Below are 57,671 nucleotides of genomic sequence, written 5' to 3'. Positions count from 1 at the left end.
AATCCATTTCATCAGGGACAGCGGAAGTGGACTTTTTGTGACAGGTCAGGTAAAATATTTTTTTATCATCTCCCGAAGGGAAAAAATAGCCAATGGGGTTATTGTTGGGCCAGCCGCTGTTTGGCGGCTTTAAATGCTTCAACGTCATTCCAGCTCCACGTATTAAGAATATCTCTTTTGCTGCAGGCCCCACGTCGGGCCATCGATACGCCCAGTTTCATAAAGTCAAAATGCGAAAGCGTACGGGCGTCACTGTTAATGACCAGTGTTACGCCCCTGGAGATCGCCTGATGTATCAGTGCGTCATTCAGGTCCAGCCGGTTAGGACGGGAATTGATTTCCAGCGCGGTGCCGGTCCGCGCGGCGGCTTCAAATACGGCGTTCCAGTCCGCCGGATAGGGAGGCCTCATACCAATCATCCTGCCGCTGGGGTGTCCGATGCAATGAACAGCGGGATGCTCGCAGGCCCTGATCAGCCGGTCGGTATTGTCCCGGGCAAAATCGGTATGGATAGAAGCGACGACCCAGTCAGCCTGTAGCAGGATATCGTTGGCCAATTCAGGTGCTCCGTTTTCCAGAATATCTGTTTCCAGGCCCTTTTTTATGTAGTCAAACCCCATCAGGGCATTGATACGGTCTATTTCTTCGGCCTGCCTGAATAAATCTTCCGGCGGCAATACATGGTTGGGTCGTTTACCGGAAACATGATCGGTGATCACGATGTACTGGTAATGAGGAAAAGTATGCGATAAGTATCTGGCAATAGCGGCGATGCTTTCTGTGCCATCGCTCCAGTCGGTATGGATCTGCATATCTCCTTTCAGTTGGTTGAAGGTGACCAGCGAAGGTATCTGATAGAAAGCAGCATAGGTCTTTTCTTCATAACCTTCCCGCAGCTCCGGATCGAGGTAACCAATGCCCAGGTGCCGGAAGATATCTGTTTCCTGTTCACCGGCCACATATTCGCCGGATTGACTGTCGGTCAGCCCCAGGGGGCCGAAACGGAGACCTTTATCGCCGGCCAGTTTTTCGAGATATTGGTTGTAGGGTACCGAACCGGTATAGTATAATAAACTGGCGCCGTAATGTTTGCGGGTGGCCAGCCGGATGTCTGCCTGTAGCTGATTGCGGAGGACTACGCAAAAATGATGCGGGCCGGTGGCGACGATGCTCTCTGTCTGCGGCATCCGGGAAATTTTATACAGTAGTTTCCTTCTGTCGGCTTCGGTGGCCTGGATCAAAATATCGATATCACCGACGGTATCTTTACACCGTCGCAGGCTGCCGGTGAGCGCCACTTTTTCCACCTCGGGAAACTGCGCAAAGATGCGCAGTAATTCCTGTCCGGCAACACGCGCGTCCCACAAAGGGATGCGGGTGTCGTCGGTCTTATATAGCTTAAAAGCCCGTTTGATATTTTTGATTTGTACGGCGGTGATGCCCTGCACTGTTTCCAGCAGCCCGTTGCTGATAGCAGCCACCAGTTCCCGGATACTGTTGACGTTCAGCGTTTCCTGTATCGCCTGTACTTCTCCGGCAGTAATATCTTTCACATGGCCAAGAGGAGCCAGCGAAGCAGGAATAGCCGGACTGTTTTTTCCACGACGTTTCATATGCCCCGGTTTTTTTGATACTGCTAATGTAGCACGATTCAACCGCCCGGGACATGACTGATGTTAACCAGGATGCTGATTATCGTCAGGATAACATACAACTGATTGCCGTCAGAATTTGTTATGAGTTCGGATCATCTTAAATAACATATCCTCATGAAGCAGGCAGGGAAATGGCTGGCGGGTATACTGGCGTTGATGATACTGGTATGGGTGCTGTTGAAATACTTTCGTCGCCCACCGGAAGAACATCCGGTTACAAAAGAAGAAACAACCGTCGCTCCGAACAAGCCGGAGCGCGTCGGCGCAGCGTTGGATACGGCAGCCTATCAACAAAAAATGCTTGGCTTGCTGCATGACTCTGTCACCACTGCCTGGCCGTATCAGCGGGACTATCCGCTGCCCGGCGCTTTGCTGCCTTTTCATCGGATCGTAGCGTATTATGGAAATTTTTATACCCCCCGGCTGGGCGTGCTGGGCACGGTACCGGTAGATACCATGCTGGCGCAGCTGGCTGCCACCGCCGCCATGTGGGAGGCGGCAGATTCATCTACCCCGGTGCTGCCGGCTTTTCATTACATCGCGGTTACTGCGCAACGTAATCCCGGCAAGGATAATAAATACCGGATGCGCATGCCGGCGTCGGCGATCAACAATGCACTGGAAATCGCTGCCCGCGCACATGCGCTCGTTTTTCTGGATATACAGCCGGGGCACAGCACCCTGCAGGAGGAACTGCCGCTGCTGGAAAAATACCTGCTGCGGCCGGAAGTGCATCTGGGCATAGACCCTGAGTACTCCATGAAACATGGGCAGGCTCCCTGCTCCGTCATCGGCACCATGGACGCGGAAGATATCAACTACGCCAGTTCCTGGCTGGCAGCGCTGGTGAAGCAACACCAGCTGCCGCCTAAAATACTGGTGGTGCACCGCTTCACGCAGGGGATGGTCACCAACTACAAAAATATCCGCCTGCGTCCGGAAGTACAGCTGGTGATGGACATGGATGGCTTTGGCGGCGTGGCGAAGAAAAAAAATACGTACCGCACCTGGATCTCTCACCAGCCGGTGCAGTTCACCGGTTTTAAATTGTTTTATCAGGTAGATATCACTACCGGTGGCCACCTGATGGGGCCCGATGAAGTGCTGGCCCTGTTTCCCCGTCCGATTTATATTCAATATCAATAACCATGAAACGGCTCATTGTCTTTTGGTGCTGCTGCCTGTCGCTGACCACCACCGCTCAGCAGCTGCCGGTATTGTGCTACCACAATATCACCACAGCGGGGCAGCATAAGAACGATTTGTTGCATATTGACCGCAGTCAGTTTGAACGACAGCTGAAAACGCTTTCCGACAGCGGCTACTATACCATCCTGCCGGACGAGCTGGTAGCCCTGATGCAGCAGCATAAACCATTTCCACCGCATGCCTGTATCATCACTTTCGATGATTCCCATGACGTGCATTATTCGATAGCGGCGCCGCTGTTACAGCACTACCATTTTAAAGGCGTGTTTTTTGTGATGACGGTTACCTTAAACAAACCACATTATCTGTCGGTCGCCAATGTGAAAGCGCTGGCTGATGCAGGGCATGTGGTGGCCAGCCATACCTGGGACCATCCTTTCCCGACCGGATACAGGGACTGGAACAAGGAGCTGGTGGCGCCGCGGCAGCAGCTGGAGAAAATCACCGGCCGGCCGGTATGGTATTTCGCGTATCCTTTTGGTGCCTATAACGACAGCATCATCGCGCACGTGAAGCAGGCGGGGTACAAAGCGGCCTTTCAGCTCAACCGCCTGCCGGCAGCAGGGAAGGAGCTATATACGCTTCGGCGCCTGATGGTCGACGGCCGCTGGTCCGGAGCACAACTGCTGCACGAAATGGCCCTGTATGGTACACAATAAATGTTTTGTATGATAAACGACATCCCTTCCACCATGCGCGCCATGGTCATGGAGAAAAAAGGACAGCCGCTGACGCTGCAAACAGTGCCGGTACCCATGCCTGCAGCGGGACAGGTATTGATAAAAGTGATTGCCTGCGGTGTATGCAGGACTGACCTGCATATCATCGACGGGGAACTGCCGTCGCCATCTTTGCCGTTGATACCGGGGCATGAGATCGTGGGAGAAGTGGCAGCGGTGGGAGAAGGGGTTACCTCCCTGTCAACCGGAGAAAAGGTGGGCGTGCCGTGGCTGGCTTACACCTGCGGGCATTGCAAATACTGCTCCATAGACCAGGAGAACCTGTGTGAGCATGCGCTCTTTACAGGGTACAGCGTTAATGGTGGTTATGCTGATTATGTATTGGCGCTGGCAGCTTACTGTCTGCATATACCAGAGAATTATGTTCATCCCGGCGGAGCGCCGCTGATGTGCGCCGGCCTGATCGGGTACCGTTCCTGGCGGATGTTGCCGGAGCATGCGCAGCACATCGGACTGTATGGTTTTGGAGCGGCCGCGCATATTCTGGTGCAGATAGCGCAGTATCATTACAAATCTGTTTATGCTTTCACCCGACCGGAGGATAAAGCAGGGGAGAGTTTTGCGCTGAAGATGGGCGCCGCCTGGGCCGGCAGTTCGCTCGATGCGCCGCCGGTATTGCTGGACGCGGCCATCATTTTTGCGCCGGATGGTTCCCTGGTGCCGCAGGCACTTTCGCAGGTCGACAAAGGTGGTGTGGTGGTATGCGGCGGTATTCACATGAGCGACATACCCGGATTCCCATACCGTCTGTTGTGGGAAGAGCGCTCTATCCATTCCGTCGCCAATCTCACGCGTAAAGACGGTGAGTTGCTGATGGAGGTCATTCAGCATGTGCCGATAGCCACCATTGTACAAACCTATCCGCTGGAGCAGGCCAATGAAGCACTGCGGGCGTTGCGGCAGGGGGAGATAAAAGGGGCTGCTGTGCTGGTAATGTAAGATGGACGTTTATGTCAGCAGGGTGGTGGGAGCAGTGTTGTTTTCTGTTGGCGGCTCGTCCTGCAGTTGATGATTGTCACCCGGCAGTTGTTTTTTAATTTTTTCTTTGAGATGATGCACCCGTTGTTGTAGTTCGTGAAAGTCTTTTTCCACGGATGTTTTAAAGGACTCCCATTTGTCGTCTGCCACTTTTGTCTCTTCTTTTACTTGCTGTCGCAGTTTAGCTTCATGTTTTTTGATGGAAGCCTTCTCTTTTTTATAGTCTGCTACCGCGTCTTTTTTCAGGCGGGCGGCGTCATTTTCCATTTTTTCCTGCTCCCGGTCTAATGAGTCCAGGCCTGCCCTGGTGCTTTCCTTAAGGTGCCGTATCGCTGTGGCGGCCTTACTTTCCTGTTGCTGCGCTTGTAGGGAGGCAGGGACAAATGTCAGCGGAAGCAGGAGTAATAACTGTAGTACGCGCATGGGGGTTGTCGTTTGCGGGGTGATGCAAAATCGTTGTACCTTATTAACAGGTACGGGGGCGTGAATGTTATAAAGGCAGAGACAGGTTATTGACCTGTTTTCTCCACATGCTGAAAATAGCTGTTGAGATATTCACTGGGAGATTTACCCGTAACAGATTTAAATACCCGGTTGAAATTGGTGATGCTGTTGAACCCACTGGTATAAGCTACAGTAGCAATATTATCATAATTTCCGTCCGTTAGTTTTTTGCAGGCTTCATTGATACGTACTTCGTTGAGAAAAGATACAAAGGTGTGCAGTGTATGTTTTTTAAAGAAGCGGCAGAAAGCATGTGGTGTCATGTGTACCTGACTGGCAGCGTCTTCCAGCGTGATAGGGTGTTCGTAGTTGTGCATGATGTAATTGTAGATGTTCCCGATGCGGATACCATCATGGTCGCTCACGGTGACCTTTTTATTAACTGCGGCCAGCGGGCTAATATCCGGGTATCCGGAGAGTAAGCGGAGCAGTTCCACAAAGTGCATCAGTTGTTCGGGCCCGTTGCTGTTGGCGATACGGAGCATCTGCGCCGATATGTCGGGCGTTTGCAGGGAAGGCACCTTAAATCCGCATTGCTGCTGCTGTACGAAGTTTTTCAGCGGCTTCATTTCCGGTAGGTTGAACAATGCCGACAGGTTGCCGTCGGGGTTAAAGAAGATGACCAGCGCCATGATTTTCTTGCGGCTTCTGGGGGCAAAGTAGGAAGGGTCGCTTTTGAAGATATGGGGCTGGTTGGCGCCCAGCCAGAAGATATCATTGGGGCGGAAAGCATGCATGTTGTTATCAGCCACGAGAGTACCTTCGCCCTGCTGTATCCACGTCAGCTGTACTTCCTGGTGCCGGTGCAGATGCGGATAAAAATAAGGCAGCACATCTCTTTGTACAATGATGGTTTTATCGAGAGGCACGGGTACGGTAAACTGTAAGACTTTCATAAATATTGCCGGTTATGCTTGGATGCGTCAATATTACGAATATTAACCGTATTGTAACCTTCAGTGATGGGAACTGGTTAAAAAACGGTAAGGTATCTCTGTTTTTTTAAAAACTGGTTAATATCGGGTTATAATTGATTACAATCGGGAAAGCCAACTGCGGGTGTCCTGAATACTTTTGGGAAAAAAAAGAATATCATGTCTATCGAATGGAAAGGCGTATTTCCCGCCATCACAACCAAATTCACTGCAGCCGACGAACTGGACCTGCCTTTGTTTGAGAAAAACCTCCAGGCCCAGCTGGCAGCTGGTATTGATGGTATTATCCTGGGTGGCTCGCTGGGCGAAGCCAGCACGCTGACGACCGCTGAAAAGGAGACCCTGACCAGGTTCACCGTGGAGAAAGTGGCGGGTAAAATACCGGTGGTGGTCAATATCGCTGAAGGGGCTACCCGCGACGCCGTGCAACAGGCCGCGCTGGTGAAGAAATGGGGCGCTTCCGGTATTATGCTGCTGCCGCCTATGCGTTATAAAAGCGATGAACGGGAAACAGCTACCTGGTTCAAAACCGTGGCTGCCTCTACTGACCTGCCGGTAATGGTATATAACAACCCTGTTGATTATAAGATAGAAGTCACCCTGGACATCTTCGACCAGTTACAGGAACTGCCTAATATCCAGGCGGTAAAAGAATCTACCCGCGACGTGTCCAACGTTACCCGTATGATCAACCGCTTTGGTGATCGTTTTAAAATATTGTGCGGCCTCGATACGTTAGCACTGGAAGAAATGGTGTTGGGCGCTCATGGCTGGGTAGGCGGACTGGTAGATGCTTTCCCTGCGGAGACAGTGGCCATATACCGGTTGATAAAAGCAGGCCGCGTACAGGAGGCGGTGGAAATTTATCGTTGGTTCCTGCCACTGCTGGAGCTGGACCTGTATCCTAAACTGGTACAATTTATTAAATTGGCAGAAGCAGAAGTAGGACTGGGCAGCGAATATGTGCGTGCACCACGCCTGGTACTGGAAGGTGCAGAAAGAGAAAGAGTGCTGCAGGTAATTCGCACTGCCGTAGCCAACCGTCCGGTTTTGCCTGATTACCTGTCTTTATAATATTCACCTATGCAGATAGATCAGATTATGCAGCAGGCTGCCACAGCCTATGACCAATACAAAAAGATCGCACCGTTGCAGCGGGCTGCTTTCCTTGAAACCATCGGGGCGGAGATCACCGCGCGACGGGAAGCACTGGTGAAGGTAGCAGGAGAGGAGACGAACCTGCCTATGGCCAGGCTGAACGGAGAAATAGTACGTACCACTACACAGCTGCAGAAGTTTGCCGATCTTATCAAAGAAGGCAGCTGGGTAGAAGCCGTGATAGATACTACGCCCAATATCCGTCGGATGTTGGTGCCGGTTGGGCCGGTAGTGGTTTTCGGTGCCAGTAATTTCCCTTTTGCTTTCTCCACCGCCGGCGGTGATACCGCCAGCGCGCTGGCGGCCGGCGCTACGGTGGTGGTAAAAGGTCACCCTGCGCACCCACGCACGTCCCTGTTAATGTTTGAAGCCATACAGGCTGCGATGGTACAGAGCGGTATGCCCGCGTATACCGTGCAGCATGTTACCGGCGACTATCATACCGGCAAAGCGCTGGTCGTTCATCCCTATACCACAGGCGTGGGCTTTACCGGTTCTCTGCAGGGCGGTAAAGCTCTCTGCGCCTACGCGGCGGAAAGGGAAGTGCCCATCCCCGTTTTCGCAGAGATGAGCAGCGTGAACCCGGTCGTGTTCCTGCCACAGGCGCTGGAAACACGTGGCGCTGAACTGGCAGAGACTTTTGCCGCTTCTATCACGCTGGGGGCCGGACAGTTTTGCACCAATCCCGGTTTGCTGATAGGGCTGGAAAGCCCCGCCTTCACCGCCTTTCAGCAGCAGCTGGGTGCGGCATTGGAAAAAACGGCGCCACAGAAAATGTTGCATCCCGGCATCCACAGCGCTTTCCTGGATGGACGCAGCCGTATGCTGGCCAATCAGGAGGTGACCTTGTCACCCGCGCCGGTACTGGATTTCGATGCCAGCACCGTACGACCTTCCCTGGCCACCACCTCCGGTGTGGCCATACTGGCTAACCCGGCACTGAAAGAAGAGGTGTTTGGCCCACATGCACTGTTGATAGCCTGTAAAGACAAAGCAGAACTGCTGGCGGTACTCAGCAGCCTCAAAGGCCAGCTGACCACCAGCGTGATGGCCACGGAAGAAGATCTCACACAATGGCAGGAAGTAATCGACATACAAGTTACACTGGCCGGCCGTATCATCCTGAACGGCGCCCCTACCGGGGTAGAGGTATGTGCTGCCATGGTACATGGCGGTCCCTTTCCGGCCACCTCTGATGCTCGCTTCACCTCCGTCGGTACTGCCGCTATCCGGCGCTGGGTAAGGCCCGTATGCTTCCAGCAGTTTCCGGACACGCTGCTGCCTGATGAACTCAAAGATGCCAACCCGCGCGGTATCTGGCGACTGACCGATAACCAGTATAGCCGATAACGTTAGGCCTGCGCCATTTTATTAACCAACAAACACATCCACCGTGAAGCATACATTTTTTTGCATCGATGCACATACCTGCGGTAATCCGGTAAGGCTGGTGGCCGGCGGCGGCCCCATCCTGAAGGGCAGCAATATGAGCGAAAAAAGAGACCACTTTCTCCGGGAATTCGACTGGATCCGGAAAGGCCTGATGTTTGAACCCCGCGGGCACGACATGATGAGCGGTAGTATCCTCTATCCACCGCATGATCCGGCCAATGACGTGGCTGTGCTCTTCATCGAAACCAGCGGATGCCTGCCCATGTGCGGCCATGGCACCATCGGTACCATCACCATCGCCATCGAAGAAGGACTGATCAACCCGAAGACACCTGGCAGGGTGAGAATGGAAACACCCGCCGGACTGGTCGAAGTAAAATATCAACAGCAGGGTAACAAAGTGAAAAGCGTAAAGCTCACCAACGTACCGTCGTATCTGGCTGCTACCGGTATTATCGTAGACTGCCCCGATCTGGGACCACTCACCGTGGATGTAGCTTATGGCGGCAACTTCTACGCCATCGTGGATGTACAGGAACGTTTCCCCGGACTGGAACATTTCACGGCCTCCCAACTCATCGGCTGGGCCCGGGAATTACGCAGACGGATAAACGAAAACCGCAGCTTCGTACATCCCGACAATCCGAATATCAATGGCTGTTCCCACGTATTGTGGACCGGCGCAGTATTGGACTCCACTTCTACCGCACGTAATGCTGTGTTCTACGGCGACAAGGCTATCGACCGCTCTCCCTGTGGTACTGGTACCTCCGCCCGCATGGCGCAGTGGTACGCCAAAGGCAAACTCAAAAGCGGCGATGCCTTTGTACATGAAAGTATCATCGGCTCCCGCTTCACCGGCAGGATAGAGGAGGAAACCACCATCGGCGGTATGCCGGCTATCCGCCCCAGCATCGAAGGATGGGCGAGGGTATATGGATACAATACTATTTCTATCGATCCGGAAGACGATCCTTATGCTTACGGATTACAGGTAATCTGATACAGACTATGAAAGTAATCATCATCGGCGGCGGTATTATCGGACTGGGCAGCGCCTACTACCTGCAACAGGCAGGCTACAGCGTCACTGTGGTAGACCGGTCAGATATGTCGCAGGGCTGCTCTTACGGCAATGCCGGCTACATCTGCCCCAGCCACTTCGTGCCGCTGGCCACGCCGGGCATCGTACGGCAGGGGCTCAAATGGATGCTGAACGCGTCCAGCCCTTTTTATATCCAGCCGTCGCTCAACCGTGACCTGGTCAACTGGGGCCTGAAGTTTATGAAAAGCGCCACCCGTCAACATGTGGAGCGTTCCGCCGCACCGCTGCGTGATATCGCGCTGCTCAGTAAACAACTGTATGAGTCGTGGACTTCTGTGCCAGGCCTTGATTTCGCCTATGCGCCGATCGGCATGATGGAATTATTCCAGACAGAAAAGAATGCTCATCACGCACATGAAACAGTGAAAGAAGCGGCAGCACTGGGTATCGATGCCCGCGTGTTAAGCAAAGCAGAACTTTTGCAGATGGAACCGGATATGAAACTGGAAGCTTTGGGTGCCGTGTATTTTCCCGGTGACTCCCAGTTGTCTCCCAATCTGCTGATGCGTAGTATGCAGACGTATCTGGAAAAACAAGGCGTACAGTTTATCCGCCATCAGGAAGTGACGGGATTTGCTGCGTCGGGCAACCGGATCACCAGCGTGCGTACCACCACTGCCACGCTCGAGGCCGATCATGTGGTGTTGGCCGCCGGTGTATGGAGCGCTGCGCTCGCCAGAGAGCTGGGGCTCAATATCCCCATGGTGGGCGGCAGGGGCTATTCTGTTACGTTTGAAAATACGCCATTCAAAGTACATCATTCCATCATCCTCAGTGAAGCCAGGGTAGCTATTTCTCCCCTGGATGGTCATAAAGTCCGTTTCGGAGGGACCATGGAAATCACCCCGTTGCATACACCTCCGCGGATGCGGCGCGTGCAGGGTATCTTCGATTCGGTGAAAAGGTATTTCCCTGACTTTGATATGGCTGTTCCACCGGCAGACCAGGTATGGTACGGCTACAGGCCTTGCAGTGCCGATGGTCTGCCTTATATCGGCAATTTATCCCGATACCCTAATATAACAGTCGCTACAGGTCACTCCATGCTGGGAATCAGCCTGGGGGCGGCTACCGGGAAACTGGTGGCTGAACTTGTAGCCGGTCAGTCAACATCGATGGACCTCCAGCCTTTCCACCCTGAAAGGTTTGAGCGGTGAAAGCCCGCATAAAATGAAACAACAGGAAAAAAAGCCTTTAAACTACCCCGTTTAAAGGCTTTTTCCTTTATCTGGATATCTTCTTTATTGAACGCTGTTATCTTATCAGGAATCCTCATTAAACGAACCTGCACAACATCATAGCCCGGGGCTTCAGCCCTGGGGACCCGGGGATCCGAGATTGAACAAAATGAATGAATGTTTGTCGTTATTAAGAGCGTATCTTCATGATGTATTAATGACTGCATCCTTTTACCCTTTAATACCGGAAACATATGCACAGAATTGGTCGTGCCTGCAAGCAGTTGTTTGTTTTTTTATTTGTTAGAAAATTGTTTTATCCCCTACACCTCATCGTTTATAAAACCAGCATGTTGGGATTGGGAATCAAGAACCACGAAAACGAACGCGTTTCGGGGGAACGGGCTTTTATCCGCTACCTGAAGCGGCGGGGCATGCTTTCTTCCGGCGTGGTTTTCGATATCGGCGCCAATGTGGGCAACTATTCCGAAATGCTGCGCAGATATGAGGTGCGGCTGCCTATCTATGCGTTTGAACCGCATCCGGTTGCTTATCAGAAACTGAAGGCTACCGCGTTGAAATATGATTTTATACCGGTATGGATGGCAGCCGGTGATCAGGAAGCGGAAACAGTAATGTACGATTACTCCGGCGCGGGTGGCTCTGAACATGCGAGCATGTACCGGGAAGTAATTGAAACGCTGCATGATGGCGTGGCTGAAGCGGTGTCGATTACGCAGACAACGCTCGATGAATATGTACAATCCCATGGCATCGATGAAATAGCGCTACTGAAGATAGACACGGAGGGACACGAGCTGCCCGTCCTGAAAGGAGCCCGCCAGTGTATTTCCGGCGGAATGGTAAAGGTGATACAAATAGAATTTAATGAGATGAATGTGATCTCCCGCACATTTTTTAAAGATATCATTGATCTGTTGCCGGGATATCATTTTTACAGGTTGTTACCTGACGGCCTGCAACCCCTGGGTAAATATAACCCCGCCCACTATGAAATTTTCTCCTTCCAGAACATTGTTGCTATACGGGCTGCTGCGCCTGTAGAATTTCCCGTTCAAAACGTTCCATGATATGGTCGATAGCCAGCTGCTCCTGCGCATACCTGCGCGCGTTGGCTGAGATGTCACAGGTCCCACCCTGTAAAGCCCCCTCGATGGCCTGGCTTAAAGCGTTGGCGTCATCTGCTATAACAGAAATGCCTATACGGTGTTGATTAATCAGTTGATACAGTCCTGAGCCTTCGTTGGCCGTAACGATGGGTACTCCGCCTACAGCCAGAATGGTGGTGAGTTTGGAGGGCATCACCAGATCGCTCGCCTGGCCCCGCTGTATCACCAGGTGTAGGTCGGCCATGTTCAGAAACTGGTTGAAATGCGACGCTGGCTGTAACGGCAGGAAGGTAACCTGCGGCAGCTGCCATTCAGCGGCAAGGGCTTCCAGCCGCTGCCGATAGGGGCCGTTACCACAAATCACAAAACGGATATCGGGGTGATGCTGTAGCTGTCGTGCTGCCACCAGTACGTTTTCCAGTCCCTGCTTTTCTCCCAGCGCACCGGAATACAAAATTACTTTGTGATTGGCGGAGAAACCGAATCGTTCTTTCAGGGCAGCACGATTATCCAGTGGAAAGTATCGGTCCACGTCTACCCAGTTGGGGAAGAGCTGTACTTCGCGGGAGGCCTTCGTGGCGATACTGCTCACCATCTGCGGGGAAATGGATGATATCACGTCTGCCCGCCGCAGGATATATTTTTCCAGCCGGAACATCTGTTGCAGCAGCCAGGAAGAACGCAGCATACCCAGGTTGCTGGCGGCTTCTATCTGCATGTCCTGAATATGGTAAATGAAACGGGTACGCCGCAGTGACTTGTAACCGGCGGCCAGCAACCCCAGATGAAAGGACGGAGCGATGGTGATCACTACGTCAAAGCGTCGTTGCAGTAACAGATGCAGCATTTTTCCGGAGGCAGCGAGGCTGAAGGAGAAGTCCTGTAGTACTCTTTTGCCGCCTGATGGTAAAGCCGGCACATAGTGCGGGCACCGGTATACCTTCACCGGTTTACTCCCGGCGGGGATGGTTTCCCGGGAGAAAAGGAATTTTTTGGGACGGTAAGAGGCACTGATTTTCCATTCCGGATAATAGGGATAGGTAGTCAGCACGGTACAGTCGTATCCTTTGGCCGCCAGCCAATTGATCAGTTCTCCATTATATTTGCCGGTACCATTAGGCTCCGGTGCATAGTTGCAGCTGATAAGCAAGACACGCTTGCCGGCAATATTGTTTTTAGAAAGCATTTTTATCTCCTTTAATCAGGTTAACGATTGTCTGGAATATGATCTGAAAATCGAGCCAGCAGCTGTAGTTTTCAATATACCAGATATCCAGATTGATACGCTGTTGCTGCCAGTCGAGCCGTTCGTTTTCACCGCGGCAGCCATTGACCTGTGCCCAGCCGGTGATACCGGGTTTTACAAGATGACGCAGCATATAATGCTGCACGGTTTTCTGCAGCTCCAGATGCATGGGGGTTACATGCGGCCGTGGGCCCACGAAGGACATGTCTCCTTTCAGCACGTTAAAAAATTGCGGTAGTTCATCCAGACTGGTGTGCCGCAGGAGTTTGCCGATCCGCGTTACGCGGGGATCGTTGCGGGTAGTCAGCCGGTAGGTGCCGTCACTGTTCCATTCACTGTTGATCTTCATGGTCCTGAACTTGTAAATGGTCAGCTTTTTATTTTTCAGTCCCCATCTTTCCTGCTTGTAGATCACCGGGCCGGGCGACGAGATTTTTACGAGCAGCGCGATCAGTATAAACAGCCAGGAAAAGGTGATCAGCAGAAAGAGGGTAAAGCAGATATCGAACAACCGCTTGAACTGCTGATTGCCGGCATGGTCCAGTGGGGAGGAGCGGATGGTGATCACCGGAAAAGCGCCGAACAGGCTCATACTCACAGTAGAGCTGCAGTGCTGATAACAACTGGCGATGATTTTTACCCGCTTGGCAGCTTTCTCACTGGCCACAATGATACTTTCTGTTTCTTCACGGCTGCTTTCAGGAATGGCCAGCACCACATCATCGATCTCATGGTTTTCCAGAATATGTCCGAGTGAAGAGAGCGGTCCCAGATATTTCCCATTGATCGCCTGGTTGGGCGTGTTGTCTACAAAACCTACGCACTGATAACCGAAATGATCGTTGGTAGCGATGGTGTTGTGAAAATTCATGGCGGTTTCTCCTGCTCCTACGATCAGTATATTTTTCATGTTGTAACCTTTCATCCTGATACGCAGGAAGAGTTTTTTGATCAGGATTTTGGAAACCATCATACCGATGAATATATAAGCGCTGTAGATGCCTATAAAAGCTCTGGGGGAGTGGAAGAGTTTAAAGAAGTAAAAAAGCGTAAAGGTAAGGATACAAATGTGCAACAACAGTGTTTTGATGATCGCCATAAACTCATAGGAGAAAGGGCGGGAGCGGAAATCATCATACAGGTGAAGGTAAAGTCCGGTGGCCACCCACGTGATCATGCTGATGCACCATACGGGGATGCTCGCCGGATGGAAGGTGACGTGTTGGGAGAGGCTGAGCGTCTCCTGAGCCGTCACGTAGGCCATGGTGAGTACGAGGCAGTCAACGAGTTGCCTGAGTAGTAGCGGTACATTAAGCGCGGTTTTCATAATCACAAATTCATACTGTTAGCTAATCACATACGGGAGTTTTCAACGTTCATTTTGTCTTTGGTACAACAGGTCCATTTGCAGGATCTGAAGATTGTCTGACTGAAGGAATCCGACTGGTGCGATAAAGTCAAATCCGAGCGATTTTACAAAATGATGCATCTCATCGAAAAGGGGTTCTCCGGTGTACATGGGGATGAAAGAGGTTTCAAACAACAGGTAATCTATCTGCCGGAGCGTGGCAGTGGCGCCGCGCAGCACTTCCTGTTCGAAGCCCTGCACGTCGAGCTTTAGCAGGGTAGGGCTTCTCAGCGGCAGGTCCGACAGCTGGTCCAGTTGTTTTACGGGTACCACCATCCTGCGGGTACGTGCAGTTTGTGGTTGCAGTTGTATTTGTTGATCAGACACCTGTAGGGCCGAGCTGGCGTGAGAATACGCGTTGCTATAGAATTCGAGGCTTCCGGTGCTGCTGCCCAGGGCAAAGTTGAAAGTCCGGATAGCGGGGATTTTCCGGGTGTGTTGTTGCAACTGGCTAAAGGTTTCCGGCACCGGTTCAAAAGAATAGATGCGGGCCTGGGGGTAACGGTGGGCCACGGCCAGTGCAAACTGGCCTTTATTGGCGCCTACGTCCAGTATGGTATGCAGCGAGCGGATATAGTGGCTGCAATTATGGACCAGTTGTGTGGAGGCGATGGATGCGCCTCCCTGAAGGAAGGCTCCGGGCCCCCTTCCCGACCGGATCATGACTCTGGCGGCATCCGCCATTTTAAACAGAATATTCATGTTCTGAAAATTTATGGTTCCAGCAATGATGATAAAAACGAATAGTTTCTGCGATGGTTTTTTTCCAGGAAAACAGGCTGGCGCGCTGATACCCTTTCTGAACGATCTGTTGCCGGAAGGGGTCTGACTCCAGCAGGCGGATGCTGGCGGCAAAGGCTTCGGCATGTGGCGTGGCGGTCAGTAGTCCGGCGTCGCCCACTACTTCAGGCACAGACGTACGGTTACAGCCTACTACGGGGCATCCCGCTTTCATGGCTTCTCCCGGCGGAAACCCGAAACCCTCGTAAATAGAAGGATACAGCAAACAGAAAGCCCTGTTGTACAGGTAGTTCAACTCCTGGTTGCTGGCTACGGTCAACTGCTGATGACGGCCTGGTATGCGTTGTTGCAGCAGTCCCGCTTCAGCTTTGCTCAGCGGCCCTCCGCCGATGGTCAGCAGTTGATATTCTTTGGGCAGCAATGCGAGCGTATCTACGGCAGCGCCGAAATTTTTGTAATGGTTACGGCCACCCACATAGAGCACAAAAGGCCGCTGCGTGAGCCGCGCCGACAGCCCCGGTGGGGGGGACAGCACATGCGGGAAAAAATCGTCGCTGATGCCATGATGTATGACCGTTATTTTAGCCGGATCTGTCTGCGGATAAAAATGCAGCAGCTCCTGCCGCGTACTGTCGGAAATACAGATGATGCCGTCTGCTTTACGGATGCCGTAAGCTTTCTGCCGGATGTTGACCAGCCCGCGCGGAAAAGGGCTGGACAGTTTCCGCTCATGGGCGAAATCATGTACGGTGAGTATGTTCAGCACATCTTTTTGTGGCGACACGCGCAGGTAACCACCGTGGAAAACGGCGCCGGCGGGAAGGCGGTACCGGAGCGGCAGATAACGCAGCACTCCACGCGGCAGGATGCTCTCCCGGATACAGGGCCAATGCTGATAAGCGATCTGCTGTTCGAAAACATTGTCGGACGCTTTATTGGCATTTAGCATGTACACCGGTAACCCGCTGTGGCAGACACCTTTCAGCAGCTCCAGCCAGTAGGCGGAAACGCCACCGGCCTGTTGAATAGAAAAAACAATATTGTCCAGATATATTTTCATTGTCTTCACGTTAATAAAGGCCGATGTACCTGCTCCTCTTCCGGCACGGGCTGGCACAACATGGCCATGATGAGGAGGAACAGATCTATCTGGCTGAAAAAAAAGCATACCGCCACATACACCAGGTAGTTGCGTTGAAAAGACGGCAGTTGTCTGTCGGCCCTCGTCAGCAACCAAAAGAAAAGAAACAGCCCTATCATGCCAAACTCTGCGAGGATATAAAACCACCGCATGTTCAGGTTATGGCCGCCTACACCTTCCAGCTGCTGCATGTACCGCATCAGCCCGGAGAAATAATGTCCGGGTATAAACGTACTGTTGCCTGGGCCATAGCCGGTCCACAGCAGATATGGATGATCTCTCAGAAAATCCACCACCGGCAGCTCCATATCGCGCTGCAACGGGATGCCCAATATCTGGTTGTCCTGCTGCCAATACTGGGTGTCGTACCGGCTGAGAGACCGCTCCAGCAGCATGCGGGAGATAGGCTCGTTCCTGTTTTTCAGGTAGTACTGCATCAGTACATCTTTGGCGCTGGCAATGCTGAGGAAAATACAGATGATCACACCCAGGCTGGCCAGTGCCTTGAAACGTACCGACCGGATAGGTTTCAGTAGAATAAATACAATAGCGGCCGACAGCATGTTGATCCAGAAGGTCTGGGAAGATGTTTGTACCGCCATCAGGAATACCCAGATAGCGGACTTGTATTCGCGGTCGCGTAAAAAGAAAGGAATAGTCAGGGATATAAACGCGCAGAACACCTTGGGTTCCGCAAAGAATGCCTGGATCCTTACGCCCATAGGGCCGTTGATCTGTTCCAGCATATACCGTTGTTGCAGGCCCAGTAGCTCTCCCAGAATATCATTGTGCAACACTACCTGTACAAACAGCTGTAGAATACCTATACCGGCGGAATACAGCGCGATCTTTTTCATGGTGCGCACCAGCCCTTCAAAAGAAATGGTGTCGCGCTCCTGTAAAATGCGGGAGCCGATCGCAAAGAGCGGGAGATAGTTTTTTAAATAGAAATAGATCGGGCGGATATAAAAGGCGGTGGGACTGCCTTCCACAGAAAAAGGATTTTCATACAGCTGGCTCACCATCATCACCATCATCTGGGAAATCAACGGTAATAATAATAGCAGCATATATTCCCGCCGGATGGGCAAACGGCCGGAGAGTACCTGATGAATCTGGCTGATGGTGAGATACAGGCCAACAAAAAAAGACGCGTTGAAAGTGGGGCCAACCGCCATCAGGGTATAGGCTTCCGTCGCAAAGGCATACAACAACAGGTCAAGGATATTGATCCGCTTCCGGTTATAGGCAATCAGCAACCAGGTGGCGACTACCAAGGGCATACATTCCTTGAAGATCTCCACGAAGAGGTTACTGCTTCTTAGGTCCAGATAGGCGGTATCCATTGTTATTTAGTTATTTAGTTATTGGGTTATTTGGATATTTTTTGATTTTTGTGCTTTGTTTTTAATCATCAGTCGCTGGTAGAGCCGGAAGAGCATGGGATTGCCTTTGATCATGCTGCGCATGGCAGTATACCAGCGGCTCGGCGAATACATCACCGCAGCGGCATACTGATCGGCTGCTTCGTCGAGGTGGCGCTCTGCCGGATGTATGATGACAGGCAGCTGCCCGTAATTTATTTTCCTGAACCACCGGGGTTCGCGTAATGTGTGCGTAGAGGCGCTACCGTAACCGGTGTTCCGAACGAGACTGACATTAGGCGTGATCGTCCAGCCCTGGTTAAACCAGACGCTGAGGAACCATTGTACGTCCCAGGTGTCGAGCTGTTGATTACAAACGGCTTTCATGTCATGTTTCAGCATGGTGCTAAGTCCTTCGGAAGATAGCCCCCGATAACGTTCCAGCGTAAAGTCATACTGCTGCCACGCCCGTCGCCAGGATGCCCAGCCCCATACGTGGGCAAAGCGGGAGTAGTAATAGGAAGCCGGTCCCCGGCGCTGTCCAAACTGAAAATTGCTGCCGTTGATATGCATCACCGAAGCATCGTTACGGTAGTGCTGTAACATGGCAGTGCAGAAAGCAAAAAAAGTAGGGTCTGGCAGGCAGTCATCTTCCAGGATAATACCTTCCGGAGTGTGTTCAAAAAACCAGTCGATAGCACTGCTCACCGCCTTGCCACAACCGAGGTTGTGTGAGCGGAAGAGTGTCTTCACGTCACAGGGCCAGTCGATGGCAGATATAGCAGTCTGCCGCGTTGCCTGGCACTGCAGGGTTTCGCCGGGCCGGTCTGCACGGGGGCCGTCAGCCGCGATGTACAAATGGGCCGGTCTCTGCCCGCGCAGGTGGTCCATCAATTGCTGCACCTTGTCGGGCCGGTTAAAGATCAATATCAAGACAGGGGTTTGCATCATAACCATTCAGTACCGTTTAACCGGTTGTTTTTAAAAAAATAGGTGTAGCAGGTTTTGGCGAAAATGCTGTATCCCATCTCCCGCATAAAACTGAGTACTTCACTGTCTTCCTTTTCTATGTCATACGGCTGTGATTCCACGAGCACGTAAGACGGCCGGTATTTGTCCCAGTTGTTGGAGCGGAGCACTTCGAGGTCCATGCCTTCCACATCGATGCTGATAAAATCGATCGATGTGCCGGCAGGAAGGTAACGGTCCAGTATATCGGCCAGTGGAGCGGTTTTTACCGTCTTCCTGTCAATCACCTGATAGTCTGGTTTCTGGGTATATTCCTGTACCCTTTCTGCGGAAAAGGTATTGAGTGCCGGTTCATTGAAAATGGCGTAAGTCAGCTCCTGCGGTATGCCGGAAACGCCCATTTCCAGGTTCGTGTCATGAGGCCGGTACTTATTGAACAGCGCCTGCATGCCGGGCTGCGGGTCTATATTGATACCCCGCCAGTTCTTTTTGTAAAACAGGTAGGTATTGGAAAAACGAAATGGATGATGGGCGCCTACATCCACATATACGCCCTTGTGTTTTCTGCCAAAGATGCGGCGGAGGATAAGGTCTTCTCCCTCTGAACTGTAGGCCATCACCCCGTATCGGATACGTGGGAACAGGGCAGCCAGGATCTTCTTGATCATATTTTTTACCTTACTCATGGGTAATTGATTTGCGGGAACCTGTAAACAAATAGTTGCTCCATGATTTGCGCAGGATATGACTTATGTCTGCTATATCGGTATATATCCTTACGGGATGAATCATTTCCCGGGTGAGAAACCACGCCTGACCGCTTTTGTCCAGCGCCACCATCATCAGGTATACACTGAAATAGGCCGCCACCGTGGCAATGGCGGCGCCTTTCCCGCCGGTATGCGGTATCAGCACTAAGTTGATGGCGACGTTCAGGACCAGGCCGACCATATTTCCATACAGGTATAGTTTGAATTTTCCTTCCACAAAAAGATATTGCACCACCACCATCATCAGGAATACCGGTATGGCGGACCAGATATGGATGCGGAGGATGCCTGCCGCGGTAGCGTAGGCGGAGCCGTACAACAGCTGTATCAGCATACCGGCCGAGAGGCTGATGACGATGGCCAGCGACAGACTGATGAAGCAGGAGATACGCAACCATCTGCCCAGTGTTTGCAGATAAGCGCCCTGGTCTTCTTCTTTTTTGCGGAACAACATCGGCAGCATGGCGGTAGACACCACGGTAGGAAGGGCATACCACAATTCCGAAATACGCACCGCTACCACATAATTGCCTAGTTCTTCCGGCGTGGCCAGGATGTTCAGCAATATGTTGTCTACCTTCATGAACAGCACCACCACCAGGTTCGCCATAATGAGCACCCAGCTGTCGCCCAGCAGTCGCCACGCCATACGCCGGCTCACCAGTCGCAGCGAAGGAGGACTGAATTGCAGGCTGTATTTCCCCAGTATCCATACATAAGTGGTGACGAGCTCCAGTAGCGTGATCCAGAGAAAAACGGGCAGCGTCGCGTTGCAGAAGATAGCCACGCATTTGATGGCGCAGAAAAGCAGGAACACCGTCACCTTGGGTACGATCACGGTTTTCAGGCTGTTATTGACCTGATAAAAACCATCCATGACGTCAAACGACTGCAACAGTACGGTAAAGGAAGAGAAGATAATACACAGCAGATATACCGGTCCGGGGTTCATCAGGTGGACCAGGAAGATGCTGAGGAGCATACAGGCCAGCGCTGCTGTGAGCCGCATAAATGCAATGGTGCTGACAATGCGCGAATGGTTTTCTTCGGCGGCCATCAGTTCTTTGATCACCAGCTTGTCCATTCCCAACACGGCGATGCTGGCCATGATGGTGCTGAAGGCAATGGTATAGTTCCAGATGCCAAACACACGGGGGCCAAGGTGCCGGGCCATCAGGGCCAGCACCAGTATGCCCGGGAAGAGCTTACTGATTTTGTCGATCAGCAGCCAGCTGCTGTTTTCAAATACTTTACGCAATTCGTTTGGCTGTTTTTTTGAAGATGGTCATCCAGCTGCCTTTACGGGTTTTTCTTTCATCGTACGAATATTTACCGTAATAGTAGTATGGATAAAAAGTGTCCTGAACAATACCGTTGAATATGAGTCCTTTCTTCCTGAAAAACGTTTCTTTCATGCTTTCTTCCATGGCTATCAGTCTTGCTTTGTGGGTATAGTTGTACCGGATGGCAAACAGGGTGCAGTCCACGTAAGTGGCAATGCTTTTAGCGTCTGATACGATGCCTACCGGAGAGGTGTCGATGATGATATAGTCGAACCTGTTTTTGAGCTCTGCCAGTAAGCTGGCCATCCGCGGACTTTCTATCAGTTCAATCGGATTAGGGGGTATCGGTCCGGCGGAGACGATGTACAGGTTGTTGGTCCCTGGTACCTCCCGGATGATATCATCGATGGACCTGTTGCCAACGAGATAGTTGGTGATGCCGTTTTTGTGGTCCATGCCGAAGAAGTTGGACAGCTTGGGTTTGCGCAGGTCCATTTCCAGCAGCACCACCTTTTTGTTATTCACCGTGAGGGAATTGGCGAGGTGGGCCGACAGGAATGTTTTGCCTTCTCCGGAAATGCTGGAGGTCAGCATCACCGTGGCGGGACCTTTGTGGTCGGCCAGCAGGAAGCGGAGGTTGGTACGGAGATTAAAAATCTGTTCCGTAAGTACCGCATGGTTATTGAGAGAAAAGTCGCGTGCGCCTTCCGTTTGCTGGAAGACTTCGGCGATCACCGGCAGGTTAAATACCTGTTCAATTTCCTTGCGGCTGAGTATTCGCGGATTGAGGAAGTATTTGATGTATACATAGATGCTGACGGCGACTACCGCCAGTACCACGAAGCTGATGAAGATAAATGGTTTTTTGGGTGTTACGGGTTTCTCCGGTACAAAGGCCGGTGCAATGACTTTGTTATCTATCACGTTACTGGCGTTGGTGACGGAAGCTTCTTCTTTTTTCTTCAGCAGATAGAGGTAGAGGTTTTCCTTCACGCTTTGTTGTCTTTTGATATTGACATATTCCCGTGCGTAGGAGGGGATACTCGCTATTTTGCCCTGAATGGCATTTACTTTTTGTTGGGTGGCGTGTTGTGCCACACCTGCATTGCGGCGGTATCCGCTGATGTAGTCGTGGATGGTGCTGCGGGCGGCGGTCACCTGTGACTCCACGTTTTGCATGAGGAAACTGGAGGGCTGCACCGCGAGCGATAGTTTCCGTTGCTCGCGCAGGGCTTCCTCATAGCGGTTGATCATGCCTGTCAGTGTTTGGTCGACCGTGCCGGTGAGTGGCGTGAACGGCGTGCGGTTATCGGGGGTATTGATGTATTCTTCTACCTGGTCCATCACCGCCAGTTGCAGATTGGCTTCGTTCAGTTTGATGTCTGCGTCTTTCACCTGTTCCAGTGCCAGCTTGGAACTGGCGTCGATGTCGGTGATGCCGCGTTGTACCTTAAATTGTTCTTCCGAGCGTTCCAGCAGTCCCAGTTCTTCTTTGAGGGAGTCGATGCGGGTGTTGAGGAAATGGATGGTTTTTACGCCGGCTTTATTTTTATCGCTGAGGGTATAGTCGTTGTATTCATCCAGCAGTGCGTTGAGGAAATCGGCGCTCCGCCTTGCCACAGGGTCTTTATAGGTGATCACGATCACCGTGGCGTCGCGGTTAACGAGCGCCGTGGTGATATCGTCAACGGATTTGTAGGCCAGTTCTATTGCGGAATCCACTTCGATGCGGCAGGTGCCTGATTCAGCAAAGGAGAGCGGACCGGCTTGCAGGGCGAAGGTATCTTTCCCGAAGGAAAAAGGGATGTTGGGTCCCACCGTAAAGTGTACAGTACGTTTGTCTTTGCCCATGCGTGCTTTCACGTCAAAGTCCTGCCGGATGCGGGACACGTCGAAAGTATAATTGCCGGTGCGGGTGCTGTCGCTCAGCACTTGAATCACGATAGGTGATTTCGGATACCATTCTTTGTCCTGCAGGTGATGGGGGCTAAAATAGCGGACGTTGAAATGATTGCTGCTGATAACGCGTTGCAGCAGGATAGGGGAGTGCAGCACTTCCATTTCGTTTTCCATGTTTTTGCCGCTGCCCAGCAGGGAAAGGGATTTCAGCACATCTGTTTCTTCGCCGTTACCTTTTTTTTCATCTTTCAGGTAGAGGCGTGCCGACGACATAAAGGAGGGCGGTGTATACCGCAGGTAGGCCCATCCCGCTGCTATGGCCAACAGAATGGCCAGCAGGTATAAGGGCCAGTGGAAGAGCATTTTCCTGAACAGGTCGCCGATGTCAATGGCGGCCGGCCGATTGTGAATTGCTTTGAGCGGTGCCATGGTACTTTATTTCATTTACTAAGAAGAATAATGGTAGTCGCCAGCGAAATGGCACTAAGTATAACAGGCAGCAGCTGTACCAGTTTCGACGTAGGGAATTGTTTGCCCGAACCGGGTTTAATGTACACCACGTCGTTATTGGCCAGATAGAAGTACGGTGAGCTCATTGTTTTACTGTCGTTCAGGTTGAGTGACGTGTAATATCTCACGCCGTCTATTTCACGGATGACCATTACATCTTTCCTGTCGGCAGTGGTGTTCATATCGCCTGCCATGCTAAGCGCATCGAGGATGGAGGTTCTTTCGGCGCCTACCCTGAAGGAGCCGGGGTGAGCCACATCCCCGAGCACCGAGACCCTGAAGCTGACCATGCGTGTGGACACATACACGTTTTTCAGCGTCTTCGATAGTTCGGTTGTCACCAGCTCATCGATCCCCGCGGTGGTTTTATTTCTGACAAACAACCTGCCTGCGATGGGCATCCGGATATATCCGGCGCTGTCTACCAGGTATCCCTGATCTATACCGGTTCCCGACGGGCCGGGAGTGCCAGGGATATTAGGATTGAGGAGTTGTGTGACATCCTTGTCCGGGGTGCTGACGATAATCTGTAAGACATCTCCCGATTGGATTCTCAGCTGTGGATACCGTGCAACGGAGGCGTGGCCGGTAGTGGCAGCTATGTCGTTGAAGTAAGTTATCTTCTTGCTGCCGGTGCATCCTGCCATCCAAAGGGCCAGGATCAGCAAGGTCATACGAAATGACTGCATACGGGTACCTGATGCTTTTAAATGTGAACTACGGATTATTATATCGGAGCCATTCAGTGCTTTTCACTGGAGGCATGCATAAACTTCAGGATGCCAATATGCCTTTCCGCCGGGAAAGCGTGGCCTGTCTGATTTTGTCCTGCGCAGGCTGTTCAAAATAATAGTAAACGGCCAGGCTGAGAAGGATCACCATGCTGATAAAAGCAATCATTGTCCATGGAGTGAGCAGCAAACGCCGGTCGAGATGCAGCTGTTGCATGGTTAACACCGTAGCTATCTGCAGTGGAAAATGCAGCAGGTAAATTGCATAGCTGCAGTTACCAAGAATAGACCAGTGATGGTGAAAGGGCCTCCATACAGTTTCCAGCAACACCAGAGACAATATCGTACAGGGCGCTACCGTGATCCTGAACAACAGATTCCTGACAACACCATATGCGGCAGCGGATTGCTCTGCGCTGAGACCAGGGCGTAATCTGCCGATGTTGTTCATCCATGCCTGTTGCAGGAAAGGATAGTAATAGTAAGATACGATGACCACCGTCCAGAGAACGATCGTGACTATGCTGATAACCCGGAAACAGGTCCGAATGTTTTTGCGCTGAAGAAGATAACGGAAGATATAATACAATAGCGCTCCCAGAAAAAACGAAAACACACCCTTCCCCACAAGCATGGTAAAGTGCTGCATCAGTGCGCCAGCAGGGATTAGCAGCAGCAACAGTGCTTTGTTGGTATGCCATTTCATCTTACAAATCAGAAAAAACAGCAGGTAAAGAAATATTTCTACAGATACAGACCAGGAAGGCGCATTAAAAGATGGTCCTGTTTCAAATCCCCAGTTTTGTATGAAGAGAAGATTCAGAAAAAAGTGATAGGCGTCATTATATTGGATCACAAAGTAATGACCCATCCGCTGTAACATGAATACCTGTAAAACGGCCACCGCTAGCAGTGTGACGAAATGTAGCGGGTATAATCTGGATATACGGTAAATAGAGAATTTTCTGAAACTCGTTTTACCGACAGCGATAGAATCAGCATACAACCAGAAGAAGATAAAACCGGAGAGCTGAAAGAAAATATCTACCGATACCATTCCATGGGTATAGAAAATGGATAACGTTGAATAGAAAGGTAGCGAAGCGTTTAGTTCACCGCCGGGTGTAAATACATCGTCAGGATAAAAAAACATTTGCCAATGAAAGAGGACGACAATCACAGCCGCGATGCCCCTGAAAGCATCCAGACTATGAAAATAGGTCGGGACAACAGGGGGGCGGTTCTTCTCCATAGAAAGAATGGTTAAGAGGTTAATCAAATCGGGTTTCCTGTAACACGGAAGTTACCAAGAAAACGGACGCGATAGTGATGCACTACAGTAATGAATAAAATAATCAGGAGAGAGCGGGTGTGAACAAAATGAATAAGCAACGTGTGCCGTAAGGAAAGATTCCCTATCTTTAAGGTAGCAATCTGTGCAATTTAATAAAAAATCAGAGAATCTGCAATACAGATTTGAACTTCCAATAGGCGAACATGAAATACAGGATCGACTTCAGAGGGCCCGAACAAACAATGCTCTATACCGCTGTTTGCAATTCCACACTGGAGGTAGAAACATTACTCCGGCAAGTATTACAATATGACTGGTCAGACGAAAACGGGGCTTACGCCATGACGTTGTACGACCTCTCTTCAGGCGAAGAACAGATCGTACATGTATATCGTTTTAAGATGGAACCGCCGTATACAAAAGCGGCTTTTGAAGCTGTTCATCACAGATCATAAAAATGCCCCGGCGATAGTGGCCAGGGCATGATGATAACGGTTAACCCAATATCTCTACTTCTTCCGGAATAACAAATAGCAGGGTACATCCGACAGGACTGCTAACGGAATGTTTGAATCCGGGCGGTGTGTACAGGTAATCGCCGGCCGCCAGTGTGGCGTGTTCCAATACTGCTTCTCCGTTCAGCACAAAAATCTCTTCGCCGGCAGGATGGTTGTGATAGGGATAAGTAGCACCCGGTTCAAATCGCAATAAGATGGTCTTGGAACGTTGGCTTTCTTCGTCGTACCGCAATGACTTCACAAAGATGCCTTTATAGTGTATGCCTTTTTCAACAAGTGGTTGCCAGTCCTGCTGGATGCTGCGGGTGATGTAGTGGTTAATATCTGTATGCATGATTAAGAATTTAATAATTGATCAATACTCCAGCGATAGCCGGGGAGAGTAGCCAGCATAAAAGCGCCGGCGCTGAAAGCGAATACGGAATAATCCAGCGGCTCTTTCAGACCGAAAGAATAGGTCATGGCCGCTGCGAAGAGGAGCGTGAGCGCCATGGCCGCACAAGCCGCCAGCTGTGTTTTAAAGCCTGCCAGCAATAGTATGCCCAGGGAAGCTTCCACGATGGTGGCTACCACGGCGATGGTAGGAATGATGCGGGCCGGCGCAAAGGAATTGACCTGCGCGGTGTATTGCAGAAAGCTTTGCCAGCCGGAGGAACGACTGCCCCAAAGCCCCAGCCTGCTGGCTACGGCCGACAGGAACCCGGTTCCCAGTGAGAGCCTTAACAGTAAGGCGGCGATATCCTGATATGATTTCATGTACTGTTTGTTTTTGACAGTACAAAGTTGGCATTTCAGGAGGGGTTAGAAAATAGAGAATCCTGCAAAAAACATGTAATATTTACAGGGCGTATTGTTCTTTATATTGTTTGGGAGATAATTGGGCCTGTTTTTTAAAGAAATTGGAGAAATAGAAAGGGTCGTTGAAGCCCAGTTTATACGCCACTTCTTTCACGGAAAGATCGCCGTAGGTCAGCAACCGCTTGGCTTCAGAGGTCACGAGGCCGTATATCACGTTCTGGGCTGTTTTGCCGGCATGCAGGCGGGCCAGTTCATTGAGTTTGGCTTCTGTGGTGCCGAGCAGCGAAGCCAGCTCCTTCAGCGGGTAGTTGTGCTCAAAATTGTTCCGTACGGCTTCCAGGAACTTAAGGAACAGCGCATCGGGTTTCCAGATCTCATCGCCCCGCTGCACCTTGGCCCGGTTGATGGCCACCAATATCAGCGTGATGCGGCTGTGCACAGAGATCAGGTACTGATAGGGCTGTTGCGCTACTTCCTGCTGTATGAGTGCCAGCTGCGTTGCCACTACCTCGTGGCCGACCGGTATCACTTCATTCATCGCGAAGTGACAGAAAAGGCCGTTGTGAAAAATCAGTTCTATGTCGTTGTCATCTTTACAGAAAAAATCGAGGGTAAATTCCAGCAGGTACCCTTTGGCCTCCTTGTTCTGGCGGACGTGGTGTATCTGGCCGGAGGTGATGGTGATCACGTCACCGGCGTTAAGCGTGAAGTCGCGGTGGTCCACGGAAATGACCAGCGAGCCGCTATGGCAGTATAACAAGACGTACCGCATCACGCGGCGTGGTTTATCTGGAAGAACGGATGGATCGAGTGGAGCAACGGTAATCATCGACATAAACAAAAACTACTATTTTACTTGTAAGGAAGATGCCAGTTTCTTAAAATATTGCAGGTCGCGGGTAGGCTCCTTTTTGCTGATGGCCTGCAGCACAATAGCCTGGTCGCCTTTCACCACTACGCAGCAGTAGGCCGTTACCGGTTTGTCTTTCAGCTGCCCTTGTATTTCCATCTGATAGGCTTCGTTGTTATTGATACGGTCATTGATTTCGGCTTTCGTTTCCGGATTGGTGAGGCCATACTCGCGGAATTTGCCGACCATGAGCGCCGCGATTTCTTTGGGTTTGGCGGTGTTGTCGTTGGGAAACTGGGCCACCATCACAAACGGTCCGTCCGGATCTTCTCTGGTGTCCATCCCGTTGACGGTATAAATATACAGGCTGGCAGCGTATCGAAAGAAACGGAAAGGCGTATGGCTGGTATCCATCGTGAAATTAGCCGTTTCAAAAGGATCTATTTTCTGCTGCGGGTCGTACCAGATGGTACGGAGACTGGCCAGTATTTCTTTTCCGGCAGCCTCATTACCGGTAGGATATACCGCCATGACCGAAGTGGAGAAGGTGGTGTCGCCGAAAACAAGTCCCAGGGTAATATGCGTGGGAGCGCCCTGTGCCGCCACAAACTTAGCCGGATAGCCATCCATCTGTAGCTCCTGATAGTTATAGACCGTAGCGCCTTTTTCGATAAAAGCTTCCTTGCTGAAGGAGGCGGCGTTGGTATAGAAGTTGCCGCCCGGCAGGTCATATACATTGATCATGCCCCTTTCTTTGTGGTGCAGCCCGATGAAGTTTTTGGCAATGCCGTAGTGTGCCGGCGGAATAATATAGAGGTGAGTGCCGGGGATACGCACGTGCCGGGCTGTTTTGGCGTTGCGGATAACGCTGTCCAGTTTGTACTGGGAACGGGCGCCAACGGCCATACACACGAGCAGGCAAAGCGACAGGAATGGTTTCATGTGTGATCGTTTACTATCGGAAATGGTGACGGGGCGGGAGATAAAAGAACCTAACCAGCTGGCAAGGGTACACTTCGTATTACTCCGGCGGCATAAATGTCGGATTTTATTTTCATTTTTTGATCGTCTGTATGATAGCAGGCTGGGGGGCAAGGGGGCGAACTAAAAAGCCTTACAACGTTCGTTGTAAGGCTTTGGTTTTACCAGCCGAAGCGGATGTCGTAAGTATTATTGGCGTAGTCTCTCCGTTGAGTCAGAAACCTTTTTTTCATCCACTGTTTGCGGTTTTTGGACACCAGTTTCCAGTTGGGGTGAAAACTATATTTCAGCTTTTCGGGCTTGTCTGTACCATCTTCCTCATACCACATGGCAGGGAAGACGTTCTCGCAGCAGTTTTTCTGAAAAATTGAATGCCATCTGCAGCGGTCGCACATCGCGTAGAGGCTTTTGTTCATCTTGTTGTACGTTCCGCGATGGTCGGTCGTTTTCAGGATTTTAAGTTTTTTCACTTGTAAACACTTTTGGTGCTACAAGGCGTCGAATACTTTTTTCATGGGTAAGGATTTCGTACGAAGATAAGTAAAAACATATAACCGTTACCGTTGGAGGAGGCACTCCGGCAATAGATAAAATGCGCTATCGCCGCCGGAAGGCCTATTTTGCCAGGCTGTAACTTTCAGCTACATTAGTCAAACGGATGAATAAATATCTATGAGTATGACAAAAGAAGACCTTTGTGCTTATTTGCAGTCACAGCCACTGGCGGTGGTGGCCAGCATCAATAAAGCCGGCGCGCCCCAGTCTGCGGTGGTGGGTATTGCCGTTTCCGGAGAGATGGAAATCATTTTTGATACCGTAGATAGTTCCCGCAAATATATCAATCTCATGGCTGATCCCCGGGTGGCGCTGGTCATCGGGTGGGACCATGAAGTGTCTGTGCAGCTGGAAGGCACCGCCAGATTGTTGCCACCGGATGAACGGGACCCGCTGAAAGAGGTGTATTACGGCGTTTTCCCGGAAGGCCGCGAACGCGCCGCCACCTGGAAGGGGCTGGTGCATTTTGTGGTAACGCCGTACTGGGCCCGCTACAGCGATTTTAAAAACCAGCAGGACCCTGTTCAGGAATGGAATTGGGAATAGTATCGGCTTTACTATGGAAGTAGTGCATGATGATTTTGCTGATCGTATCGGCTTTGTTGAATACCATGAGATGGCCGCCGCCTTTAATACGGTAATCAGGATGTACCCGTTTGCTGGAAATGACCCTGTCGGCCGTTCCATGCACCTGGATGGTGTGCTCCGGCGGTTGTTTGTTTTCCCAGTGAGAGATGCTCTTCAGGGCCCAACGGAAAAAATAGATATCGGTGCCCTGTAGTAACTGTTTAAGCGCATCTTTGTCCATTTTGGTACGGGCGCCGAAGTAGCTATAAGTGATGAAATTCATGCGCTGCAACAGGAAACGGGGAACGAGGCGGTATAAACCCAGTCTCATAAAAAAGAACTGGAACTTGCTCAACTCGTCCTTGGTGGTGGCGGAAGAGATCAGGACCATCTTTTCTACGTTGACCAGTTTAGACACTTCCACTGCTACGATACCGCCGAAAGAGACCCCGATGATATAGGGGTTTTCTACCGTGATCTGGCTTTTTATCCTGGCTGCATATTGCTCAATCGTCTCGTCTGACGACGACGGTACCCAGGTGATATAGACTTTATGATAGCCCGGAAGATGCAGGTTCCTGAATAAACTGGAGTCTGCCCCCAATCCACTAAAAAGATAGATGGTTTTTTGTTCTGCTTTAGCAGTACCGGTCGGTGTTTGAGAAAACCCGGAGAGACTGCTGAATAATAATAAAACCGAAATGAGCACTTTCACACGTTGCGCCATAAAATCTTCACTTCTTGCCTTGACAGGCATGTTTATTAACGTTGCCGTTTAGAATATTATTGAAAAATGGTTACTTGTCAAACATGGTTTATTTCATCCATATTGGCAGAGTTAGCATAAAATAGTATGGGTGCTATAGGCGTGAGCAGTATTTACAGGGATGTTGCCTGATTACAGGCAATTGATAGAACCGGCGCAAAACTATAAAATATCCATTTGAATGCAAAGTAAATCTATCCGGTGTGTACCATACTGATAGATTGTATTGTAATGAAATTTATATATGTCAGATAATCAAGTATATGCGTGATGTTTAAGCGGATCTATCTAATAGCGGCCGGAAGCGTGTGGAGGCTGTCGGATGTTTGACGGGATGCCAACAAAATGTAGTTATCCCGTGTTATTTTTTTCTATAAATGTTTGACAAACCCCATTGTAATCAAAAAATATGTAAGCGTGATTATGGAACGAGGAAAACTATATGTTCAATATGGCAGCGGCCCTTTTTCCGCGCCTCCGGGCTGGAAAAATTTCGACGCGTCACCAACGCTGCGGCTGCAGCAGTTGCCCCTTATCGGGTCTTTGCTGAAAAAACGGATGCATGTGGCCTTTCACCCGGACGTGCTCCAGGGAGATATCATTACGGGGTTGCCCGGCATAGGGGAAAATTCCTGTGACGGTGTCTATTGTTCGCATGTGCTGGAGCACCTGTCCTATGAGGATTGTCTGACCGCTATCCGCAATACCTATCGTATACTGAAGCCCGGCGGTTACTTCCGCTGCGTATTGCCCGATCTGGAAACAGCGGCGCGGAAGTATATCGATAACCTGCACGGGGAAGACCGGGAGGCCAACGTGAAGTTCATGGAAGAAACCCTGCTGGGCCGACAGCAGCGACAACGCGGCATCCGTCAACTGGTACAATCGGCATTCGGCAACAGGGAGCATCTTTATATGTGGGATCATATTTCACTGGCCCACCAGCTGCAAAAAGCCGGCTTCCGGAAGGTGCGGCGCTGTACCTTCAATGATGCGGCCGACGGGATGTTCCGGCTGGTAGAAGAGAAAACGAGATTTAATAACGCAGTGGCATTGGAAGCCGCAAAATAAAAACAGAGCAGCCTTACAACCATATGTGTAAGGCTGCTCTGTTTTAGCGCCTTTATTGGCTAATACCCTGAAGGACTGCCAGGGTGGCTTCTCCCACACCTTTTGCGGAAGCCGGGTTTTGGCCGGTAACAACCCGCTGGTCAGTGACAACATGCGGCTGCCAGAGCCCGGACTTTTCAAAGATAGCTCCACGTGTTATCAAGGTAGTTTCCAGCAGAAATGGCACTACATTGTCCAGCTTTACCGCCGCTTCCTCTTCATTGGTAAACGCATTGATTTTTTTGCCATCTACCAGATATTTGCCATTACTCAGCTGAATATTCACGAGCCCTGCAGGGCCATGACAGACGGCACTCACAACACCGCCTGCTTCGTATATCTTCCTGGCAATGCCGGCCAGCTCGGCGTTGTCCGCGAAGTCCCACATTGCGCCATGTCCGCCGGCATAAAAAATAGCTGCATATTTTGAAGGGTCAACTGCTGACGGCTGCATCGTATGGGTCACCTTCTGCTGATATTCTGCATTGTCCCAGAATTTTTTATTGATGGGGTCTTCAAGATTAAAACCGTCCACCGGTGCTTTGCCGCCCCGGGGGCTGACGAAATCAATTTCATAGCCGGCCGTGTGAAGCACGTCCCAGGGATGCGCCACTTCTGCGAGATAATAACCGGTAGGCTGTCCGGTGTTGCCTTTTTGGTCGTGGCTGGTCACCACAAAGAGGATTTTCTTTTCCATTTGCTTTACTTGTTTTTTAGTTTGTGCGGCTGCCGGATGATGTGCTGCAACAGCTATCGCCATGAGTCCAATGGCTATTGATAAGATGGCCTTCTTCATACAGATGAATGTTGATTTGACAAGGTAAAAATCTTCAAAAGCTGTTGGACTGCACAGGAACTATGTCACAAGTTTGGTGTGAGGTAGATCACACTATTTGGAAAAGCGGCTGAGCGTTTCCCTGGAAACGCCCAGGTAGGAGGCGATTAATGTCTTCGGCACTCTCTGGAAAAGTTGAGGATAGGTGGAGTGTAACTGATGATAGCGTTCTTCGGCGGAGCTGTTCAGTAATGATAAAATACGCCGCTGCAAGGCCACATAACCGGCATTCGACTTCCGTCTGAAGAAATGTTCTATTTTATGCAGGTCGGCACATATTTTCTCCCGGTCGTGCAGTGACAGGCACAGTACTTCCACATCTTCAATGCAGTCAATTGTCAAATTAGATGTCGTTTCGTTGAAGTATGCCTGATAGTCCGTGATCCACCAGTCTTCCCACGCAAATTGCAGGATATGTTCTTTGCCGTCATTGGGGTTGGTATAGGAGGCTTTTAAAAGGCCTTTGGTAACAAAGAAATCATAGGGAACAAGGGAATCTTCCTGCACCAGAAACTGGTGTTTTTTATATTTTTTGGGGGTGAAATGAGACAGTATATATTCAAACTCACTATCAGTGAGGGGCGTGATTTTTTCGATTTGTTGTCTTAACAGTTCGCTCATGGGTGTGCCGTATGGTGTGGAGGCGAAAGTACGATATAAATGACTTTGTAGGGATACCATTAAAAATCAATACGGGTTGATCATCTACCGGCAGATAACATTTTCTTTTTGTTGGAGTTTCCAAATAAATCATTATTTTGATACGCGAATAGCACTGCATATAGTCGCTGTTTTTTTTAAAGAAAAACCTATGCACATTTAATATTGATATCCTGTTACGTTCAAAGAAATTGAACCTGCTACTCACCCATCATTACTCAAAATAATTATTTAACCGGTATCCCCCCGATACCATGCTCATCACCATGTCTCATCTGAAGATTCATCTATCATGAAAAAGAAAAACGATCAAGTAAATGTCATCTTAATTGGATGCGGTCCCCACGCCAGACGTATATATCTCCCCGCACTGCGCAACCTTCAACAGGTGAAGCTGGCTTTAGTGATCGATCTGGAAAACGAAGCTTCCGTTGTACGCAACGCTATTGGAGAAATGGAAACGGAATTATGGCTTATTCAGCCTTTTGCCCATGTATTGCCGCCGGAATTGCAGAACAGACTATCACAGTTTGTGGCAGACCATCAGGTGACAGGTGTCATTATTGCGACGGAACCACTGGTGCACAGGGCTTATGCTGAATGGGCTTTGGCCAATGAGCTGAACATTCTGATGGACAAGCCTGTCACCACCAGAGCAGACGTCACCAGTAATCTAGATAATGCCAAAGGCATTCTGGACGATTACGTTGAACTACTGGACGCTTATAAAGATCTTCAGCAAAGAACAGAAACGATTTTTATGATTAACTCCCATCGTCGTTTTCATAAAGGGTTTCAGTTTGTGAAAGATCAAATCAGGGAAGTGGCGCTGAAAACAAATTGTCCGATAAGTTTTATCCAGGCCTATCACAGTGACGGACAATGGCGGTTGCCCAATGAAATTGTCACGCAAAAATATCATCCTTACTGCTTCGGCTATGGAAAGGCTTCTCACAGCGGATATCACATTTTTGATACGATTTATCAGTTTTACAAAGCTTCGGCATTGCCCGATAAAGTGGCAGACGAGATGGAGGTGATCAGTTCTTTCTTAAAGCCCAATGGCTTTTTCACGCAGTTCAATGAAAAAGATTACCTGTCTGTTTTTGGTGATGAATATAAAGAGGTGAACCCCTGGTCGGAACAACAGCTACGGGAGATATGCGCGGATTTCGGGGAGATAGATATTTCCGCTGTCATTGCGCTGCGGAAATATGGAGAGGTCGTCGCTAATTTTAATGTAAACCTGGTGCATAACGGATTTGCGGGGAGAACATGGATCAGGCCAGGCGCAGATTTGTATAAAGGAAACGGAAGGATTAAACATGAGAGTTACCATATCCAGCAAGGGCCGTTTCAGAATATCCAGATACACGCCTATCAGGCACATGATAAGCATGATAAAAACGAAAATAAAGAGGAGTATTTAGGCGGGAAAAACCATTTCGACATATACGTATTTCGCAACCCGTTGCTGACTAACGGAGAAGCACAACCGAAAGTGTATAAATACTCGGATTTGGTAGAACACCCTGCTGATGAAGGAGCTCCAGCCATCACCATGGAATGGGTTAAGTTCAGGGTGGTAGAGGAATTTGCGGATTATTTAGCGGGTAAAAAACAGAAGCACGACATTTCTTCTCAAATTGAGGACCATGCCATTCCCGTAAAAATGATGAGTGGAATTTATTGCGCGCAGATCACCCAACAAAGAGCCTGCTATCATTTTGAAATAGATAATGCTGCCCCATCAGGTAGCCACTACTGTAAAACTGATAGTGCCGGTGCTTGGGTATAGTGCCGGATGTCTTTGAACCATTTAACATAAAAAGCGTTATCTTTTAACCGATTAATTCGGGATGACCCTCCATCCATCATTTCACTTAAAAAAAACCATAACGCATGAAAACACCTATCGAGTCAAAAATCATCAGTGCTGTGAGCAGTTCCATTGGTATTCCTGAGAGTGCTATCACCGCAGACCGGTCTCTGGACGATCTGGGGCTGAATTCAATTCTGGCAGTACAGCTTTCGAATGAATTGCAACAGCAATATGGAATAACAGATATGAGCGGCGTCTCTACCAGTAATACAATAGAGGAGATTGCGGATTATATTAAAAGTAAGGTATCATAAACTGAGGCCTTTAAGTTTTTACAAAACCCGGAAAGCATTATACCCTGCGTGTAATGCTTTCCGGTTTATAATTCCAACCATAACACATGTACGAGGCTGTTATAAAGAACCTGCGGCGGCATATTGAACCTACCAGGGAAGAGACAGAGATCTTCTTATCCCTGGCGGTTGCCAAAACCATTAAGAAAAAAGAGCTGTTGTTGAAAGAAGGAGATGTGGCCAGGCAGCAGTTTTTTGTGATCAGCGGTTGCCTGCGGACCTACACCATTGACACCAATGGCAAGGAACACGTTTTGATGTTTGCGCCTGAAGACTGGTGGTGCAGCGGCGATCTTTACAGCTTCCTGTCGGGACATACGAGCGTCAATAACCTCGAAGCGCTGGAACCCACCACCCTGTTGCAAATCAGCAAAGATGATCTGGATGTCCTGTATCAACAGGCACCCAAATTCGAACGGTTTTTCAGGATACTGTTTCAAAACGCTTTTGTTTTTCATCAGAACAGGATCAGTGCCAACCTCTCTCAGCCTGCGGAAGGGCGGTATGACCTGTTTACAAAAGCCTACCCTGATCTTGAAACGAGGATTTCGCAGAAATATATCGCCTCGTATATCGGTGTCACCCCGGAATTTTTTAGCCAGATGAAGGCCAATATGTTTCGTAAAAAAACTTAATGTACCTTATTTTTTGAGGTACGCCAGGATCGTTGCTTTGTAGTATAAAATCATTCAGTATATGGAACACAAAGCAAACGTACAGCCTGTTTTCAGTGACAAACCTTTCGCCGAAAAGAAATTTATCGAGATAAAAGGCCGTCGGATGGCTTATATCGATGAAGGGGAGGGCGACCCGATCGTATTTCAGCACGGCAACCCCACTTCGTCCTACCTTTGGCGGAATATCATGCCTTATAGTCGTGGCCTCGGCCGCCTCATTGCCTGCGACCTGATTGGCATGGGTGACTCCGAAAAGCTTCCTGATTCCGGCCCCGGGCGATATAGCTATGCAGAACAGCGTAGTTTCCTCTTTGCCCTTTGGGAAGAATTGAAACTGGATAAAAACGTCATCCTGGTGCTGCATGACTGGGGCTCAGTATTGGGCTTTGATTGGGCGAACCAGCACCGTTCCCGCGTGCAGGGGATCGTTCATATGGAGGCCCTGGCTATTCCCTTTAAATGGGATGAATTTGAGCCTAAAATGCGCGATTTATTCCGGGCATTGCGTTCTCCCGCCGGCGAAGAGCTGGTGTTGAAGAACAACGTGTTTGTGGACAAAGTATTGCCGGCAGGTATTTGCCGGGAACTTAGCGAAGCGGAGATGGCCGAGTACCGGCGTCCTTATCTTAATGAAGGAGAGGACCGCCGCCCTACCTTATCGTTCCCCCGCCAGATAGCCCTGGACGGAGCGCCCAAAGAAGTGGCTGAAGTAGTGACGGCATTCGGAAACTGGCTTCAGCAAAGTGAGGTCCCCAAGCTTTGGGTGCATGCTACTCCCGGCGCCGTGGAAAATGACAGTGTTCGGAAGTTTTGCAGCACCTGGCCCCATCAAACAGAAATATCCGTAAAAGGCAAACATTTTTTACAGGAAGACAGTCCCACGGAAATAGGAGAAGCGATTGCCGCTTTTGTAAAAAGGTTGCGTTAGCGGCAAATGCCGGAAATGATAAAGAAGCCTTGCAATTTAATGCTGTAAGGCTTTTTGACGTACTGGAATGAATATATAATTATCTAGTGTGTTTGTGTGGCGGCTGTTAAAATGGAATGGACAACTAACGTTTCTCCCCTTATTTACCGCATAAATCTCTCTTTCTATGTTTTAAAGTAGGGTAAAAGTGGTTATTTTTGTTCCTATTTTGGAAAAAGAGGACTTCATGCGAACTACACTAAAATCATTATGCCTGCTGGTATTACCATTGGCCAGCTTTGCACAGAAAACTGTTTTACCCGGCCACCCAGACGTTAACACCTCCCGTTTGAAACCTGGAAAATCGTTGTACACCATCTACTATGTAAAGGACCAGACCTGGACAAAAAAGGGAACTTACACCCATGAGATAACTGTTTCGGGCAATGAATTGAAATTTGTAGCCGACTACACGGATGAAGCAGGTAAATGGTTCAGGAAAAGAACTTCTGTGGCTGATGCAAAAACACTTAGCCCTGTCAGTTATAAGTCAGAAGGACTAAAAAATACACTGGACCTGAATTTCGGAAATCCCATCACCGGCAAGTACCGTTATACGAACGGAGATAAGGACAAACAAATAACGATCAGGCCAACCGCGAAATTTGTTGATTTTAACGTGTCTGAAATTCTCTTTACCACATTACCCCTGGATGTAGGTTATAAGGCTATCATACCGGAATTTTATTACAATAATAGTCCGGACAGTGTATTGTCGAATTACGTGATAAAAGATGTAAAAAGCTACATACAACGCTCCCCTAAAACGGGAAACCATGAAAGCTGGCTGGTGAACGTGTTGGAGGAAGAATCCGGCGCAATTTACACCTATATCATCGATAAAAAAGACCATCGGATTTGGCAAAGAGAAATGCCTGCCGGTAAAGGAACGATAGAAATCTGCGTGAATGAGGAACTGGATTACCAGCCGATAGAAGCCAGGTTTGATAAAGATGAAAATCTCAGAAGAACAGAGAAGGGGAATGGCGTTATTACCGGTACCGCCTTCGCCAGAGATCACAACGGCAGCAAATTGCAGGTGGTGAACATCCAGAGAGCACAATTTGCTCCCAAAGGCACCGTAGTGTCTATCCTTCCCAATTCTGCCTATATCGAAGAATGGAAGGAAGTGAACCGGAAAATACGGAAACGCGGGAAACTACCTGAGGTGCCGCTTGACCCTAACGTGGCCGCCTGTATTAAAAAAACAACCGTGTATGATGACAAAGGGCATTTCGAATTCACGAACCTGATGCCGGGCGAGTATATCCTGTTCACTACCTTTGGATATACACACCGGTATTCTTACTCCTATCAGTCAGGGACCTCGAATTTAGTCCATCCAAGTGGGGCAGTATTGTCATCCGGTCCTATTTACAGCTCTGGTAGCGGCGCTACAGGAGCCACTGCGGAAATAGAAATGAAAGTGACTATCCGGAAAGACGGTGATAAAGTGGATGTTAATCTGAAAGATGTGCGATAAGTTCCCGACAAAAGCATTTATAAAAAAGCCTTCAACTGTTGATCGGTTGAAGGTTTTTTATTGTATGGATGTGCCGCCCCACAAACATTCTCTTCCTTAGGGTTGAAGAAATTTTTCCGATCAGTCAACTTTTTATATCGATCAATCCTTATTTATTCATCTCAGCTTCTGAATTATTTTGACCCCGACACTGTAACAGATTCGTCCTCTTCCGTATTCAGGTTCAGGAGACGATGCTTTACTACACGATGTATTATTCCTTCACTTCTAAAACGCAGCAAGATGATAACTCCAACGAGAAAACTGCTTGCAGCAGGGTTAGCTGCCGGAATTTATCGCAGAAATGTTTATTCGGGAATAATGGTGATGCTGGTCACGCTTTTAATGCTGGTGACCAGTTGCCGCAGATGGACCCCTGATGAGTGTACTGATTGTGACTGCTTGTCGAAAGACTATAAACAAACGAACCTGGTTGCGGACACCGCTGGTTTTGGAGCGGCCAGGATCGATCCGCTACTGGTCAATGCCTGGGGCCTTGCCGTAGGACCGACAGGTGCTTTCTGGATTTCCACCAATGGCAATGCCAAACTGAGTCCTATTTATCGATATAGTGTTGTTTATGATAAAGACGGGAACATGCTGAGGGCGCCTGTCGTTCTCCCCGTGGTCGAATTTAATCCCAATCGCCCCACCGGTGTTGTGTTCAACAATACCAGCCGCTTTGGTGGCTCCCGTTTTATCTTTGCTGATGAAGCTGGTCTCCTTATTAGCTGGACTTCCGGTGATACGGCAGTGGACCAACCAGCCCGCTATCTATTCAACGCTGTTTACAAAGGCCTTGCCATCGCCAGCGATAGTGGCAAACCCTATATTTACGCCACCAATTTCCACGATGGCACGATAGACGTATTTGACACTGCCTTCAAATATATTCCGTACAAACAATTCACCGACCCTAATATTCCGGCTGGCTTTGCACCGTTTAATATCCGTAACATCGACGGCCTGCTGTATGTTACCTACGCCAAACAGAAGCTCCCCGATAAAAAAGTTGACGAGGCTGGCCCCGGCAATGGTTATGTAAATGTTTTCAGACCGGACGGCTCCCTGGTAAGAAGGCTCGCTTCCCAGGGCACGCTCAACTCTCCCTGGGGTATTACCCAAGGCTGTAGCGGCCTGGGTAAAGGCGATGACGATGTGGTCCTGATCGGTAACGCCGGTGATGGCCATATCAATGCCTATCGTGAAAGCGGTACTTTCCTCGGGCAGCTCCGGAATGGTAATGATCCGCTGAAAATTGACGGCTTATGGGCACTGGAAAGCCGTGTACCCGGCGCCGGTAGTAAAATATTTTTCACCGCAGGTCCTGGTAACGGATCTCACGGCCTCTTTGGTTACCTACAGAAAAACGAGCTTCTGCAGAAATAACGTTTTGTAGTCCGGACAGACCAAACAAACAAAGCGCTAAACCCTTTGGTGATAAAGGTTTTAGCGCTTTGCTGTTTTGGCGTCCCTCCGCATTTAAACAGGCCACCGGCGTTGCCTGCCCGCATTCTATAGGCATTTTAAAGGGAAGTATAATCGTTTTAAAATCTTACCTTCGTGACCTTTCGACGATAGAAGCCCATAACCCGTAACCCATCATAAAATAAACAAGCATTAAACGCCCTTGAAATGGAACTGCAACATTTAGACATAGATAGTTATGTCAACTGGTACAAGGAATTATCGTACAAACTGGAATATGCAACCGCTAATGAACCGCGGATTAACAGGTATATCAGGACAGGCTGGGACTTGTTTGTTCGTTACACGCGTAACCATGAAAATCTGAAATCAAAAGAGTTATCGGAATGGCTGTCAAGAGAAGCAAGATCGATATACGAGGAGGTGCAGAAAGTGAAAAGGTATATGAAAAGCGATGATCTGCCTGACCTCTGGTATGTTCCAACGGTATCTGCGTGGTATCAGTTTGATGACGTGATGGCTGATTTTTCCGATGACCCTACAGCGGCTATCGCAGAAAAGTTAGCGTCAGCTGCTGCGCCAATAGCGCTGTTAAAAGAAGAATTAGCGGGCATCAATAAAAAGGAATGGTTTTTTACCAGTATGACAGTGGTTGATTACCCTTTCTATGCATCTGAAATAGAAAGCCAGGGCGAAGGCTGGGTAACTCAGTTTGCGCTGTTTGTCAGGGACTGCCATCTTGCTAAATGGCTGTACTGGCGGATACAAGAGCAGGAAATACGGCGGCTGCCCTGGAATGGAACTACACAGGATTTGTCTGAGCTGATAAAAGCCCTTTCTCTTACCGTTCTAAACGGAGTGCCGGAAACGGACATTGTACGGCTGCTGGGAAATGTGTTTGATATGAACTGGGAGCCATTCAATGACGAAGTGCACAGCAAAAATATAAGTGAGTTGCAGGATAAAAAGCCGGACGATACGTTTACCGCCCAACTACATCAGGCCATCAACAACTTTCGGATGAATACGGCAACAATAGGTGACTAGCAGAAAATAGCAGATGGTCGAAAAAAAACAAAGTACAACTGAAGAAGCGCTACAATAATAGGTTGTAGCGCTTCTTCGTGTTGAGATAGTTTTGAGGAGCAGGATGTCGATTCTCGGAATTTGACCTGCTATTGGATGCCAATTGCTTTGGCCGGTCCCGATTACGCCCTATTGTATTTACTGTCCTTTTCCGAAGTCAGGAGCCGCTTTATCATACCAGATTCGCTGTGAACTTAAGGTAGGTAAGTCCTGCGCATTAGGCGTGAATCCTTGTTGCTGCATGGCGGCCGACCAGTTAGCCCTGTTTACTTCTCCCGGATCTATCAGCCAGAAGCGGCGCGGGACCAACTCATTGAATGGTTCCCTGGCATAGTAGGTAGAACTGTTTTTGGGATATCCGGTACGTCTGCAAAATACATACGCTTCGTTGGGCTGCCGGTACATGCCCAGGAATTGCTGGATATAGATCTTTTCCAGATTATTCACACCATTGAATTTCACCAACGGGTTAGCCAGGTAATTGTTGATCTCCGTTTGTCCATCGCCGGAATAAGCCGTGGTGGAACCAGCGGCTACTGCTATGGCATTCATGGTTTGTATAGAGGAGGCTATTCCTTTTTTGTACCAGTCTTCCGCACTGCCTTTGGTATCCACGCCACCGGCATAACCTTTCTGAATAAACTCCGCTATATAAAAACAGGTTTCTGCGTAGGTAACAGCAACGTCCAGGAATTTACCGGTTGCCTGGTTGAGCTGAGGGGAGAAAAACCTGCGGTTGATGGGGGAGATCAGGGAGTATTTTGTGAACTGGCTTACCGGTAGCGGGTTCCCGATATAGGATGCTACGCCGGGATTGGTGGTCCAGTCGGCAGGTCCTCCCTGGTACATGATCAGTGGGTCGTTCGGATCAATGAATGCAGGAAGTGCTACCTGATATTTGGCCAGTGAATCTTTATAACTGCCCACCAGGTCATTTTTTTCGAAGTATACCGGTAGCCGGGGATCACTGGTTTTCTTAAGGAAATTCATGATAGAAGTACTGGCATACCTGCGGCTGCGGTAGTCAATATCTCCGCCGGTCCCGAAAGGAACATAGGTGGCATTCATATATTTGACCTGTGAATCATAATCGCTAATGGGACCTATCGCATCTTTCATGACTTCCTGGAAGATAGCCTGGCATTTTGCCTTGTCTGCGTTCTCTAACCTGGCGGCTATACGAAGTTTAAGCGTATTGGCCAGTTTCACCCATTTTACCCAGTCGCTCTGGTAAAAAATGTCGGATGGTCCGTAAACAGATTGCGTTACCATTGAATTATCAGACAGTACTTTAATGGCTTCATTGAGCTGCCCCAGCCAATTGGTGAAAAGGGTTGGCTGTTCATCATAGACCGGGTTGTATTTCTGGTCATACCGTCCTTTTACTGCCTCGCTAAAGGGAATGGAGCCGTTCATGTCTGTTACCTTGATGCCGTGTAATACCATCAGGATGTTGGTGACCACTTTTATTTTCTGGTACTTTTCCTTATCAGGCATTGCATCCACCTGCCGCCTGATTTCATTCAGATTGGGCAATACCTGCAGGTAGTAGTTATTATACCGTGTATTGACGTTGTTGGTGATTTCGTAAGGACTGGAAGTTACATGTTGTGTAAAGCGCATCAGCTGTTCCATGCTTTCCCATACCCACTCGGTGCCCTGATAGGTAAAGATCTTATCTTCTGAATAGCTGAGCAGGAATTTTACGTCCGGTTTACTCACCACGCTGGGGTCGGTATTGATATCTCCAAAATTTTTGGAACAGGACCCGGCGCCAAGCAGGGCCAGTGCCATGCAAACCTTTATATATCGGTGTTTTATATTTTTCATGATCTTGTTTTTTGATGTTGTAATGGACCATTCATTAAAATCCTACCCTGATGGTACCTGCAATCGACCGGATCATAGGTAAAAATCCTTCTTCACCGGAATAAGCGGTGTTGTTGGAGTTGTTGGAAGCAGGGTTATAGTTGTAAGGGAGACTGTTGTAGAGATACAACAGGTCGCGGCCTACAACGGCTACACTCAGGTTATTCAGCATCAGTTTTTTGCAGATAGTGGCCGGGAACTGGTAGGCCAGCGATACCTGTCGCAATGATACCCAGGTATTCTTTTTAACCCAGTAATCGGCTACACCGGTGGAGGAAGAACCATAGCGGTAGTAAAACTGCGGAGCGTGTGTAGGTTCTACATATCCTTTTTCGTAAGCCTGTGCATAGGACATGCCGCCTACGTCCACCTGTGTACCATTAGGCTGTGTTATCATCTGGCCTTTCGGGAATACGCCATCGGGAATCAGGCCATCGTCGTACGTTTGGCCATCGTATTTGCTGGTCCAGGTAATACCGCCGGTTGCGGCGTCCCGTCCTGCCAGTGTATTAGGGAATACGCCGGTGTGGGTACCATAGCGGTAGGTGAGGAGTACGAAGTCGCCTCCTACTTTAGCATCCAGCAAAACATTCAGGGAAAAGCCTTTATAGCGGAAGGTATTGCCCCAGCCTGCCCTGAATTTGGCATTGATATCACCTACATCCTGCCAGGTATTGCTGCGGGCCGGGAATGCTGCACGGGCATCGGAGCGCCAGGCCAGTACCGGTTTACCATTGTTGGGATCATCTATCGGGTTGTTATTGGCATCCCTGGCCTGGTAAGGGCTGGAATGAATCAGGGTGCGCAATACGCCGTATGACTTACCTACCACAGCCCAGGTGCTTATTTCACCGATATTGGCGCCCAGGTCATATTCTGTTCGTCCGGGATATAAGTCCTTAATAAGGTTGCGGTTGAAGGAGTAATTGAGATTGGTGTTCCATTCAAAATCTTTTGTTTTAACCGGTGTTCCGTCAATCATCAGTTCCAGGCCTTTGTTCTGGATGTTACCTGCGTTGATGATAATACCTTCCTGTCCGCTTTCCGGCGGGGTGGCCACATCCAGGATCTGGTCCCTGGTGTTGTCCTGGTATACGGAGATATCAAAGCCAATCCTGTTTTGCAGGAAACGCATTTCGGCGCCCAGTTCCTTGGCTATTTTCCGTTGTGGCTTCAGGTTAGGCTGTATTACCATAAACTTGCCGGTGAGCGGGTCACGGTAACGGCTATAGGTCGACATAGGAATATCGGTTCCATTGGACGATGTGAAGCCGTTGAAGGAGAATCCCGGGTTGATGGTGAACGGATCGGTATCGTTACCCAGTGCAGCCAGGTTTCCTCTCAACTTACCATAACTGATCCAGGACGGTAGTTTGAATGTTTCGGAAAACAGCCACGATAAGCTAACGGCCGGGTAGTTGTAAAAAAAGTTGCCGCCACCGTTGGTATAGGCCAGCGCAGAGGACCAATCGCCCCGGAAGGTAGCCTGGAGGAACAGCTGGTTTTTCCAGGCCAGATCGGCGCTGGCATAAAGGGAGTTAAAGGCTTTTTTGGCTTTAAGGCCACCTTTGGGCTCCATTTTTTGTGCGGAATTGCCCAGGAAAAACTGGCCCGGGTAGTTCAGTCCGCCTACGGTTTCGCTGTAGTTAAAGGTCGTCTGGAAACGCTGGGTTTCGCCGCCTATATAACCATTCAGGTCCAGATCTTTCGTCAGGGTCTTATTGATCATCATCATCCATTTAAGGAAATAGCTTTCCTTGCTGGTATGTCCGAGTCCATACAGGCCGCCTTTGAAATCGGGGTTTTGTCCCAGTTCTTTGTTTTCATTCTTTGTATACAGGTTATTGACGTTACCTTCCAGTAACAGTTTAGCCCAGGGTGTTATGGTAGCAGTAAGGGCTATACGTCCGCGGATGGTTTGTTCATTCTGCAGGTATTCATTCTCAAATAAACTGAACCAGAAGCGGGATTCCGGCGCCTTGTTAGGCTCATTAGGGTCTGCCGGATTGGGTGCTCCTCCGAATACACTGGTGTAATGGGCTTTCTGCATCCAGTATTTCGTATCATAGTTACGGGGAAGGACCCACGAAAACAGTTTTCCGAAGTTATAGGAAGCGAAAGCGTCGAGTCCACCGAGGCGGGGAGGATTTTTACCGGCAAAGTCGGTGTAGTTGGCGCTTACATCGGCACTGAGGAATCTATTGATGGTATGGGTAACGCGTACATCAAAGCTGTTTTTTAACAGGCTGTTTTTAGCGACGATACCCTGGCTTTGGTCGCGGGTGTAGGATACCCTGAAGGTAGATCTGTCGTTGCCGCCGTCCAGCGCAATATTGGTAGCAGAGCCATGTCCGTTCTGGAATGCGTCCAGGAAGTTATTGGGCTGCGCTACATATTTAGTGGGCGTACCATCGTAATTCAGTACGTCCTGCCCGGCGAAACGAGGTCCCCAGTTCTCCAGCTCGCGTCCTATCTGTCTGTCGATATAAGGCTTGCCCGTAGCGGGATCTGTAGGGAATACCTTGGTCCTCCAGCGTTCAGTCGGTTTGTAATTCGGGTCGCGGTTGTCGGTAAAGAAATCACCGACGGTGCCGCCTCCGAATTCATTCTGGAAGTCGGGGCCGGCGTAGGGCCGGAAGGTGTTGAATGTCTGACTAACGTTAACGCCTATTCCTTTCCGTTCCCGTCCTTTTTTGCTGGTAATAAGGATAACGCCATTGATGGCCCTGGAGCCATACAAAGCCGCAGCGGAAGAACCTTTAAGTACGGTAACGGATTCAAAGTCTTCCATGTTCAGGTTTTTCAGGTCGTTGCCAAAGTCGCGGCCCGTGCCGTTGAAGGTATTGTTTTCCACTATCACTCCATCTATTACGAATATGGGCTGGTTATTAGTGCCCAGTGTGGAGTTACCGCGGATCACAATTTTGGAGCTGCCGAAGAGTCCACCGCCGCCCTGGTCAATCTGCACACCGGCCACCTTGCCCTGTAGGGCGTTTACGGGGTTTACCTCGTTGGTAACAGCGAGGTCGGCGCCTTTGATCTCAGTGGTGGCATAGCCGAGGCTTTTCTTCGCCTTTGTGACACCGAGCGCGGTTACGACCACCTCTCCGAGTTGTTTGTTATCTTCTGTAACCGTTACATTTACAATACTCCGGTTGTTGATAGCTACCTCCTGTTTAAGGAAGCCAATAGCGTTGAATATCAGGGTACCGTTACCGGGCGCGGTGATAACATAGTTACCCTGGGCATCCGTTATGGCCCCGGTTTTTGCATCCTTCAGCATAACAGATACGCCGGGAATGGGTTCGCCCCTGACGGAGCTGACTTTCCCGATAATCTTGTTGTTTTGGGCAAATACGGTGCTCCAGTAAAGTAACAGGTACAATACTATAGCCCCAGGTCTGTAGGCGTGTGAACATTTCCACATACATTTAATTTTGATGGTTGATAATAAAAACTACAAGTGAACTGATTTGCGTGCTACTGATTTACTGTGTTCATAGGGGACGATTTACAGGCAATGTTTTTAAGGATTGAAAAAAAGAAGGATAACATTACGCCGGAGGAAAGAAGGAATTCATCGCCATTTCCACTTTGGGGAGCGGCAGCCATTGTTTTATTTTTTGAAAATAAATAAAACAATCCGGAATTAATAACTATCTTTAAGACAGATACCTGCATCTACAACAGGGTATCTGTCTTCCTGCCTTTATACATTCCATCCTGCCTTTATTTATTTCCATGTTTTTTTTCTGATAGCGTTCGCGTATTTAATTACTGGATATATCTAACCAAACATCTGATTGCTATGAAAAAAAAGGGATTTCTAATTGACATGGATGGCGTAATCTACAAAGGCACAGAGCCCATTCCCGGGGCCGTAGAGTTTATTAACGGACTCAGAGACAAAGGGCTGCCCTTCCTCTTCCTCACCAACAACAGCCAAAGAACCAGCCGAGATGTTTGCTACAAGCTGAATAAAATGGGCTTTAAGGTAAATGATACGGATATTTTCACCTGTGCCATGGCTACCGCCAGGTACCTGGCATCCAGGAAAGAAAACGGTACCGCCTATGTGATCGGTGAAGGTGGCTTGCTGACAGAACTGCATAACGCGGGTTATTCAATCGTAGATGACCAGCCGGATTACGTGATCATCGGCGAAGGCAGAACCATCATGCTGGAGTCGGTGGACAAGGCTATTAATATGATCATGAAGGGCTCGAAGCTCATCGCCACCAACCTCGACCCCAACTGCCCGATGGGAGGCGGTAAGTACCGGGTAGGCTGTGGCGCACTGGTGGCCATGCTGGAATTTGCCACAGGCATCAAAGCCTTCAGTGTGGGCAAACCCAGTCCGGTGATGATGCGCATGGCAAGAAAAGCTTTGCAGCTCACCACAGATGAAACGGTGATGATAGGAGATACCATGGGAACAGATATCCTGGGGGCAGGCTCCATGGGGTTCACTACTGTGCTTACCCTAACAGGAGTGACCCGGGAAGAAGACCTGGCCCATTTCGGCTATTCTCCGGATTTTGTTATCCGGTCCATCAGGGACCTGCTGGATGAAGAGCTGTTTATGCGGGTGATGGGAGCATCTGAACTGGTAACAAACGAATATTAAACGGACTAGTGGAATTTTGTTGCCATCAGGCTTCGGCCTGATGGTTTTGTGTTGGCATAACATCTGTACTGTTTATAATTTCAAATTGTGTACCGCGTGTCGCTCAGGAAAGCATGATAGCTTTGCTTTCAAATGGAACTGAGAAAAAAGATTACAGCTGTCAGCGTGGAAAACGACGTAGCAGACAAAGCCACTATGTTACCCGTATTGGTTATTTCACTGGCTACTTTTATTATATTCTTTCAGGGGTTGATGGTAGCCCCTTTGTTGCCGATGCTATCGGAATATTTTAAGACTACCGTCAGGCATGTTAGTTTTATAGAACCATCCTATCTGTTGGGGTATGGACTTTTTACACTATTTTATGCCCCTTTGAGTGATAGGTGGGGAAGATTTAAAGTCATCATTTTATCCCTGCTGTTGTTTACCGTTCTAACGGTAGCGACTACCCTTGTTCATGATATCAACCAGATGATCCTCTTGCGGATGCTAACAGGAATGGGTGCAGCCGGCGTAGCTCCTACCACTATTAGCTGGATCAGTGATACCTATCCCTACGAACGAAGAGGACATGCACTGGGTATTTTCTTCGGCTGCATGGCAGGTGGTACAGCCTTTGGTTCTACCGTGGGGGCGTTGTTTTCTTCCATGATTGGCTGGAGATGGCTGTTTGTGGGAGTGGCGGCAGCCGGTTTGGCGGTGGCGGTCATGATCATCGTATGGAGGAACTGGTTGTTTGATACCGCTAAGCGTTCCGTCAGCAGTCCGCAGCATATTCTGGTTTCCTTTCGCAGCATTCTCTCACAAAAAAGGGCTTGGTGGGGTTATTCCTATGTAATGTTCAACGGTATGTTCCACAGTGGGGTCTTCGCCTGGTTAGGGTATTTCTTTTATAAAAATTATGGACTGAATGAAATGCAGATCGGCCTGGCCTTGCTCGGTTATGGTATTCCCGGGTTATTGCTGGGGCCTGTTCTGGGAAAACTGGCAGATCGTTATGGCAGGAGTAAGATCATACCGCTGGGCATCTTCGTAGGGGCGTTAGCGGTACTACTGCTTAGCCGGAATTTCAGCCTGGCGGTATCCTGTATACTCGTTACTTTTTTATCACTTGGCTTTGATCTTTCACATCCGTTGTTTGCCGCAATCATTACTACCTTCAGTACCAATAAGGGCGCTGCGACGGGTCTCTTTGCATTTTTTCTGTTCCTCGGATATGGACTTGGAAGTTTGGTATTGAGCCTGATCGTTAACATCGGATTAGAAAAAGCATTTCAGCTATATGGCATTTGCGCGGTTATTGCAGGCGCGGTGGCTATGTATGTTTTCAGAAATGAAAAGTGATGTGGGGCTCATTGCTTAGGTAAGCAGTTGGTTGTGGATCAGATTGAATAACCGACAGCAAACAAATCATTTTACCGCCGGAGGGTACAGAAAATAAAAAAGAAGCTGCATCATTTATTTATGATACAGCCTCTTTTCTCAAGTCAGGCTGACTAGATCAGTTTATGAAAGGATGTTTATTTTTTGCAGCTGAACTATGAATTCATGACTCCTTCAATTCGTGTTTTAAACCACGTTGTTTTCACCAGATCTTTAATAGCAAAGTCAAATTGGTGCAGATAGGCTTTATTGTAGTGGCTTTTTACGCTGTAATAAGGATAAAATGTTTCCAATTCATCGCTTTTTAATGCTTGAATGATACTATCTATTTTTGAGTCGTTTTTTATACCTTCTTTAAATTCAACGTATGTTTGGCGTGCGGTCGCAATGTCTGCAACTATACTTAGTAATCTATCATTCTTTTGTGCAACGATTTCGCGAATATAGGTATCCCTGTCAAATCTGTCCCAGCCCATTTCAGCAATGTTATCGGGGTGATAAATGTAATTTTCGAAGGCATAGTAATGCAGGATTTTTAAGTTTGGGTACATTGCTTTGATACTGGTTATTTCATCATCTCTTAGGTAGTCCCTGTCTCTCAGGCCAATCATGTTAGGGTCGGCTTTGATTGTCAGAAATACTTCCCGGTTATTATTAGCAGGCAAAAACAGGTATCCCTTTTCACCTAAAGCCAGATTGTAATGTTGATCGTTTTGGTTTTCAACAGTCACAAGTTTATAACCCTTCAATATCTGCTTAATTGTCTCTTTAGGGATGGCAATATCATACACCTCCATGCTATCCTTGGGTTCAGGAGTGATTACCTGGGGGATATCAAAGTTTAATAAATCGAGATCAATAATAGCAGCATTGTCCGCGTGTTTTGCGAAGTTTATAAATCCAAGTGCGTGGGAGGCTGTCCAGAGTTGTGAACTATCGGGTATCCATACATTAACAATTTCTGCCAATAAACGGCTCTGTAGAGATGTGTTAAGATGGCAATCCATTTCATCAATATAAATGACTGCATCTTTATAAAATTCGCGGCGCACTATAAAGTTCAATAATAAAATCACTACCTGTTTTTCGCCGTGGCTAAGCAAATCGTAGTTGATTTTTGAATCACCTTTTTTGAATATCAGTTTTCCATTAGTCTGCGCTGTCGGATTTTTATATTCTGCAATTTGTATAGTAGTTAAATTGTCTCCCCCTAGAATATTAATCAATGATGTATTAAGCGGTTGTATATAATCCTGAAATATTTTGAAGGTATCAGCCGATTGACCGCTGAAAACAGGTGCACGCAATGCATCATCAATTTGCTGCATATACAAGGTGAGATCATTATTAAAACGGGTATCCTCATCAATAAAGCTCGTCGGAGCATCAGCATTGTTTTTGACTAAGTTGCTGTTGCCATTATTCCTGATTCTCGGAACAATACGGATACTACTCCGGCCAATTAATTTCTCCCATACAGGTGCGGGGGATTGGGGTCTTATTAATTGTTGTGCATGATTTATTCCAAGCTGATCTCCGTTATCCAGTTCAATCAGCAGGTCGGGAAATATATTGTTTTTGCCGTAATATTCAGTCTCTCCGCTATTAAATTGAAAGCATTTGGTAATAAAGCTAAAAACATCGAAAATTGAAGATTTGCCTGATCCATTTGATCCGATCAACAATACCAACTTGGCTTCAGCCGGAATATTGGCTATCGTAAGATCTGTAAAACGTTTAAAATTCTTCAGCTCAAGTTTTTTAATACGCATATATCAAAAATAATCTATTTCCTGTTTAGAAATAAAAAAAGCCTCACAGTATCACTGTAAGGCCTTTCTGCTTCGTCGGGACGACTAGATTCGAACTAGCGACCCCTTGCACCCCATGCAAGTGCGCTACCGGGCTGCGCTACGTCCCGAAACTTTTTTCCGGTGTTTCCCGTTTGACGGGGATGCAAAAGTAGGTAATTATTTGAATTAAAAAAATATTGGGTTACTTTTTTCAAAAATAAGGTGTTTAACTACTTGGTTGTCTTTATAAAACAATGTACGATTAACCAATATTAAAGTATATTTTATCTGTTTTAAATTGATAGTCAATTGCGCCGGGAGCCGCGGGAAATCAGCCATATGATCAACGCGATCACCAGCGCCACGATAATAATACCGGTCCACACGCCGGCTTTAAAAATACCGCCAACAACTTCGCAGCTGGTCATCATTATTGCCATCATTACAAACAGGAGGGAGGTGAGCTTTTTCATGGATATGTTTTTTAATGAAGGCGTTACATATCCCGTACCAAAAAAGATTTGCATTTGTCAGAATAATTGCACAGCTTTATCTAACTCAACCAAAATTACTATGAACACGGGGAAAGCAGTACGCGCAGACCTGAAAGTGGTGCCTTCCCATTCCTCACTTTGGGGACGCCTGCTGGAGGGAGATCGCCACGCCTTCGCTGAAATATATGAAACCCATGTTGATCATCTCTATCATTACGGCATGCATTTCTGCCGCGATCATGAAAGAGTGAATGACAACATCCAGGACCTGTTTCAGGACCTCTGGCTCACCAGAGAACACCTGAGCCCACATGTGCAACATATCCGCTATTATCTGATCAGCAGCCTGCGCCGCCGCCTGTTACGGTCCCTGCAGAGAGACCGCCGTTGGCAATACCGTGACTCCTGGGAGGGGTTTGAATTTGAATTCACCACACCGCAGGAGAACAAACTGATATTGGAAGAAACCGCGGCAGAACAGAAAAAGTTGTTACAGGCCGCGCTGGGCAACCTGACCCGCCGCCAGCGCGAAGCCATCTACCTCCGTTTTTACCAGAACCTCGGCTACAACGAAGTGGCCGGTATCATGTCTATGCAGGTGGATTCCGTATATAATACCATCTCCAAAGCGATCGCTATCCTCAAAAAGAACCTTCCTTTCCCGCTGCTGTTGCTCTTTTTAGGGAGATAAAAATATTTTTTCCAAAAAGTGATGAGAAAAGACCCGTTACCTGCTCTTTAGTAAAAAGACCGCCTCTTGGCCCGGAAAGATTATCTGTCATATACCGCCCGTGACTTTGCCCTGGATGAAGATTTCCAGCAATGGGTACTGCAACCGTCCACCCGCAACGTGTTCTGGGAACGATGGCTGCAACAACACCCGGAGAAGGAAAACGACGTCCGCGAAGCGAAGCAACTGCTACAGGGCATCAGCTTCACGCCTTTTCAGCTCTCCCCGGAGCAGAAGGAAGAGCTGTGGGCAGCTATCAGCGGTGGACTGGAAGAGGATGTCACACTCACGCCCACGTCTACACGCTCCCACTGGCGGCAACTATGGAAGTATGCAGCGGTGCTGCTATTGGGCATGCTGCTGGCCGGAGGCTGGTTCTGGTGGAAAGAAGATCATAAACCGGCCATCGTAAGCTCCCATACCCGCCTCGGGGAAGTGAAAACACTCCTGTTGCCCGACAGCTCGGAAGTAACGCTCAACGCCAACTCCCGCCTGCTATATGCTACCACCGGCAAACACCGGGAGGTATGGCTCGATGGGGAAGCTTTCTTTCATGTAAAACACACCGCCTCACACCAGAAATTTGTGGTGCATACCTACGACAATGTCAACGTGGAAGTACTGGGCACACAGTTCAACGTCAACAGTGCTGGAAAAGAAGTGGTAGTGGTACTGCAACAGGGAAAAATACAGCTCAGTATCGAAGGCCGCAATACCTCATTGGCCCTGCAACCGGGAGAAATAGTGCGGTACAATAAACAAGACGGCGACTTTACCAAAAGCAGCGTCAATGCCAGCCAGTACGTTTCCTGGCATACCGGTCGCCTCGTAATGGACGATTATTCCCTCGCTGATGCAGCGGCATTTATGCAGCAGGTGTTCGGCAAAACCATCATCGTACCGGATACGCAGCTGCTGAAATACAAAGTGTCGGGCTCTATGCCTATCATCTATAACGCCGATACCATGCTGGTACAGCTGGAAAAGGTTTTCCGAATGAAATTCAACCAAAAAGGCGACGAAGTCTGGATTCAAAAGAACTAATACCCGCGTAAAAGGCAGGCCACCTTTTACTGCAACCAAAGTCTCATCATTAATAAATCGTCAAAACCCGTTCACATGAAAAGAGGTTTACGTGTGGCGTTAGTGCCCTCTTTAGCCCTGTATTTCTTGTTACAATCGGTTGCTGTCCCGGCCCTGGCTGCCGCCGGCATGCCTGAAGTCCCCCCGCATCCGGGGAATATGGACCAACCCGATGAATCTTCCCTGAAAGATGTGCTGCACCTGATAGAACAACGCTTCAACGTATCCATCGCCTACAAAAGCAACCTGGTGAAAAGCAAACGGGTACAGGTGTCCGTTGCCGGCTGCCAAACGGCGGAAGAAGCTTTACATAAAGCGCTGGCTCCCTTCAACCTGCATTTCGAAAAACTACGGGACCACTTCTATATGATCACCGAAAAAACAGCGCCCACAGCACCTGCTACGTCATCAGGCCCGCTGCAGCAACGTCCGGTGAAAGGCACCGTGAAAGATGAGAAAGGAAATCCCATCGCCGGCGTAACGGTAAAAGTACCCGGCACCAGCATCGGCACCGTTACCAACGCAGATGGAATATACAGCATCTCCGTGCCCGGCAGAAGCGACGATCAACTGGAAGTTACCTTTATCGGTTTTGAGACACAGCGTATAGCCGTTGGCGATAGACAGCTGGTGAACTTCATCCTGAAAGAAGGCGCCAGCGCCCTCAACGAAATCGTGGTCACCGGTTATACCACCCAGAAGAAAAAAGACCTCACCGGATCTGTGGCAGTGGTAAACATCGAACAACTGAACCGGCAACCAACGGCGCAGGTAACGGAACAGCTGCAGGGACAGGCATCCGGGGTAACAGTCATCGGTTCCGGCCAACCAGGAGAAGCGCCCCAGATCAGGATCCGCGGTATCAATACTTTCGGCTCCAACTCCCCCTTGTACGTGGTAGACGGAGTACCGACAACAGACATTGCTGACCTCAACCCCAACGATGTGGCCAGCCTTCAGGTATTGAAAGATGCCGGTGCTGCCTCCATCTACGGCGCCCGCGCTTCCAACGGCGTAATCGTCATCACCACCCGCAGAGGCACCGGAAAAATATCTGTGCACTACGACGGATACTACGGTCGCCAATATCCGAAAAAAGGCAACGTCTGGAATACCCTCAATCCTACGGAACAGGCACAGCTCCGCTGGATGGCCTATACCAACTCCGGCCTTAATCCACATACCCCGCAATATGGTAATGGCAACGCACCGGTCATTCCCGACTATATCACACCCGACGGCGCGAAGGAGGGAGATCCCGCAGTAGATCCCTCCAAATATTATGTGAATCCCAACTTTACTGATCAAAATGATTATAACAACTTTTATCGTATTGTACGTGCCAACAAGGCCGGGACTGACTGGTATCACGAAGTCTTCCGCCCGGCCCCCATCACCAGCCACAACGTTGCCGTGAGCGGTGGCGGGGATCGCGGTAATTACCTCTTTTCCCTCAATTATTTTAATCAACAGGGTACTTTGCTGAACACTTATCTGAAAAGATATACGATCCGCTCCAATACCCAGTACAACATCACTGATCACATCAGAGTGGGGGAAAATCTCGCTTTTTCGATGACGGAAAACCCTGCTGTGGAAATCAACAGCTCCGACGCGGCCATCGGCCACGCCATGCGCGAACAAAGCATCATTCCGGTGTACGACATCAAGGGCAATTTTGCTGGCTCCTGGGGCGATGCCCTGGGAGATGCCCAGAACCCGGTAGCGATGCAAGCTCGCACCAGAAACAACAAAGGCCTTAACACCCGTTTGTTTGGTAACATCTATGGGGAAGTGGACTTCCTGAAATACCTCACCTTCCGCACCAGCTTTGGGGGTGAGATCTATTCCGGGTGGTCCCACTCCTTCACTTATCCGCAGTACGAGAACAAGGAAAACAATACCTCCAACTCTTACTCGGAAGGCTCCAACAACGGCCACAGCTGGACATGGACCAACACGCTGACTTATCATCAGCGATTTAATGATGCGCACGATCTGAAAATACTGGCCGGCACAGAAGCTTTCGACAGCCGCAAACGCTCGGTGGGAGGTACTACCAAAGACTACTTTACCTTCGATCCCAACTTCCCGGACCTCAGCACCGGCACCGGTACACAAACCAACTACAGCAACCGCGAACAGGAAGGACTGTATTCTCTCCTCGCCAGGGTAGATTACTCCTTCCGTGATAAATACCTCATCAGCGCTACGATCCGTCGCGATGGCTCTTCCAAATTCATCAACAACCGCTTCGGCACCTTCCCGGCCATCACAGCAGGATGGCGCCTCTCCGAGGAAACGTTTATGAAACCACTCACCTGGATCAGCGACCTGAAAATCCGCGGTGGCTGGGGTATCATGGGCAATCAGCTTAACCTCAGCGTCAACAACGGTTACTTCCTCTATGGCGGCAAACGCAGCGCCAGCTACTATGACCTGGCCGGCACCAACAACAGCCTCACGGCCGGCTTCTCCGGTATGCAGATCGGTAACCCCGATGCAAAATGGGAAAGCGATGTCAACGCCAACATCGGCCTGGATGCGTCCCTGTTCAAAGGTGAACTGGACTTCTCGATCGATTATTATCGTAAAGACATCAAAGACCTGCTCTATAACCCGGAACTGCCCGGCCTCGCCGGTACGGCGGCACAGCCCTTCGTAAACATCGCCCAGATGAAAAACCATGGCTTCGACTTCTCCGTCGGATGGCACAAGGAATTCAGCAACAAACTGAAACTGAATGTCACCGGTACGCTGACCACCTACAAAAATGAAATCATGAAGATCGCGGACGGCGTAGACTACTTCGATGGTGACAGCCGCCGCTTCGATGGCAGCAACATCATCCGCAACGCGGTAGGTCACCCGGTTTCTTCGTTCTTCGGCTACCAGATCGATGGCTTCTGGAACAGCGCCCAGGAAGTGACAGATGCGGACGATAAGGTAAAGAAAGCCACCAATAACCCGGATGCTTTCTATCAGGAAGGCGCCGGTATGGGACGCTTCCGCTACAAAGATGTAAACGGAGATGGCCGCATCACGCCGGAAGACCGCACTTTCCTCGGTAACCCGAACCCGGATTTCACCTACGGTATCAACATCGGTGTGGCTTACAAAAATTTCGACTTCAATATTTTCCTCTTCGGTACACATGGCAACCAGATATGGAACAACGTGCGCTGGTGGCGCGACTTCTACTCATCGTTTGAAAGTGCGAAGAGCAAAACAGCGCTGTACGATTCCTGGCGCCCCGACCATAAAGATGCTAAAGCACCCATTCAGGAAGTGGATGGCTCTGTCAGCACCCAGGGTGTACCCAACTCCTATATGGTGGAAAACGGCGCTTACCTGCGCGCTAAAAACGTAACACTCGGATATACACTGCCGGCCGGCGCTTTGTCACGCTTGCACATCACTAAGTTTCGCGTATATGTACAGGCGGCCAACCTGTTCACCATCACCAAATATTCCGGTATAGATCCTGAAATCGGTGGCTCCAATATCACCGACTTTGGCGTGGACGAAGGCGCGTATCCGAATCAACGTCAGTATCTCATCGGGGTGAACCTGGCCTTTTAATCGTTGCTCATTTAAAAAACAGACCATGAAAACATTCTATCATATAGTGTTGGGCGCTTCTTTTACAACTCTGCTGCTGGCCGGTTGTAGCAAAAGTTTCCTGGAGCGCGAACCACAGTCTTCTCTACAGGAAGAAGCCCTCACCAATAAAAAGGGAGTGAACACCCTGCTCATTGGCGCCTATGGCGCACTCGACGGACAGGACTATCAGGACAGCGATATGAAAAATCTTTCCGGTGGCAGCGGCTATGCGGTATCGCCGGACAACTGGATATACGGCAGCGTGGCCGGTGGCGATGCACACAAAGGCAGTGACCCCAGCGATGCGGCTTCTATCCTGCAGATCGTTACTTTCGCCGCCAATTCCAGCAACGGCTTCTTTAATGACAAATGGCGGGTAGATTACGAAGGTATCCGTCGCTGTAACTTCACCCTGCATGTGCTCGCGAAAGTGACAGACATGACAGACGCCGAAAAACAGGTGGTGGCAGGAGAGGCCCGTTTCCTCCGTGCTCACTATTACTCCGACCTGAAGAAGATGTTTGATAAAGTACCCTGGGTAGATGAAAATGCAGCCAACTACCAGAAGCTGGTGGTAGATGATTACAAAGTACCAAATGATAAAGATATCTGGCCGATGATTGAAGCGGATTTTAAATATGCCGCTGATCACCTGCCCGAAACACAAAAGGAAGTGGGGCGTGCCAACAAATGGGCCGCCGTGGCCTATCTCGCCAAAACACTGTTGTACCAGGGCAAGTTTGCGGCTGCCGCGCCACTGCTGGAAGATGTGATCAATTCCGGCGTTACCACCAAAGGCGTGAAATTCGGTCTCATGGAACACTTCCACGATAACTTCGACGCTTTCACTGAAAACAACAAAGAGGCGGTGTTCTCTATACAATACAGTGCCAACGACGGCTCCGGCGGTACCGGCAATGCTAACCAGGGGCAGATGCTGAACTATCCATACAACGGACCTTTCAGCTGCTGCGGCTTTTATCAGCCTTCGCAGGACCTGGTGAACTCTTTCCGTACAGATGACGACGGACTGCCTTACCTGGACGACTTCAACCAGCATCCGGTAAAAAATGATATGGGCGTGCCCGATACGGTGGCTTTTATGCCAGACCATGGAAATCTGGACCCGCGCCTGGACTGGACCGTTGGACGCCGCGGTATTCCTTTCCTCGACTGGGGCCTGCATCCGGGCATGGCATGGGTACGCAACCAGCAGTCGGCAGGACCTTATGCTGCCCTCAAAAATGTGTACAT

Annotated in this window: 50 protein-coding genes and 1 tRNA gene (1 of these 51 running past the window's edge); 24 read left to right on the top strand and 27 right to left on the bottom strand. The window is 49.3% G+C overall.

Features of this window, described 5'->3' with window-relative positions; genetic code table 11:
* Nucleotides 1–98: 98 nt before the first annotated feature.
* Nucleotides 99–1,613: a DNA polymerase/3'-5' exonuclease PolX gene (locus tag ICL55_RS30585; RefSeq protein ID WP_188104910.1), complete on the bottom strand. Its 1,515-nt coding sequence runs from the start codon at nt 1,611–1,613 to the stop codon at nt 99–101.
* 156 nt (nt 1,614–1,769) lie between these two features.
* Between ICL55_RS30585 and ICL55_RS30580 the strand changes: the two genes are divergently transcribed.
* From ICL55_RS30580 to ICL55_RS30570, 3 genes are read left to right on the top strand one after another with little or no spacing between them, the layout of a single operon-like run.
* Complete coding sequence (locus ICL55_RS30580; protein ID WP_188104908.1) at nt 1,770–2,801, top strand: hypothetical protein; 1,032 nt, start codon at nt 1,770–1,772, stop codon at nt 2,799–2,801.
* Between the two features lie 2 nt (nt 2,802–2,803).
* Nucleotides 2,804–3,523 (top strand): polysaccharide deacetylase family protein, encoded by a 720-nt coding sequence (locus ICL55_RS30575; RefSeq protein ID WP_188104906.1) that lies wholly within the window; start codon nt 2,804–2,806, stop codon nt 3,521–3,523.
* A gap of 9 nt (nt 3,524–3,532) precedes the next feature.
* Entirely contained in the window at nt 3,533–4,543 is a 1,011-nt protein-coding gene (locus ICL55_RS30570) for a zinc-dependent alcohol dehydrogenase family protein (protein WP_188104904.1), read from the top strand.
* A 9-nt stretch (nt 4,544–4,552) separates the two neighbouring features.
* On the opposite strand, the gene ICL55_RS30565 is transcribed toward ICL55_RS30570, so the two are convergent.
* Both ICL55_RS30565 and ICL55_RS30560 read right to left on the bottom strand, forming a co-directional pair.
* Nucleotides 4,553–5,005, bottom strand: coding sequence for a hypothetical protein (locus ICL55_RS30565; RefSeq protein WP_188104902.1), 453 nt, complete (start codon nt 5,003–5,005; stop codon nt 4,553–4,555).
* Between the two features lie 86 nt (nt 5,006–5,091).
* Nucleotides 5,092–5,982, bottom strand: coding sequence for an AraC family transcriptional regulator (locus ICL55_RS30560; RefSeq protein ID WP_188104900.1), 891 nt, complete (start codon nt 5,980–5,982; stop codon nt 5,092–5,094).
* Between the two features lie 198 nt (nt 5,983–6,180).
* Between ICL55_RS30560 and ICL55_RS30555 the strand changes: the two genes are divergently transcribed.
* The 5 genes from ICL55_RS30555 (at nt 6,181) to ICL55_RS30535 (ending at nt 11,945) form a co-directional block, all read left to right on the top strand.
* Nucleotides 6,181–7,095 (top strand): dihydrodipicolinate synthase family protein, encoded by a 915-nt coding sequence (locus ICL55_RS30555; protein ID WP_188104898.1) that lies wholly within the window; start codon nt 6,181–6,183, stop codon nt 7,093–7,095.
* A 9-nt stretch (nt 7,096–7,104) separates the two neighbouring features.
* On the top strand, nt 7,105–8,529 hold the full coding sequence (locus ICL55_RS30550; protein WP_188104896.1) for an aldehyde dehydrogenase (NADP(+)): 1,425 nt from the start codon (nt 7,105–7,107) through the stop codon (nt 8,527–8,529).
* A gap of 43 nt (nt 8,530–8,572) precedes the next feature.
* Nucleotides 8,573–9,574, top strand: a complete 1,002-nt coding sequence (locus ICL55_RS30545; protein ID WP_188104894.1) for a 4-hydroxyproline epimerase — start codon at nt 8,573–8,575, stop codon at nt 9,572–9,574.
* 8 nt (nt 9,575–9,582) lie between these two features.
* On the top strand, nt 9,583–10,833 hold the full coding sequence (locus ICL55_RS30540) for an NAD(P)/FAD-dependent oxidoreductase (protein WP_188104892.1): 1,251 nt from the start codon (nt 9,583–9,585) through the stop codon (nt 10,831–10,833).
* Between the two features lie 371 nt (nt 10,834–11,204).
* On the top strand, nt 11,205–11,945 hold the full coding sequence (locus tag ICL55_RS30535) for an FkbM family methyltransferase (protein ID WP_246496722.1): 741 nt from the start codon (nt 11,205–11,207) through the stop codon (nt 11,943–11,945).
* Here the strand turns inward: ICL55_RS30535 and ICL55_RS30530 are convergent.
* The 11 genes from ICL55_RS30530 to ICL55_RS30480 form a co-directional block, all read right to left on the bottom strand.
* Entirely contained in the window at nt 11,896–13,170 is a 1,275-nt protein-coding gene (locus tag ICL55_RS30530) for a WcaI family glycosyltransferase (RefSeq protein ID WP_188104888.1), read from the bottom strand. The two genes, ICL55_RS30535 and ICL55_RS30530, sit on opposite strands and share 50 nt — an antisense overlap.
* Complete coding sequence (locus tag ICL55_RS30525; RefSeq protein WP_188104885.1) at nt 13,160–14,557, bottom strand: undecaprenyl-phosphate glucose phosphotransferase; 1,398 nt, start codon at nt 14,555–14,557, stop codon at nt 13,160–13,162. The genes ICL55_RS30530 and ICL55_RS30525 overlap by 11 nt, the downstream gene beginning before the upstream one ends.
* Before the next feature lie 42 nt (nt 14,558–14,599).
* Nucleotides 14,600–15,340: an FkbM family methyltransferase gene (locus tag ICL55_RS30520; protein WP_188104883.1), complete on the bottom strand. Its 741-nt coding sequence runs from the start codon at nt 15,338–15,340 to the stop codon at nt 14,600–14,602.
* Nucleotides 15,324–16,439 carry a glycosyltransferase family 4 protein gene (locus ICL55_RS30515; RefSeq protein WP_188104881.1) on the bottom strand — a complete coding sequence of 372 codons (1,116 nt, stop codon included), beginning with the start codon at nt 16,437–16,439 and terminating at the stop codon, nt 15,324–15,326. The genes ICL55_RS30520 and ICL55_RS30515 overlap by 17 nt, the downstream gene beginning before the upstream one ends.
* A gap of 5 nt (nt 16,440–16,444) precedes the next feature.
* The gene (locus ICL55_RS30510) at nt 16,445–17,866 is read right to left on the bottom strand and encodes an O-antigen ligase family protein (protein ID WP_188104879.1); all 1,422 of its coding nucleotides are present in this window, start codon (nt 17,864–17,866) and stop codon (nt 16,445–16,447) included.
* Nucleotides 17,867–17,884: 18 nt separating this feature from the next.
* Complete coding sequence (locus ICL55_RS30505; RefSeq protein WP_188104877.1) at nt 17,885–18,835, bottom strand: glycosyltransferase family 2 protein; 951 nt, start codon at nt 18,833–18,835, stop codon at nt 17,885–17,887.
* Nucleotides 18,832–19,539, bottom strand: coding sequence for an FkbM family methyltransferase (locus ICL55_RS30500; protein WP_188104875.1), 708 nt, complete (start codon nt 19,537–19,539; stop codon nt 18,832–18,834). Before ICL55_RS30500 ends, ICL55_RS30505 begins: the two co-directional genes overlap by 4 nt.
* Nucleotides 19,532–20,881 carry a flippase gene (locus ICL55_RS30495; protein ID WP_188104873.1) on the bottom strand — a complete coding sequence of 450 codons (1,350 nt, stop codon included), beginning with the start codon at nt 20,879–20,881 and terminating at the stop codon, nt 19,532–19,534. The genes ICL55_RS30500 and ICL55_RS30495 overlap by 8 nt, the downstream gene beginning before the upstream one ends.
* Nucleotides 20,874–23,234, bottom strand: a complete 2,361-nt coding sequence (locus tag ICL55_RS30490) for a GumC family protein (RefSeq protein WP_188104870.1) — start codon at nt 23,232–23,234, stop codon at nt 20,874–20,876. Before ICL55_RS30490 ends, ICL55_RS30495 begins: the two co-directional genes overlap by 8 nt.
* An 11-nt stretch (nt 23,235–23,245) precedes the next feature.
* Entirely contained in the window at nt 23,246–24,004 is a 759-nt protein-coding gene (locus ICL55_RS30485; protein WP_188104868.1) for a polysaccharide biosynthesis/export family protein, read from the bottom strand.
* Nucleotides 24,005–24,089: 85 nt separating this feature from the next.
* Entirely contained in the window at nt 24,090–25,298 is a 1,209-nt protein-coding gene (locus ICL55_RS30480; RefSeq protein WP_188104866.1) for an acyltransferase family protein, read from the bottom strand.
* 245 nt (nt 25,299–25,543) lie between these two features.
* Between ICL55_RS30480 and ICL55_RS30475 the strand changes: the two genes are divergently transcribed.
* Nucleotides 25,544–25,795, top strand: coding sequence for a hypothetical protein (locus ICL55_RS30475; RefSeq protein WP_188104864.1), 252 nt, complete (start codon nt 25,544–25,546; stop codon nt 25,793–25,795).
* A gap of 40 nt (nt 25,796–25,835) precedes the next feature.
* On the opposite strand, the gene ICL55_RS30470 is transcribed toward ICL55_RS30475, so the two are convergent.
* The 5 genes from ICL55_RS30470 to ICL55_RS30450 all read right to left on the bottom strand — a co-directional run bounded on the left by ICL55_RS30470 (nt 25,836) and on the right by ICL55_RS30450 (nt 28,957).
* Nucleotides 25,836–26,192, bottom strand: coding sequence for a cupin domain-containing protein (locus tag ICL55_RS30470; protein WP_188104862.1), 357 nt, complete (start codon nt 26,190–26,192; stop codon nt 25,836–25,838).
* A 2-nt stretch (nt 26,193–26,194) separates the two neighbouring features.
* Nucleotides 26,195–26,614 carry a DoxX family protein gene (locus ICL55_RS30465; RefSeq protein ID WP_188104860.1) on the bottom strand — a complete coding sequence of 140 codons (420 nt, stop codon included), beginning with the start codon at nt 26,612–26,614 and terminating at the stop codon, nt 26,195–26,197.
* A gap of 82 nt (nt 26,615–26,696) precedes the next feature.
* Nucleotides 26,697–27,491, bottom strand: a complete 795-nt coding sequence (locus ICL55_RS30460) for a helix-turn-helix domain-containing protein (protein ID WP_246496720.1) — start codon at nt 27,489–27,491, stop codon at nt 26,697–26,699.
* A gap of 12 nt (nt 27,492–27,503) precedes the next feature.
* Nucleotides 27,504–28,448 (bottom strand): hypothetical protein, encoded by a 945-nt coding sequence (locus ICL55_RS30455; protein ID WP_188104858.1) that lies wholly within the window; start codon nt 28,446–28,448, stop codon nt 27,504–27,506.
* A 200-nt stretch (nt 28,449–28,648) separates the two neighbouring features.
* The gene (locus tag ICL55_RS30450; RefSeq protein WP_188104855.1) at nt 28,649–28,957 is read right to left on the bottom strand and encodes a hypothetical protein; all 309 of its coding nucleotides are present in this window, start codon (nt 28,955–28,957) and stop codon (nt 28,649–28,651) included.
* 208 nt (nt 28,958–29,165) lie between these two features.
* On the opposite strand from ICL55_RS30450, the gene ICL55_RS30445 reads away from it, so the two are divergent.
* Nucleotides 29,166–29,588 (top strand): pyridoxamine 5'-phosphate oxidase family protein, encoded by a 423-nt coding sequence (locus ICL55_RS30445; protein ID WP_188104853.1) that lies wholly within the window; start codon nt 29,166–29,168, stop codon nt 29,586–29,588.
* On the opposite strand, the gene ICL55_RS30440 is transcribed toward ICL55_RS30445, so the two are convergent.
* The gene (locus ICL55_RS30440; protein ID WP_188104851.1) at nt 29,545–30,366 is read right to left on the bottom strand and encodes an alpha/beta hydrolase; all 822 of its coding nucleotides are present in this window, start codon (nt 30,364–30,366) and stop codon (nt 29,545–29,547) included. The two genes, ICL55_RS30445 and ICL55_RS30440, sit on opposite strands and share 44 nt — an antisense overlap.
* A 432-nt stretch (nt 30,367–30,798) precedes the next feature.
* Here ICL55_RS30440 and ICL55_RS30435 point away from each other — a divergent pair, with 432 nt between their 5' ends.
* Nucleotides 30,799–31,446: a class I SAM-dependent methyltransferase gene (locus tag ICL55_RS30435; RefSeq protein WP_188104849.1), complete on the top strand. Its 648-nt coding sequence runs from the start codon at nt 30,799–30,801 to the stop codon at nt 31,444–31,446.
* Between the two features lie 52 nt (nt 31,447–31,498).
* Here ICL55_RS30435 and ICL55_RS30430 read toward each other — a convergent pair whose 3' ends face one another.
* Nucleotides 31,499–32,281, bottom strand: a complete 783-nt coding sequence (locus tag ICL55_RS30430; RefSeq protein WP_188104847.1) for a type 1 glutamine amidotransferase domain-containing protein — start codon at nt 32,279–32,281, stop codon at nt 31,499–31,501.
* Between the two features lie 93 nt (nt 32,282–32,374).
* The gene (locus ICL55_RS30425) at nt 32,375–32,941 is read right to left on the bottom strand and encodes a Crp/Fnr family transcriptional regulator (RefSeq protein WP_188104844.1); all 567 of its coding nucleotides are present in this window, start codon (nt 32,939–32,941) and stop codon (nt 32,375–32,377) included.
* 331 nt (nt 32,942–33,272) lie between these two features.
* On the opposite strand from ICL55_RS30425, the gene ICL55_RS30420 reads away from it, so the two are divergent.
* The 7 genes from ICL55_RS30420 to ICL55_RS30390 all read left to right on the top strand — a co-directional run bounded on the left by ICL55_RS30420 (nt 33,273) and on the right by ICL55_RS30390 (nt 40,796).
* Nucleotides 33,273–34,778 (top strand): Gfo/Idh/MocA family oxidoreductase, encoded by a 1,506-nt coding sequence (locus ICL55_RS30420; RefSeq protein WP_188104842.1) that lies wholly within the window; start codon nt 33,273–33,275, stop codon nt 34,776–34,778.
* 104 nt (nt 34,779–34,882) lie between these two features.
* Nucleotides 34,883–35,116 (top strand): acyl carrier protein, encoded by a 234-nt coding sequence (locus ICL55_RS30415; RefSeq protein WP_188104840.1) that lies wholly within the window; start codon nt 34,883–34,885, stop codon nt 35,114–35,116.
* An 86-nt stretch (nt 35,117–35,202) separates the two neighbouring features.
* A complete protein-coding gene (locus ICL55_RS30410) occupies nt 35,203–35,790 on the top strand; it encodes a Crp/Fnr family transcriptional regulator (RefSeq protein ID WP_188104838.1) in 588 nt (195 codons plus the stop codon).
* A 61-nt stretch (nt 35,791–35,851) separates the two neighbouring features.
* Nucleotides 35,852–36,760 (top strand): haloalkane dehalogenase, encoded by a 909-nt coding sequence (locus tag ICL55_RS30405; RefSeq protein ID WP_188104836.1) that lies wholly within the window; start codon nt 35,852–35,854, stop codon nt 36,758–36,760.
* Between the two features lie 226 nt (nt 36,761–36,986).
* Nucleotides 36,987–38,282, top strand: a complete 1,296-nt coding sequence (locus ICL55_RS30400) for a DUF3108 domain-containing protein (RefSeq protein WP_188104834.1) — start codon at nt 36,987–36,989, stop codon at nt 38,280–38,282.
* Nucleotides 38,283–38,564: 282 nt separating this feature from the next.
* Entirely contained in the window at nt 38,565–39,710 is a 1,146-nt protein-coding gene (locus tag ICL55_RS30395; RefSeq protein ID WP_188104832.1) for a TIGR03118 family protein, read from the top strand.
* 246 nt (nt 39,711–39,956) lie between these two features.
* Nucleotides 39,957–40,796 carry a hypothetical protein gene (locus tag ICL55_RS30390; RefSeq protein ID WP_188104830.1) on the top strand — a complete coding sequence of 280 codons (840 nt, stop codon included), beginning with the start codon at nt 39,957–39,959 and terminating at the stop codon, nt 40,794–40,796.
* 177 nt (nt 40,797–40,973) lie between these two features.
* On the opposite strand, the gene ICL55_RS30385 is transcribed toward ICL55_RS30390, so the two are convergent.
* Together ICL55_RS30385 and ICL55_RS30380 are read right to left on the bottom strand one after the other, a co-directional pair.
* On the bottom strand, nt 40,974–42,665 hold the full coding sequence (locus ICL55_RS30385) for a SusD/RagB family nutrient-binding outer membrane lipoprotein (protein ID WP_188104828.1): 1,692 nt from the start codon (nt 42,663–42,665) through the stop codon (nt 40,974–40,976).
* Nucleotides 42,666–42,699: 34 nt separating this feature from the next.
* Complete coding sequence (locus ICL55_RS30380; RefSeq protein WP_188104826.1) at nt 42,700–46,131, bottom strand: SusC/RagA family TonB-linked outer membrane protein; 3,432 nt, start codon at nt 46,129–46,131, stop codon at nt 42,700–42,702.
* A 381-nt stretch (nt 46,132–46,512) separates the two neighbouring features.
* Between ICL55_RS30380 and ICL55_RS30375 the strand changes: the two genes are divergently transcribed.
* Nucleotides 46,513–47,331 carry an HAD-IIA family hydrolase gene (locus ICL55_RS30375; protein WP_188104824.1) on the top strand — a complete coding sequence of 273 codons (819 nt, stop codon included), beginning with the start codon at nt 46,513–46,515 and terminating at the stop codon, nt 47,329–47,331.
* A 132-nt stretch (nt 47,332–47,463) separates the two neighbouring features.
* Nucleotides 47,464–48,675 (top strand): MFS transporter, encoded by a 1,212-nt coding sequence (locus tag ICL55_RS30370; protein WP_188104822.1) that lies wholly within the window; start codon nt 47,464–47,466, stop codon nt 48,673–48,675.
* A 194-nt stretch (nt 48,676–48,869) separates the two neighbouring features.
* Here the strand turns inward: ICL55_RS30370 and ICL55_RS30365 are convergent, their stop codons facing one another.
* The 3 genes from ICL55_RS30365 to ICL55_RS30355 all read right to left on the bottom strand — a co-directional run bounded on the left by ICL55_RS30365 (nt 48,870) and on the right by ICL55_RS30355 (nt 50,980).
* On the bottom strand, nt 48,870–50,486 hold the full coding sequence (locus ICL55_RS30365; protein ID WP_188104819.1) for an AAA family ATPase: 1,617 nt from the start codon (nt 50,484–50,486) through the stop codon (nt 48,870–48,872).
* Between the two features lie 75 nt (nt 50,487–50,561).
* Nucleotides 50,562–50,635 (bottom strand) — tRNA-Pro (locus ICL55_RS30360).
* Between the two features lie 177 nt (nt 50,636–50,812).
* Nucleotides 50,813–50,980: a phosphatidate cytidylyltransferase gene (locus ICL55_RS30355; protein WP_188104816.1), complete on the bottom strand. Its 168-nt coding sequence runs from the start codon at nt 50,978–50,980 to the stop codon at nt 50,813–50,815.
* 100 nt (nt 50,981–51,080) lie between these two features.
* Between ICL55_RS30355 and ICL55_RS30350 the strand changes: the two genes are divergently transcribed.
* From ICL55_RS30350 to ICL55_RS30335, 4 genes are all read left to right on the top strand, one after another.
* Complete coding sequence (locus ICL55_RS30350) at nt 51,081–51,692, top strand: RNA polymerase sigma factor (protein ID WP_188104813.1); 612 nt, start codon at nt 51,081–51,083, stop codon at nt 51,690–51,692.
* Nucleotides 51,693–51,758: 66 nt separating this feature from the next.
* The gene (locus tag ICL55_RS30345; RefSeq protein WP_188104810.1) at nt 51,759–52,775 is read left to right on the top strand and encodes a FecR family protein; all 1,017 of its coding nucleotides are present in this window, start codon (nt 51,759–51,761) and stop codon (nt 52,773–52,775) included.
* Between the two features lie 75 nt (nt 52,776–52,850).
* Complete coding sequence (locus ICL55_RS30340) at nt 52,851–56,396, top strand: SusC/RagA family TonB-linked outer membrane protein (RefSeq protein ID WP_188104807.1); 3,546 nt, start codon at nt 52,851–52,853, stop codon at nt 56,394–56,396.
* Nucleotides 56,397–56,421: 25 nt separating this feature from the next.
* Nucleotides 56,422–57,671, top strand: partial view of a RagB/SusD family nutrient uptake outer membrane protein gene (locus tag ICL55_RS30335; RefSeq protein WP_188104805.1) — the 5' portion only. The gene runs 559 nt beyond the window's last position; the window shows 1,250 of its 1,809 coding nt (coding positions 1–1,250); its start codon is at nt 56,422–56,424; the stop codon falls past the right edge of the window.

The organism is Chitinophaga varians (genome assembly GCF_014529945.1).
Lineage (GTDB): Bacteria > Bacteroidota > Bacteroidia > Chitinophagales > Chitinophagaceae > Chitinophaga > Chitinophaga varians.
The sequence above is the reverse complement of the archived record's forward strand: the minus strand, read 5'-3'. Positions and strand labels throughout refer to the sequence as shown.

Bases quoted from the DNA above. Each gene is read 5' to 3' on its own strand.
- ICL55_RS30585 (WP_188104910.1), bottom strand. From the start codon at position 1,613: ATGAAACGTCGTGGAAAAAACAGTCCGGCTATTCCTGCTTCGCTGGCT.
- ICL55_RS30580 (WP_188104908.1), top strand. From the start codon at position 1,770: ATGAAGCAGGCAGGGAAATGGCTGGCGGGTATACTGGCGTTGATGATA.
- ICL55_RS30575 (WP_188104906.1), top strand. From the start codon at position 2,804: ATGAAACGGCTCATTGTCTTTTGGTGCTGCTGCCTGTCGCTGACCACC.
- ICL55_RS30570 (WP_188104904.1), top strand. From the start codon at position 3,533: ATGATAAACGACATCCCTTCCACCATGCGCGCCATGGTCATGGAGAAA.
- ICL55_RS30565 (WP_188104902.1), bottom strand. From the start codon at position 5,005: ATGCGCGTACTACAGTTATTACTCCTGCTTCCGCTGACATTTGTCCCT.
- ICL55_RS30560 (WP_188104900.1), bottom strand. From the start codon at position 5,982: ATGAAAGTCTTACAGTTTACCGTACCCGTGCCTCTCGATAAAACCATC.
- ICL55_RS30555 (WP_188104898.1), top strand. From the start codon at position 6,181: ATGTCTATCGAATGGAAAGGCGTATTTCCCGCCATCACAACCAAATTC.
- ICL55_RS30550 (WP_188104896.1), top strand. From the start codon at position 7,105: ATGCAGATAGATCAGATTATGCAGCAGGCTGCCACAGCCTATGACCAA.
- ICL55_RS30540 (WP_188104892.1), top strand. From the start codon at position 9,583: ATGAAAGTAATCATCATCGGCGGCGGTATTATCGGACTGGGCAGCGCC.
- ICL55_RS30535 (WP_246496722.1), top strand. From the start codon at position 11,205: ATGTTGGGATTGGGAATCAAGAACCACGAAAACGAACGCGTTTCGGGG.
- ICL55_RS30530 (WP_188104888.1), bottom strand. From the start codon at position 13,170: ATGCTTTCTAAAAACAATATTGCCGGCAAGCGTGTCTTGCTTATCAGC.
- ICL55_RS30525 (WP_188104885.1), bottom strand. From the start codon at position 14,557: ATGAAAACCGCGCTTAATGTACCGCTACTACTCAGGCAACTCGTTGAC.
- ICL55_RS30520 (WP_188104883.1), bottom strand. From the start codon at position 15,340: ATGAATATTCTGTTTAAAATGGCGGATGCCGCCAGAGTCATGATCCGG.
- ICL55_RS30515 (WP_188104881.1), bottom strand. From the start codon at position 16,439: ATGAAAATATATCTGGACAATATTGTTTTTTCTATTCAACAGGCCGGT.
- ICL55_RS30510 (WP_188104879.1), bottom strand. From the start codon at position 17,866: ATGGATACCGCCTATCTGGACCTAAGAAGCAGTAACCTCTTCGTGGAG.
- ICL55_RS30505 (WP_188104877.1), bottom strand. From the start codon at position 18,835: ATGATGCAAACCCCTGTCTTGATATTGATCTTTAACCGGCCCGACAAG.
- ICL55_RS30500 (WP_188104875.1), bottom strand. From the start codon at position 19,539: ATGAGTAAGGTAAAAAATATGATCAAGAAGATCCTGGCTGCCCTGTTC.
- ICL55_RS30490 (WP_188104870.1), bottom strand. From the start codon at position 23,234: ATGGCACCGCTCAAAGCAATTCACAATCGGCCGGCCGCCATTGACATC.
- ICL55_RS30485 (WP_188104868.1), bottom strand. From the start codon at position 24,004: ATGCAGTCATTTCGTATGACCTTGCTGATCCTGGCCCTTTGGATGGCA.
- ICL55_RS30480 (WP_188104866.1), bottom strand. From the start codon at position 25,298: ATGGAGAAGAACCGCCCCCCTGTTGTCCCGACCTATTTTCATAGTCTG.
- ICL55_RS30475 (WP_188104864.1), top strand. From the start codon at position 25,544: ATGAAATACAGGATCGACTTCAGAGGGCCCGAACAAACAATGCTCTAT.
- ICL55_RS30470 (WP_188104862.1), bottom strand. From the start codon at position 26,192: ATGCATACAGATATTAACCACTACATCACCCGCAGCATCCAGCAGGAC.
- ICL55_RS30465 (WP_188104860.1), bottom strand. From the start codon at position 26,614: ATGAAATCATATCAGGATATCGCCGCCTTACTGTTAAGGCTCTCACTG.
- ICL55_RS30460 (WP_246496720.1), bottom strand. From the start codon at position 27,491: ATGTCGATGATTACCGTTGCTCCACTCGATCCATCCGTTCTTCCAGAT.
- ICL55_RS30455 (WP_188104858.1), bottom strand. From the start codon at position 28,448: ATGAAACCATTCCTGTCGCTTTGCCTGCTCGTGTGTATGGCCGTTGGC.
- ICL55_RS30445 (WP_188104853.1), top strand. From the start codon at position 29,166: ATGACAAAAGAAGACCTTTGTGCTTATTTGCAGTCACAGCCACTGGCG.
- ICL55_RS30440 (WP_188104851.1), bottom strand. From the start codon at position 30,366: ATGCCTGTCAAGGCAAGAAGTGAAGATTTTATGGCGCAACGTGTGAAA.
- ICL55_RS30435 (WP_188104849.1), top strand. From the start codon at position 30,799: ATGGAACGAGGAAAACTATATGTTCAATATGGCAGCGGCCCTTTTTCC.
- ICL55_RS30430 (WP_188104847.1), bottom strand. From the start codon at position 32,281: ATGAAGAAGGCCATCTTATCAATAGCCATTGGACTCATGGCGATAGCT.
- ICL55_RS30425 (WP_188104844.1), bottom strand. From the start codon at position 32,941: ATGAGCGAACTGTTAAGACAACAAATCGAAAAAATCACGCCCCTCACT.
- ICL55_RS30420 (WP_188104842.1), top strand. From the start codon at position 33,273: ATGAAAAAGAAAAACGATCAAGTAAATGTCATCTTAATTGGATGCGGT.
- ICL55_RS30415 (WP_188104840.1), top strand. From the start codon at position 34,883: ATGAAAACACCTATCGAGTCAAAAATCATCAGTGCTGTGAGCAGTTCC.
- ICL55_RS30410 (WP_188104838.1), top strand. From the start codon at position 35,203: ATGTACGAGGCTGTTATAAAGAACCTGCGGCGGCATATTGAACCTACC.
- ICL55_RS30405 (WP_188104836.1), top strand. From the start codon at position 35,852: ATGGAACACAAAGCAAACGTACAGCCTGTTTTCAGTGACAAACCTTTC.
- ICL55_RS30400 (WP_188104834.1), top strand. From the start codon at position 36,987: ATGCGAACTACACTAAAATCATTATGCCTGCTGGTATTACCATTGGCC.
- ICL55_RS30395 (WP_188104832.1), top strand. From the start codon at position 38,565: ATGATAACTCCAACGAGAAAACTGCTTGCAGCAGGGTTAGCTGCCGGA.
- ICL55_RS30390 (WP_188104830.1), top strand. From the start codon at position 39,957: ATGGAACTGCAACATTTAGACATAGATAGTTATGTCAACTGGTACAAG.
- ICL55_RS30385 (WP_188104828.1), bottom strand. From the start codon at position 42,665: ATGAAAAATATAAAACACCGATATATAAAGGTTTGCATGGCACTGGCC.
- ICL55_RS30380 (WP_188104826.1), bottom strand. From the start codon at position 46,131: ATGTGGAAATGTTCACACGCCTACAGACCTGGGGCTATAGTATTGTAC.
- ICL55_RS30375 (WP_188104824.1), top strand. From the start codon at position 46,513: ATGAAAAAAAAGGGATTTCTAATTGACATGGATGGCGTAATCTACAAA.
- ICL55_RS30370 (WP_188104822.1), top strand. From the start codon at position 47,464: ATGGAACTGAGAAAAAAGATTACAGCTGTCAGCGTGGAAAACGACGTA.
- ICL55_RS30365 (WP_188104819.1), bottom strand. From the start codon at position 50,486: ATGCGTATTAAAAAACTTGAGCTGAAGAATTTTAAACGTTTTACAGAT.
- ICL55_RS30355 (WP_188104816.1), bottom strand. From the start codon at position 50,980: ATGAAAAAGCTCACCTCCCTCCTGTTTGTAATGATGGCAATAATGATG.
- ICL55_RS30350 (WP_188104813.1), top strand. From the start codon at position 51,081: ATGAACACGGGGAAAGCAGTACGCGCAGACCTGAAAGTGGTGCCTTCC.
- ICL55_RS30340 (WP_188104807.1), top strand. From the start codon at position 52,851: ATGAAAAGAGGTTTACGTGTGGCGTTAGTGCCCTCTTTAGCCCTGTAT.